The 57,614-nt window shown below is 35.0% G+C and carries 54 protein-coding genes and 1 tRNA gene (1 of these 55 running past the window's edge); 38 read left to right on the top strand and 17 right to left on the bottom strand.

Annotated features, from left to right (window positions below):
* Nucleotides 1–107 precede the first annotated feature (107 nt).
* The 5 genes from HM983_RS07395 (at nucleotide 108) to HM983_RS07375 (ending at nucleotide 3,608) form a co-directional block, all read left to right on the top strand.
* The gene (locus HM983_RS07395) at nucleotides 108–764 is read left to right on the top strand and encodes a hypothetical protein (RefSeq protein ID WP_179344741.1); all 657 of its coding nucleotides are present in this window, start codon (nucleotides 108–110) and stop codon (nucleotides 762–764) included.
* A gap of 133 nt (nucleotides 765–897) precedes the next feature.
* Nucleotides 898–1,668 carry a DUF6090 family protein gene (locus HM983_RS07390; protein ID WP_179344740.1) on the top strand — a complete coding sequence of 257 codons (771 nt, stop codon included), beginning with the start codon at nucleotides 898–900 and terminating at the stop codon, nucleotides 1,666–1,668.
* A gap of 149 nt (nucleotides 1,669–1,817) precedes the next feature.
* Nucleotides 1,818–2,549, top strand: coding sequence for a hypothetical protein (locus tag HM983_RS07385; RefSeq protein WP_179344739.1), 732 nt, complete (start codon nucleotides 1,818–1,820; stop codon nucleotides 2,547–2,549).
* Nucleotides 2,550–2,730: 181 nt separating this feature from the next.
* Nucleotides 2,731–3,135 (top strand): hypothetical protein, encoded by a 405-nt coding sequence (locus tag HM983_RS07380; RefSeq protein ID WP_179344738.1) that lies wholly within the window; start codon nucleotides 2,731–2,733, stop codon nucleotides 3,133–3,135.
* A gap of 122 nt (nucleotides 3,136–3,257) precedes the next feature.
* Nucleotides 3,258–3,608, top strand: coding sequence for a hypothetical protein (locus tag HM983_RS07375; RefSeq protein WP_179344737.1), 351 nt, complete (start codon nucleotides 3,258–3,260; stop codon nucleotides 3,606–3,608).
* On the opposite strand, the gene HM983_RS07370 is transcribed toward HM983_RS07375, so the two are convergent.
* Complete coding sequence (locus tag HM983_RS07370; protein ID WP_179344736.1) at nucleotides 3,605–4,090, bottom strand: CBS domain-containing protein; 486 nt, start codon at nucleotides 4,088–4,090, stop codon at nucleotides 3,605–3,607. The two genes, HM983_RS07375 and HM983_RS07370, sit on opposite strands and share 4 nt — an antisense overlap.
* Before the next feature lie 113 nt (nucleotides 4,091–4,203).
* On the opposite strand from HM983_RS07370, the gene HM983_RS07365 reads away from it, so the two are divergent.
* Both HM983_RS07365 and HM983_RS07360 read left to right on the top strand, forming a co-directional pair.
* Nucleotides 4,204–5,013: an NAD(P)H-binding protein gene (locus tag HM983_RS07365; RefSeq protein WP_179344735.1), complete on the top strand. Its 810-nt coding sequence runs from the start codon at nucleotides 4,204–4,206 to the stop codon at nucleotides 5,011–5,013.
* Nucleotides 5,014–5,079: 66 nt separating this feature from the next.
* The gene (locus HM983_RS07360) at nucleotides 5,080–5,808 is read left to right on the top strand and encodes a hypothetical protein (RefSeq protein ID WP_179344734.1); all 729 of its coding nucleotides are present in this window, start codon (nucleotides 5,080–5,082) and stop codon (nucleotides 5,806–5,808) included.
* A 70-nt stretch (nucleotides 5,809–5,878) separates the two neighbouring features.
* On the opposite strand, the gene HM983_RS07355 is transcribed toward HM983_RS07360, so the two are convergent.
* On the bottom strand, nucleotides 5,879–6,403 hold the full coding sequence (locus tag HM983_RS07355) for a hypothetical protein (RefSeq protein ID WP_179344733.1): 525 nt from the start codon (nucleotides 6,401–6,403) through the stop codon (nucleotides 5,879–5,881).
* Between the two features lie 171 nt (nucleotides 6,404–6,574).
* Here HM983_RS07355 and HM983_RS07350 point away from each other — a divergent pair, with 171 nt between their 5' ends.
* Nucleotides 6,575–7,519 (top strand): NAD-dependent epimerase/dehydratase family protein, encoded by a 945-nt coding sequence (locus HM983_RS07350; RefSeq protein WP_179344732.1) that lies wholly within the window; start codon nucleotides 6,575–6,577, stop codon nucleotides 7,517–7,519.
* A 110-nt stretch (nucleotides 7,520–7,629) separates the two neighbouring features.
* Here the strand turns inward: HM983_RS07350 and HM983_RS07345 are convergent.
* Together HM983_RS07345 and rseP are read right to left on the bottom strand one after the other, a co-directional pair.
* Nucleotides 7,630–7,703 (bottom strand) — tRNA-Asn (locus tag HM983_RS07345).
* Nucleotides 7,704–7,799: 96 nt separating this feature from the next.
* Complete coding sequence (gene rseP, locus HM983_RS07340) at nucleotides 7,800–9,140, bottom strand: RIP metalloprotease RseP (RefSeq protein WP_179344731.1); 1,341 nt, start codon at nucleotides 9,138–9,140, stop codon at nucleotides 7,800–7,802.
* 197 nt (nucleotides 9,141–9,337) lie between these two features.
* On the opposite strand from rseP, the gene HM983_RS07335 reads away from it, so the two are divergent.
* From HM983_RS07335 to HM983_RS15800, 4 genes are all read left to right on the top strand, one after another.
* Nucleotides 9,338–10,012 carry an SCO family protein gene (locus tag HM983_RS07335; RefSeq protein WP_179344780.1) on the top strand — a complete coding sequence of 225 codons (675 nt, stop codon included), beginning with the start codon at nucleotides 9,338–9,340 and terminating at the stop codon, nucleotides 10,010–10,012.
* Between the two features lie 91 nt (nucleotides 10,013–10,103).
* On the top strand, nucleotides 10,104–10,331 hold the full coding sequence (locus HM983_RS07330) for a FeoA family protein (RefSeq protein WP_179344779.1): 228 nt from the start codon (nucleotides 10,104–10,106) through the stop codon (nucleotides 10,329–10,331).
* Nucleotides 10,328–12,427 (top strand): ferrous iron transport protein B, encoded by a 2,100-nt coding sequence (feoB, locus tag HM983_RS07325; RefSeq protein ID WP_179344730.1) that lies wholly within the window; start codon nucleotides 10,328–10,330, stop codon nucleotides 12,425–12,427. The genes HM983_RS07330 and feoB overlap by 4 nt, the downstream gene beginning before the upstream one ends.
* 2 nt (nucleotides 12,428–12,429) lie before the next feature.
* Nucleotides 12,430–12,567, top strand: a complete 138-nt coding sequence (locus tag HM983_RS15800; RefSeq protein ID WP_218841829.1) for a FeoB-associated Cys-rich membrane protein — start codon at nucleotides 12,430–12,432, stop codon at nucleotides 12,565–12,567.
* Between the two features lie 22 nt (nucleotides 12,568–12,589).
* Here the strand turns inward: HM983_RS15800 and HM983_RS07320 are convergent, their stop codons facing one another.
* The gene (locus tag HM983_RS07320) at nucleotides 12,590–13,024 is read right to left on the bottom strand and encodes a hypothetical protein (protein WP_179344729.1); all 435 of its coding nucleotides are present in this window, start codon (nucleotides 13,022–13,024) and stop codon (nucleotides 12,590–12,592) included.
* 119 nt (nucleotides 13,025–13,143) lie between these two features.
* Between HM983_RS07320 and HM983_RS07315 the strand changes: the two genes are divergently transcribed.
* The 6 genes from HM983_RS07315 (at nucleotide 13,144) to HM983_RS07290 (ending at nucleotide 18,710) form a co-directional block, all read left to right on the top strand.
* Entirely contained in the window at nucleotides 13,144–13,803 is a 660-nt protein-coding gene (locus HM983_RS07315; protein ID WP_179344728.1) for a metal-dependent transcriptional regulator, read from the top strand.
* Nucleotides 13,790–14,659 carry a transporter gene (locus HM983_RS07310; protein ID WP_179344727.1) on the top strand — a complete coding sequence of 290 codons (870 nt, stop codon included), beginning with the start codon at nucleotides 13,790–13,792 and terminating at the stop codon, nucleotides 14,657–14,659. The genes HM983_RS07315 and HM983_RS07310 overlap by 14 nt, the downstream gene beginning before the upstream one ends.
* The gene (locus HM983_RS07305; RefSeq protein ID WP_179344726.1) at nucleotides 14,613–15,524 is read left to right on the top strand and encodes a metal ABC transporter solute-binding protein, Zn/Mn family; all 912 of its coding nucleotides are present in this window, start codon (nucleotides 14,613–14,615) and stop codon (nucleotides 15,522–15,524) included. The genes HM983_RS07310 and HM983_RS07305 overlap by 47 nt, the downstream gene beginning before the upstream one ends.
* 76 nt (nucleotides 15,525–15,600) lie before the next feature.
* The gene (locus tag HM983_RS07300) at nucleotides 15,601–16,338 is read left to right on the top strand and encodes a metal ABC transporter ATP-binding protein (RefSeq protein WP_179344725.1); all 738 of its coding nucleotides are present in this window, start codon (nucleotides 15,601–15,603) and stop codon (nucleotides 16,336–16,338) included.
* Between the two features lie 64 nt (nucleotides 16,339–16,402).
* A complete protein-coding gene (locus HM983_RS07295) occupies nucleotides 16,403–17,557 on the top strand; it encodes a metal ABC transporter permease (RefSeq protein WP_218841828.1) in 1,155 nt (384 codons plus the stop codon).
* A complete protein-coding gene (locus tag HM983_RS07290; RefSeq protein ID WP_179344724.1) occupies nucleotides 17,550–18,710 on the top strand; it encodes a metal ABC transporter permease in 1,161 nt (386 codons plus the stop codon). Before HM983_RS07295 ends, HM983_RS07290 begins: the two co-directional genes overlap by 8 nt.
* A 69-nt stretch (nucleotides 18,711–18,779) precedes the next feature.
* On the opposite strand, the gene HM983_RS07285 is transcribed toward HM983_RS07290, so the two are convergent.
* On the bottom strand, nucleotides 18,780–19,565 hold the full coding sequence (locus HM983_RS07285; RefSeq protein ID WP_179344723.1) for a TerB family tellurite resistance protein: 786 nt from the start codon (nucleotides 19,563–19,565) through the stop codon (nucleotides 18,780–18,782).
* Nucleotides 19,566–19,746: 181 nt separating this feature from the next.
* Here HM983_RS07285 and HM983_RS07280 point away from each other — a divergent pair, with 181 nt between their 5' ends.
* The 4 genes from HM983_RS07280 (at nucleotide 19,747) to HM983_RS07265 (ending at nucleotide 22,669) form a co-directional block, all read left to right on the top strand.
* Nucleotides 19,747–20,157, top strand: coding sequence for a BrxA/BrxB family bacilliredoxin (locus HM983_RS07280; protein WP_179344722.1), 411 nt, complete (start codon nucleotides 19,747–19,749; stop codon nucleotides 20,155–20,157).
* A 104-nt stretch (nucleotides 20,158–20,261) separates the two neighbouring features.
* Nucleotides 20,262–20,999, top strand: coding sequence for a lysophospholipid acyltransferase family protein (locus tag HM983_RS07275; RefSeq protein WP_179344721.1), 738 nt, complete (start codon nucleotides 20,262–20,264; stop codon nucleotides 20,997–20,999).
* 18 nt (nucleotides 21,000–21,017) lie between these two features.
* Nucleotides 21,018–21,998 carry an acyl-ACP desaturase gene (locus HM983_RS07270; RefSeq protein WP_179344720.1) on the top strand — a complete coding sequence of 327 codons (981 nt, stop codon included), beginning with the start codon at nucleotides 21,018–21,020 and terminating at the stop codon, nucleotides 21,996–21,998.
* Nucleotides 21,999–22,009: 11 nt separating this feature from the next.
* Complete coding sequence (locus HM983_RS07265) at nucleotides 22,010–22,669, top strand: HD domain-containing protein (protein WP_179344719.1); 660 nt, start codon at nucleotides 22,010–22,012, stop codon at nucleotides 22,667–22,669.
* A gap of 79 nt (nucleotides 22,670–22,748) precedes the next feature.
* Here the strand turns inward: HM983_RS07265 and HM983_RS07260 are convergent, their stop codons facing one another.
* Entirely contained in the window at nucleotides 22,749–23,621 is an 873-nt protein-coding gene (locus HM983_RS07260) for an AraC family transcriptional regulator (protein ID WP_179344718.1), read from the bottom strand.
* Nucleotides 23,622–23,867: 246 nt separating this feature from the next.
* On the opposite strand from HM983_RS07260, the gene HM983_RS07255 reads away from it, so the two are divergent.
* A complete protein-coding gene (locus HM983_RS07255) occupies nucleotides 23,868–24,425 on the top strand; it encodes a T9SS type A sorting domain-containing protein (protein WP_179344717.1) in 558 nt (185 codons plus the stop codon).
* Nucleotides 24,426–24,494: 69 nt separating this feature from the next.
* On the opposite strand, the gene HM983_RS07250 is transcribed toward HM983_RS07255, so the two are convergent.
* From HM983_RS07250 to hemH, 7 genes are all read right to left on the bottom strand, one after another.
* The gene (locus tag HM983_RS07250; RefSeq protein ID WP_179344716.1) at nucleotides 24,495–25,568 is read right to left on the bottom strand and encodes a PA0069 family radical SAM protein; all 1,074 of its coding nucleotides are present in this window, start codon (nucleotides 25,566–25,568) and stop codon (nucleotides 24,495–24,497) included.
* 79 nt (nucleotides 25,569–25,647) lie between these two features.
* Entirely contained in the window at nucleotides 25,648–26,430 is a 783-nt protein-coding gene (locus tag HM983_RS07245; protein ID WP_179344715.1) for an enoyl-CoA hydratase/isomerase family protein, read from the bottom strand.
* 86 nt (nucleotides 26,431–26,516) lie between these two features.
* A complete protein-coding gene (locus tag HM983_RS07240) occupies nucleotides 26,517–27,971 on the bottom strand; it encodes a sensor histidine kinase (protein WP_179344714.1) in 1,455 nt (484 codons plus the stop codon).
* 159 nt (nucleotides 27,972–28,130) lie between these two features.
* Nucleotides 28,131–28,682, bottom strand: a complete 552-nt coding sequence (locus HM983_RS07235; protein WP_179344713.1) for a CopD family protein — start codon at nucleotides 28,680–28,682, stop codon at nucleotides 28,131–28,133.
* Nucleotides 28,683–28,783: 101 nt separating this feature from the next.
* A complete protein-coding gene (locus HM983_RS07230) occupies nucleotides 28,784–31,891 on the bottom strand; it encodes a VPS10 domain-containing protein (protein WP_179344712.1) in 3,108 nt (1,035 codons plus the stop codon).
* A gap of 47 nt (nucleotides 31,892–31,938) precedes the next feature.
* Complete coding sequence (locus HM983_RS07225; protein WP_179344711.1) at nucleotides 31,939–33,294, bottom strand: MATE family efflux transporter; 1,356 nt, start codon at nucleotides 33,292–33,294, stop codon at nucleotides 31,939–31,941.
* A complete protein-coding gene (gene hemH / locus HM983_RS07220; protein WP_179344710.1) occupies nucleotides 33,294–34,334 on the bottom strand; it encodes a ferrochelatase in 1,041 nt (346 codons plus the stop codon). Before hemH ends, HM983_RS07225 begins: the two co-directional genes overlap by 1 nt.
* A 145-nt stretch (nucleotides 34,335–34,479) precedes the next feature.
* Between hemH and HM983_RS07215 the strand changes: the two genes are divergently transcribed.
* The gene (locus HM983_RS07215; protein ID WP_179344709.1) at nucleotides 34,480–37,986 is read left to right on the top strand and encodes a TraB/GumN family protein; all 3,507 of its coding nucleotides are present in this window, start codon (nucleotides 34,480–34,482) and stop codon (nucleotides 37,984–37,986) included.
* On the opposite strand, the gene HM983_RS07210 is transcribed toward HM983_RS07215, so the two are convergent.
* On the bottom strand, nucleotides 37,983–38,882 hold the full coding sequence (locus HM983_RS07210; protein ID WP_179344708.1) for a helix-turn-helix transcriptional regulator: 900 nt from the start codon (nucleotides 38,880–38,882) through the stop codon (nucleotides 37,983–37,985). The genes HM983_RS07215 and HM983_RS07210 overlap by 4 nt on opposite strands.
* Before the next feature lie 200 nt (nucleotides 38,883–39,082).
* Between HM983_RS07210 and hemA the strand changes: the two genes are divergently transcribed.
* The 8 genes from hemA to hemB all read left to right on the top strand — a co-directional run bounded on the left by hemA (nucleotide 39,083) and on the right by hemB (nucleotide 46,691).
* Nucleotides 39,083–40,333 (top strand): glutamyl-tRNA reductase, encoded by a 1,251-nt coding sequence (hemA, locus tag HM983_RS07205; protein ID WP_179344707.1) that lies wholly within the window; start codon nucleotides 39,083–39,085, stop codon nucleotides 40,331–40,333.
* Nucleotides 40,326–41,906 (top strand): hydroxymethylbilane synthase, encoded by a 1,581-nt coding sequence (hemC, locus tag HM983_RS07200; RefSeq protein WP_179344706.1) that lies wholly within the window; start codon nucleotides 40,326–40,328, stop codon nucleotides 41,904–41,906. Before hemA ends, hemC begins: the two co-directional genes overlap by 8 nt.
* Nucleotides 41,907–41,979: 73 nt before the next feature.
* Nucleotides 41,980–42,336: a four helix bundle protein gene (locus HM983_RS07195; protein WP_179344705.1), complete on the top strand. Its 357-nt coding sequence runs from the start codon at nucleotides 41,980–41,982 to the stop codon at nucleotides 42,334–42,336.
* 43 nt (nucleotides 42,337–42,379) lie between these two features.
* Nucleotides 42,380–43,411: a uroporphyrinogen decarboxylase gene (gene hemE, locus HM983_RS07190; protein ID WP_179344704.1), complete on the top strand. Its 1,032-nt coding sequence runs from the start codon at nucleotides 42,380–42,382 to the stop codon at nucleotides 43,409–43,411.
* A 36-nt stretch (nucleotides 43,412–43,447) separates the two neighbouring features.
* Nucleotides 43,448–44,218 carry an EI24 domain-containing protein gene (locus HM983_RS07185; protein ID WP_179344703.1) on the top strand — a complete coding sequence of 257 codons (771 nt, stop codon included), beginning with the start codon at nucleotides 43,448–43,450 and terminating at the stop codon, nucleotides 44,216–44,218.
* Entirely contained in the window at nucleotides 44,215–44,754 is a 540-nt protein-coding gene (locus HM983_RS07180) for a GNAT family N-acetyltransferase (protein ID WP_179344702.1), read from the top strand. The genes HM983_RS07185 and HM983_RS07180 overlap by 4 nt, the downstream gene beginning before the upstream one ends.
* Nucleotides 44,744–45,646: an oxygen-dependent coproporphyrinogen oxidase gene (gene hemF, locus HM983_RS07175; protein WP_179344701.1), complete on the top strand. Its 903-nt coding sequence runs from the start codon at nucleotides 44,744–44,746 to the stop codon at nucleotides 45,644–45,646. The genes HM983_RS07180 and hemF overlap by 11 nt, the downstream gene beginning before the upstream one ends.
* Before the next feature lie 52 nt (nucleotides 45,647–45,698).
* Nucleotides 45,699–46,691, top strand: coding sequence for a porphobilinogen synthase (gene hemB, locus HM983_RS07170; RefSeq protein ID WP_179344700.1), 993 nt, complete (start codon nucleotides 45,699–45,701; stop codon nucleotides 46,689–46,691).
* Nucleotides 46,692–46,698: 7 nt separating this feature from the next.
* On the opposite strand, the gene HM983_RS07165 is transcribed toward hemB, so the two are convergent.
* Nucleotides 46,699–47,511 (bottom strand): CPBP family intramembrane glutamic endopeptidase, encoded by an 813-nt coding sequence (locus tag HM983_RS07165; protein ID WP_179344699.1) that lies wholly within the window; start codon nucleotides 47,509–47,511, stop codon nucleotides 46,699–46,701.
* Between the two features lie 206 nt (nucleotides 47,512–47,717).
* Between HM983_RS07165 and HM983_RS07160 the strand changes: the two genes are divergently transcribed.
* The 6 genes from HM983_RS07160 (at nucleotide 47,718) to HM983_RS07135 (ending at nucleotide 53,015) form a co-directional block, all read left to right on the top strand.
* Nucleotides 47,718–48,596 carry a hypothetical protein gene (locus HM983_RS07160; RefSeq protein WP_179344698.1) on the top strand — a complete coding sequence of 293 codons (879 nt, stop codon included), beginning with the start codon at nucleotides 47,718–47,720 and terminating at the stop codon, nucleotides 48,594–48,596.
* A gap of 193 nt (nucleotides 48,597–48,789) precedes the next feature.
* Nucleotides 48,790–49,920 (top strand): CNNM domain-containing protein, encoded by a 1,131-nt coding sequence (locus tag HM983_RS07155; protein ID WP_179344697.1) that lies wholly within the window; start codon nucleotides 48,790–48,792, stop codon nucleotides 49,918–49,920.
* The gene (locus HM983_RS07150) at nucleotides 49,920–50,393 is read left to right on the top strand and encodes a methylated-DNA--[protein]-cysteine S-methyltransferase (protein WP_179344696.1); all 474 of its coding nucleotides are present in this window, start codon (nucleotides 49,920–49,922) and stop codon (nucleotides 50,391–50,393) included. Before HM983_RS07155 ends, HM983_RS07150 begins: the two co-directional genes overlap by 1 nt.
* Nucleotides 50,394–50,406: 13 nt before the next feature.
* Complete coding sequence (locus HM983_RS07145) at nucleotides 50,407–51,051, top strand: DUF6498-containing protein (protein ID WP_179344695.1); 645 nt, start codon at nucleotides 50,407–50,409, stop codon at nucleotides 51,049–51,051.
* Between the two features lie 45 nt (nucleotides 51,052–51,096).
* Nucleotides 51,097–52,251 (top strand): serine hydrolase domain-containing protein, encoded by a 1,155-nt coding sequence (locus HM983_RS07140; protein WP_179344694.1) that lies wholly within the window; start codon nucleotides 51,097–51,099, stop codon nucleotides 52,249–52,251.
* A gap of 50 nt (nucleotides 52,252–52,301) precedes the next feature.
* Nucleotides 52,302–53,015: a 3'-5' exonuclease gene (locus tag HM983_RS07135; RefSeq protein WP_179344693.1), complete on the top strand. Its 714-nt coding sequence runs from the start codon at nucleotides 52,302–52,304 to the stop codon at nucleotides 53,013–53,015.
* A gap of 57 nt (nucleotides 53,016–53,072) precedes the next feature.
* Here HM983_RS07135 and HM983_RS07130 read toward each other — a convergent pair whose 3' ends face one another.
* A protein-coding gene (locus HM983_RS07130) for an immunoglobulin-like domain-containing protein (protein ID WP_179344692.1) crosses the window boundary here: on the bottom strand, nucleotides 53,073–57,614 show its 3' portion. Its footprint extends 165 nt past the window's final position; the window shows 4,542 of its 4,707 coding nt (coding positions 166–4,707); its start codon lies beyond the right edge, outside the window — the gene reads right to left on this strand; the stop codon is at nucleotides 53,073–53,075.

Here is a 57,614-nt window from a genome sequence, read left to right as displayed (position 1 = left end):
TATAAAACACCAAATATGGTATATAAATTAACAGCGTAAATCAATTTTAACCTGTAGCCATATTTCAGGACTAGACATTTAAGAAAAATCAGAACTGACATTAAAAAATGAATAAAATTGACAAAATTGGAATATCATTATTAATACTTGGATTTTTAATTCCATTTTTCATTTATTTTGGCTTCATTATCGGACTTCCAATATATATAATTGGAATTATTACGCTTCTACTTGGGAATTTAAATATCAAACAAAAATTACTTTGGATTTTAATCCCAGCAGTTTTATTTTATCCAGTAATGAAAGGATATTCTTCAATTTCTTTTTATTACGCTGACATTCAAAAAGTAGATTTAATACTACCATATGACTTTAAAGGAACTGCAATAATTGTAGATAATGTTGATTTCGGACAAACATTTGAGAAAAAAAATAGGCGAAAACAAATAATATTTGATGAAAACGGAATTGCTTTTTACCCAACTGAATTGGAATTACAAAGCTCTCGATTTAGAGTTTTTCTTAAACAAAAAAACGGACAATTAAAAAGAGTCTTATTAAGCTCTGAAACTTCTGAAAGGACGACACTTTTGGCTTATGGAGAAAGTAGTTTCGAAAAAACTATTGAATCAGAAATCAAATATATTCCATACGACTTTGTAAGAATTGGAGAGAATTTTACAGAACAAAGTAATTCGGAAAAAAGAAGTGAATTAATTAAAAAAGGAAAAATAAAAACTGTGTACAACAACGTTTATAATTAATGGCTAGTAATAGCTTACTTACGAAAATTCTCGCGGATTTTCTTTTCAGTTTTTATTTGCTAAATTAGGTACTTAAACACGCAACTAACCTTTTACACACACGCTAGCCTTCATGATGACCAACCATTAACCAATGATAAAATTCTTTAGAAAAATTAGACAAAATCTACTTTCTGAAAATAAATTCAGTAAGTACTTGATTTACGCAATTGGAGAGATAATTCTTGTTGTAATTGGAATCTTAATTGCACTACAAATCAATAATTCTAATGAATTGAATAAACAAAGAGCTAAAGAAGTGCAGTTCTTGAAAAATTTAAAAAGTGATTTAATTTTTGAAGAAAGCGAACTTGAACGGTACACCGGAATTAGAGAAAGTATAGTAAACTCTGCTCAAATCGCCCTGGAACACTTTAATGGTAAGCCAGTAGAAAATATTCAAATGTTTAATTTTCACACTTTTAATGTGGGCATATGGCAAGAATTTCAGAGAAACAACAATACTTTCTTAGAGTTATTGAACTCTGGTAATTTGACTATAATATCAAATGATTCAATAAAAAATGGCTTACTGAATTTAGATTTAATTCATAAAGAAATAATATCAAATCGAGAACATTTACGAAATGATTTAGAGCAATATTTTTATAATCCTTGGTTTACTACTGTTGATCTGGACCCTTTAGCCCAGAGCTTTGTTTTTTATACAAATAATGGAAAATTTGACAACAAAATAGAGCTTTCGAACCAAGAATTAGAAAAGCTTTTAAATGATAGGGTGTTTAAAAATGGATTTGTCTTATCAGTATTTACGAATTCTTTGATTATTGATGACTATAAAAGAATGAAAGATTTGAACAAAAAAGTAGTTGAATTAATAAATAGAGAAATAACAAAAGGCTAACAATGGCTATAAGTAATTGCTTGTTCTCGCCTACATACGCCAGTCCTCGCGGACTTACTATCCGTGAATTATTTGCTAACTTTAGTGCTAAACACACAACGAAATCATACACTAGACCATTGCAAGTAATTATCAGAAACCGCTAACCAATGATAAAATTCTTTAGAAAAATTAGGCAAAAAATGCTGACTGAAAACAAGTTCAGTAAGTATCTGATTTATGCTGTCGGAGAGATCATCCTTGTTGTTATCGGTATTTTGATTGCTTTGCAGGTCAACAATTTAAATGAAGTTCGAAAATCAGATTTGGAATTGAACAAAATAAACCAAAACTTGATTCAGGAATTTGAATCTAATCAAAAAGCTCTAAATTCAGCATTACGTGGATTGAAATGGACAAAACGTGGAGGATTAAATATACTGTCAATGATGGGAAAATCAGAAAGTGAACTGAACCGTACAAATCTTGATAGCTTGATAGAAACCTCACTTTTTTGGCCAACTTGGAAACCTACTAATTTTGTCTTAAACGAACTCAAAAGCACAGGTAAATTGTCATTAATTAAAAATAGTAAGATAAAGGAACTACTTTTTGAATATGAACGACAATCTGAATATGTAAATGAATGGAATAGACGTATGGAAAAAAGTTCGCAGGATATTGTTGATTACATCAAAAATTATGGTTCCTTGAGGAATGTAAACCATAATCGGATTTCAATTAAAAAGTCTGATTTGGATTTTAACAATATTAGTTTCTTTAATGATTTAAAATTTGAAAATCAAGTTGATGAGAAAGTACTTTATTCGCAATTTTTGGAAAATGTCTATGCAGAAACTGATAAATTAATCAGTGAAATTTTAGAAGAAACCAGAAAATAACGAAAGCACAACAAAGTATAACCGCAATTACAGCGGATTCGACTAAACCGGAATCCACTCGGAATTGCTAAAGCCAGTGCCATACCGAAAATTAACGCATATTAACCCGTAACTGAAAGTTGTACGAGACCTTGTTTTAATGCCCAAATTGCGCTCAAAACCAAATTTTGAAAACAAAAAAATGAATAAAAAGATTGACTCTACATTATATTTTTTTCAATTTTTAATCGCCCGAATTATTGTAATCGGAGGAATTGGATTTTTGATTTATAGTTTAATCACAAAAGAAATCGGAGCTATTATTTTTTGCACATTATTTTTGATTATGGGAGTTTTTATTTTAAAAAAGCAAGTTCCTAAACCGACTGACCTTTCATTTGACCAAGATTCCCTGTATCTCGACAATCTATCTCACCCAATAAAAATTGCGGATATTGAATCTTTAGAAAATGGAGTAATAAAATATAACTCAAATGGAGAGACGAATAAATTCAGTTTACCGAATTTTTACTATATCGACAAAAATTATACAAAACTTAAAAAGACCATAGAAAACAAAAGCACTAAAACACAACAATGTGTATAATTCATTGCTAGTTATAGCCTGCTTAAGAAAGTCCTCGCGGATTTTCTATTCTGTTTGTATTTGCTAAATTAGTTAATTAAATAAACCTTATACAAACCGGTTAAGCAATAAGTATAAAATTTATGAAAAAACAATGTCCAGAATGCGGTGAAAGAATTATTGGGAGAGTTGACAAAAAATTCTGTAGTGATGGTTGCAGAAATGCATACAATAATCGGGTAAATAAGGATTCCAAAAATCTAATCAGAAACACCAATAATCGACTTAGAAAAAACTATAGAATACTAGAAAGTTTAAATCCAAATAAAAAAACCAAAACCTCTAGAGCCAAATTGGTCGAAAAAGGATTTGATTTTAATTATTTCACTAGTATATACACCACAAAGGCTGGCACGATCTACTATTTTGTCTATGATCAAGGTTATCTGCCTCTTGATGGAGATTATTATGCACTTGTAAAACGAGATGATTAAGGATTACCTTTTGTTGTACTGTTCCAATTCTCACCCTTAAGTTGCAATGCTGCTTTAAGAATATCCTTTTGGCTTATTTGCCCAACTAATTTGCCATTTTCTACAATTGGGAAACGTCTCAATTTAGAACTCAAAAATTTATTGGCAGCATCAAAAACGTCCATATTACCATCAATAGTTTCAACGTCCCGAGCCATACGCTTTTCTACATTATCATGTTCTAAAGGCATATTGTAATAGCGGCTTTCACTCAGCTGTTTTAAACAATCACCTTCAGAGATTATTCCAATAAGTTCATGTCTCTCATTTACTACAGGTCCACCAGAAATTTTATATTTAATCAAGCATTCAACCACTTCTTGCACGGATTGATCTGCTTTAAAGGTTATGAGATTTGTTGTCATATAATCCTTTACTTTTAACTGAACCGGAGCAGTTGTATTTTGCTGCTTCCTAGGTCCTTGAAAACTTTTTATTCCCATGACATAGAGTTTTGAGTGAATATTAAAGTTACTTAAAATTAACCACATCACAAAACAGTTTTAATTACTGTGAGTAAAATCAGTATTTTTATATTCATAACAAAAAAAATATTTTGAATAAAAATATAAGCATTATTGGATGTGGATGGCTAGGGTTGCCATTGTGCAAACATCTAATGGAGTTAGATTATATCATTAAAGGCTCAACAACCTCAAAACACAAGATTAATGAACTAGACAAACAGGGTTTAGATGTTCAATACATCAAGCTGAATGCCCATCAAATTGAAGGTGATATAGGTACTTTTTTAAAAGATTGTGATACATTGATTATAAATGTTCCACCAGGTCTGAGGTCAAATCCTGAAAAAAATCATGTTGCAGAAATTTCACATCTAATCAAAGCGATTGAGATTTCTGATATTAAAAAAGTGCTTTATGTTGGGTCCATCTCTGTTTTTAAGGATAAAGATGATATGCCGGTTATAAATTCTAATATTATCCCGAACAATACTGCCAACACAGCGAAGCAATTAATTGCAATTGAAAAAAAACTGCTACAAAACAAAAATTTTAAAACTACAATATTACGTTTTGGAGGTCTATTTGGTGACAACCGCCATCCTGCAAAACATCTTTCTGGTAAAAAGGACATCTCCAATCCTGAAGCTCCCATTAATTTAATACACCAACAAGATTGTATAGCAATTATTGCCTCAATTATAAATTCAAACCTTTGGAATGTAACACTAAACGCTTGCTACCCAGATCATCCTGTCAAAATGTACTATTATAAGAACTATTGTATACAGCATAATTTACCAATTCCAACCTTTGATCATAGTGAAAAAAGTGAAGGAAAAATTATCGACAGTTCAGAATTGGTACGGCTTTTGAAATATTCATTCAAACAGGCTCCATAGAAATTAATATAGTTTTAAGACCTAGTTTATTTAATTTTTATAGTTTAGCCCTCTAAATTTATGATAATGAAAAAGATTACACTCGTTCCAATGACTATTGGACTTATGTTAATTTCCGTTGGTGTCTTTGCACAGAACAATGCAGATTTAAAAAAGCATTACCAAGCTTATTACCAACAAATGAAAAACCAAGGTGACGTTCAAGGCGTAATAAATGCCATGACGCATCTCAACGTGCTTGAACCTTCTTTAGCAAGAAAAGATACATTGGCTTATGTATATCTTTCTGAAGGCATGTATTTACAGGCATTAAATACTATTGGTGTTGAAAAAAATGCAAACGACTCGGACATGAATGTTGAAGTTAAGGCATTGGCATTGAAAAATTTAAATCAACCAAAATTAGCTTTAGAACATTTTGAAATTTTATTTAAGCGCAACCCAAATCCATATCTTGCTTACGAAATGGCGGATATGAAAATTCAGATTGAAGATTTAGCTGGTGCCAAAGCTAATATAGAATATGGCCAAGCAAATGTAAAAGACGATATGAAGCGTGCCTTTTACGAAAGGCAACAGCCTTACGAAACTTCACTTAAGGCAGCATTTTTATATTTGGAAGGGCTAATGGTATTTAGACAAGACAATAAGGCCAACATAGATGCAGCTCTTAAATTAATAAACGATGCACTTGCCATTGATCCAAATTTTAATCTGGCAAAAATAAGTAGAGAAGCTTTAGAAGCACAAAAGGCTCAAAAGGCAGCGGCGGCAAACACACCTGCTAAAAATTAATAATATAATCATATACTAAAAAGAGCAGCCTCTTAAGGCTGCTCTTTTTATTTGAATAATGTTTAAACTATTATTCGGGTTGAATTTGATTGTAAAAATCAAATTCTATCTTTTTATTAATTTGCAAATTGAGATTTGCAAAAGCCACAAGTACTTCCTTTATACTCTTTAATTGCAAGTTTAAATCTATGTTATCTAAAGTGAGATTGTCATAAAGCTTCAGCATTTTAGTTTCCAGGATTACAATGCGCGATTCAATGGGATTTGTTTCTAAATTTGAAGGCACTTCTTCTTTTAATTCCAATAGAAACTCATCTATAAGCTTTCTGTCTCCCTTAAAAAAAGACAAATCTGCCTTCTTTAAATATCCAATCTGTATTGCAAGTTCTTGGTACTTTTCCCAATTTCTAACTATTTCCTCAGCTTCAGGACTAAGAACATAATCCGCATAGTTAAAGTTTTCAATGGCTCTGGGTGTAATAGATTGTTCTTGTGTTTTATTTTCTGGTGACTCAATAGAAGCGACATTTGTATCATTCCCACAACTCAAAAAAACAAAAAACAGTAATTGAAAAATAGATTGTCCAAGCTTCATTCTTAAAATTTAATTAATGGGTAAATATACTCAATCTCTCAATTCTTATTAACAGTAAGTATGAAACGTGAAAATTTTATAACAATTATAACATCCTACGTTTTTCTGAAAATTTTAATATATAGTTGGTTGTAATTCTTCTTACTTTTGAAAGCGAATAAATTAAATTATATGTCTTCAAAAATATTAATTATTGGTGCTTGTGGACAAATTGGCTCCGAACTCACTTATAAACTTAGGGAAATTCACGGCAAAAAAAACGTCATTGCCAGTGATATAAACACACGAAAATTAGACTTAGTCAATTCTGGACCATTTGAAATTATTGATGCCAAAAATTTTAATGCTATTAAGGATTGTTGCAAAAACCACAATGTTGATACAGTTTATCTCATGGCAGCTTTGTTAAGTGCTACGGGCGAAAAATACCCAATGGAGGCATGGGATTTAAATATGAACTCACTATTTCATGTGCTTAATCTTGCTAAAGAAGGAACTATAAAAAAGATATTTTGGCCAAGTAGTATTGCTGTTTTTGGTCCTACAACGCCAAAACAACAAACACCTCAACACACCATTTGCGAGCCAACAACGGTTTATGGTATTACCAAACAAGTTGGTGAGCGTTGGTGCGAATATTATTATAACAAATATGACGTAGATGTGAGAAGCATTCGCTATCCAGGCATTATAAGTCACAAAACGATGCCAGGAGGTGGCACAACGGATTATGCCGTTGAAATATATCATGAAGCCCTACAATCTGGTCATTATGATTGTTTTTTATCTGAAAGCACGAGTCTTCCAATGATGTTTATGGATGATGCCATTAAAGCAACAATAGATATTATGGAGGCGAAGCCAGATGCTTTATCCATAAGATCTGCCTACAATTTAGCGGCCATAAGTTTTACTCCTAAAGAAATTTATGAAAGTATAAAAAAGCACATTCCAGATTTTACAATTGAGTATCAACCGGATTTTAGACAAGCCATTGCAGACAGTTGGCCATCATCTATAGATGATTCTGTTGCGAGAAAAGATTGGGATTGGAAACATGATTTTGATTTAAATACAATGACTGCCGAAATGTTAAGAGAGTTGGGTAAAAAATAATATTAAAACTAAAATTTAATTGTTTTAGCACGCAATTCAGCTTCATATAGTTTAAGAAAATCTAACAATAAAAAACAAAAAACCCAGACCTTTAAGTCTGGGTTTGTTTGCTCCTCTTCTTGGGCTCGAACCAAGGACCCTCTGATTAACAGTCAGATGCTCTAACCAACTGAGCTAAAGAGGAAGATGTTTTTTCGCTTTAGCGAGCGCAAATATAAAATATTTTTTAATCCCTACAATATGAAATTATAATTTTTTTGAAGGTTTTTAACCAATTGCATTAATTGGTTAAGGCTTTAAAAATGTCATTACCGTTAGCAAATAAAACCAAAGCAATTAAAATAAAGAAGCCAACAATCTGCGCACGCTCCAAGAACTTTTCACTAGGTTTTCTACCTGAAATTATTTCGTATAGTAAAAACATCACATGGCCTCCGTCTAAAGCCGGAATTGGCAATAGGTTTAATACGGCTAACATTATCGATAAAAATGCCGTGAGTTTCCAGAAGGCTTCCCAGCTCCAAAAATCTGGAAAGATATCGTAAATAGCCTTAAATCCACCGAGACCTTTATAAGCTTCGGTTTTTGGATTAAAAATAGCTTTAAGCTGAGACCCATAATTAACCAATGTACTTTTAAATTTTGAAGCACCTGCAGCAAAGCTTTCACCAAAAGAGTACTCGCGTCTAGTCACATCATAATAGCCAAGTTCTGTAAATCTTTTAGCATCGATTAATCTGAAAATATTCAGTTTTCCGTCGTTGTTTACATTAAGCTCTCTTGTAAGGGTCTTACCATCTCTTAATATTTCAGCAGAAACAGTTTCACCTTTATAATTTTGTAATTCTTCTTCAAACAAATCAAAATATTCAAGCTCCTTACCTTCTATTCCAAGAATCACATCTCCTGTTTTAATATCAACAGTTTTATTTGCCGACGAATCCGGAACTGACTCAACTATAAAAGGATAACGGTATCTAAATAGATTTCTACTACCTTCATCAGATAATTGTCCCAAGAAATTTTCAGGCAAATCAATGACTTTCGTCTCACCATTTCTCTCAACAGTCATCTGTTCTGCCCCTATTATGTATTGACCTATTTCAGAATCTTTTTCTATGGGTTGATCATTAATCGCTACAACTTTATCACCCGTTTTAAAGCCAGAATCTAGTAAAACTTGGTTTTCAACTAAATAACCTCCTTTTAAGCTATCGATCTTTATATCTGTATCGCCGTAAATAAATGAGGCAAATACATAAATCACATAAGCCAATATAAAATTAACGGTTACACCACCGAGCATAATAATGAGTCTCTGCCAAGCTGGTTTAGAGCGAAATTCCCACGGTTGTGGTGGCTGTGCCATTTGCTCTTTGTCCATACTTTCGTCTATCATTCCAGCTATTTTTACATAACCACCAAGAGGCAACCAACCAATACCATATACGGTTTCACCAATTTTCTTTTTAAAAAGTGAAAACTTCACATCAAAAAAGAGATAAAATTTTTCAACTTTAGTCTTAAATAGTTTTGCCGGTATAAAGTGACCCAGCTCGTGTAATACTATTAATAGTGAAAGACTGAGTAAGAATTGGGATATCTTAATTATAAATTCCATGTATTCATTTTCAAATTTCGATTGACAAAAGTAACCTTTTAAAGGCATTTAGAAAATTAATGTATTTCCAATCGGTTTATTTTTAACATCGATTTATAATTATGAAGTTTCAACCTCTAGATTTTTGTTAAATCTATTCTATAAATTAAGCTTCAGGTCTATCTTTGCAGTTCTAAAATTTAGGTGTTATAATGTCTTTGCTTTCGTTTTTTAAAGGGTACAAATATTTTGGTATTGCATTCGCCGTTTTGTGCATCGTTATTATTTCTATCATTTACAATGTGCTCAATGTAAAGCAACCGCTGCCAATATGGTCACCTGCACAAATTAATGCAGAAATGGTAGATAGTACCATTCAGCATAAGAAGAAATACCACAAGATTGCCGATTTTAGTTTAACCAATCAAAACGGCAAAACCATTACGCAAGAAGATTATAAAGATAAAATCTATGTGGCCGATTTTTTCTTCACCACGTGCCAAACCATTTGCCCAATCATGACCGATCATATGTATAGGATTCAAAAAGAGATTTTGAGGGATGACGAGGTACTACTGTTGTCACATTCGGTAACACCAAAAATTGATAGTGTTGCGCAACTCAAAAAATATGCAAAAGAAAAAGGGGTTTTAGATAATAAATGGAACTTGGTCACAGGCGATAAAAAGCAAATTTACGAACTTGCCAGAAAAAGCTATTTGGCAGTAAAAACGGATGGAACTGGTGATCAATATGACATGATACATACCGAAAATTTTGTGCTCATCGACAAAAAACGCCAAATTCGTGGACACTATGATGGTACAAATCCTGAAGAAATCGATCGATTGTTAGAAGATATTGAAACGCTGAAGTCCTTTGGTGGGTCTTAAAATGTTAAAGACTTCCAAATAGTTAAAGCCATTCTTTTTACACTAAAATATTTCACTTATTTTTGCTTCTTTAAAATTAATCTAAATAAGCATAAGCTTGACATTAGCCGAACTAAAACGAGGACAACGAGGTGTTATTATTGATGTTTCTTCTGTTCACATTCCATTAAAATTATTAGAAATGGGTTGCCTGCCAGGTAATTTGGTAGAATTGGTACAGGTCGCTCCATTTGCAGATCCAATGTACCTAAACATTAACGGTTCCCATTTGGCAATTAGAAAAGAAACTGCAATTCATATCCAAATAGAAACCGAATGAGTAAGCAGATTAATGTTGCTTTAATAGGAAACCCTAATACAGGTAAAACCTCAGTTTTTAATGCCCTGACCGGTCTTAACCAAAAGGTGGGTAATTATCCAGGGATTACGGTTGAAAAAAAAGAAGGAATCTGCAAACTGCCTCGTGGCGTGAGGGCACACATTATAGATCTACCTGGTACTTATAGTCTCAACGCTTCTTCGCTTGACGAAAATGTAGTAATTGAATTACTCCTCAACAAGAACGATAAAGATTTTCCTGATGTTGCCGTTGTTGTTAGTGATGTTGAGAATTTAAAAAGAAACTTACTGCTATTTACACAGATTAAGGATTTAGAAATTCCAACAATTCTGGTTATTAATATGTCTGACCGAATGGACTATAAAGGCATTTCGTTAGATATTCCATATTTGGAAGAACAGCTTGAAACCAAAATCGCTCTTATAAGTACCCGAAAAAAAATGGGTATTGCTGGATTAAAAGACCTTATTACCAACTACAAAGAGCTATCAACAAACCCATGCTTAAATGCCTCTTCCATTGATGAAGAGTATTTTAATAATTTAAGAAAAGCATTTCCCAACCAATTACTATACAAGCTCTGGTTGGTTATAACACAAGATGTTAATTTCGGAAAAACAGACCGTAAGGCTATAAATGACGTTTCAAACTTTAAAACAAAATCTGAAAACGACTTAAAAAGACTTCAACAAAAAGAAACGATTAAACGGTATCAGTTTATTAATAACACCCTTAAAAAGGGGCAAACTATTGATCTCAACACCGCAAAGGATTTAAGAATTAAACTCGATAGAATCCTTACCCATAAGGTTTGGGGCTATTTGATTTTTGGAATTATTTTGTTAACCATATTTCAAGCCATTTACGATTGGTCCAGTGTGCCAATGGACTTTATAGATTCTGCTTTTGCATCGTTAAGCGAATGGACAAAAAGTGTACTTCCAACTGGTGCTTTTACTAATCTTATTGCAGAAGGTATTATTCCCGGACTTGGAGGCATCGTCATATTTATACCGCAAATTGCATTCTTATTTTTATTCATTTCTATTCTGGAAGAAACCGGCTATATGAGCCGTGTGGTGTTTTTAATGGACCGCATTATGCGTCGTTTTGGTCTAAGTGGAAAGAGCGTTGTTCCCTTAATTTCTGGTACAGCCTGTGCTATTCCAGCCATTATGGCTACACGTAACATTGAAAGTTGGAAGGAAAGACTCATCACTATTTTGGTGACTCCTTTCACAACCTGCTCTGCAAGACTTCCTGTTTACCTCATCATCATTGCATTAGTTATACCAGAAGGTCGTTTTTTCGGTTTGAGCTATCAGGCGTTGACATTGATGCTACTTTACCTCATCGGTTTTGGTGCAGCAATAGTTTCTGCTTGGATTCTAAATAAAATTCTGAAAATAAAAAGTCGAACGTTTTTTGTTGTAGAAATGCCAAACTATAAGTTACCATTGTTTAAAAATGTGGCATTGACAGTTTTAGAAAAAACTAAATCATTCATCTTTGGTGCGGGTAAAATTATTTTGGCAATCTCAATAATTTTATGGTTTTTGGCATCTTATGGACCTGGTGAAAAATTCAACAATGCCGAGGAAATTGTAACAGAACAATATGCAAATCAGGACCTGAGTGAAGATGATCTGCAACAAAAAATTGCATCATATAAATTAGAACATTCATTCATTGGCATAACAGGAAGAGCCATAGAACCAGCAATCAGGCCATTGGGCTATGACTGGAAAATCGGTATTGCAATCGTTAGCTCTTTTGCTGCACGTGAAGTTTTTGTAGGTACTTTGGCCACTATATACAGTGTAGGAAGCGATGAAGAAGAAACCATTAAAAACAGAATGGCAGGCGAAGTCAACCCAATTTTGGGCGGACCGTTATTTAATTTTGCATCGGGAATTTCACTGTTGCTATTTTACGCTTTTGCGATGCAGTGCATGAGTACATTAGCCATTGTAAAACGTGAAACCAACTCATGGAAATGGCCTATGTATCAATTAGTAATTATGAGTGCTTTTGCTTATATTGTAGCATTGGCCGCTTTTCAAATTTTGAAGTAATTATGAATATCATTATCCAAAACATATTAGTCTTTTTAGCATTAGGATTGGCATTCGCATTCCTAATCAAAAAATATATTTGGTCACCAAAAAAGAAATCCGCTAATGGCTGCGGAACTGATGATTGTGGTTGTCACTAAACATTCTCAAAAAAAGCTGATACTATAAACTCTTAGGCTGAACCACAATTTGTAGTCGATAATCTTCATCTTTAGTTTCAATTCTAGTATCAGGATAAGGTGTTAAGTTAGATCCGTAAATCTTATAATCTTCAACGGCATAAACCAAATTATTGGCATCTATCACTACTCCACTAGCATCAATGGTCAATTTTCTCTTCTTGAAAAATTTTCCTTTTCTATAGATTAAAACCTCAACAATAGCTTCACCAGCCCTATTACACATTACGTTTTTAGGACATCTTGAATCAACTAACATTTTATTAAATTTTACGCTAATATCCGCAAAATCAACCATTTGTTGTAATTTTATTAGTTTACTGATATGCAGTGAGTCGTTATGGATTCGGGTTTGTGAAACCAAAGTGTTAAAACAACATATGATACAGAATGATGATAAAAAGATAAATTTCTTCATATTATAAATATATACCTTAAAGACTGTAAATATTGAACCATGTGACAATTTTATAAAATATTTTAGTTACATTTGAAAAATATTTAAGTAAGCTTAAATATTAATTAAAGTAGATAGAAATGTCAATTGCCATAGAAAACTTTGTAAAAGCCATTTACAATAATAATTCGCACGACGCGCATAATACCAAACCTGGCAATATTGCCAAAAAGTTAGGCATATCCAGTGCTGCCGCGACAGATATGGCAAAAAAATTAGCTGCTAAGAATTTATTGGATTACGAAAAATACCAAGAATTACAGCTTACTGATGCAGGTAAAAAAATGGCTCTAAACGTGATTAGAAAACACCGTTTGTGGGAAGCTTTTCTATTCAAAATGTTTGATATGTCCCTACACGATATCCACAAAGAGGCTGAACTGTTAGAACACCAAACCTCAGATTTGTTGGCTGAAAAAATAAGCGCCTTTTTAGGTCACCCAAAATTCGATCCTCACGGTGACCCTATCCCAAATGAACATGGAGAAATCACCACAACGGACACCTCTATACCTCTTTCTGAAGCTGAAGCTGGAAAAAATTATATCATTTCTCGCTTGACAAGTGACGATAAAGAATTTTTTGAGTTTTGTGCCAATCAAAAATTAAAATACGGTAACGAAATAACAGTTTCTAAGCAGTTTCAAAAAAACAAAATGACCGAACTATCTGTACAGAACAATACAATATTATTAAACGAAGATTTTTCAAACTTAATTTATGTCAATGCAATCAACTAAAAATTTACCTATTCTAATTCTGGCATTCCTGACTTTCACGTTATGCTCATTTTCACAAGAAAACGAAATCTCAGACCCATTGGTCACGGACAGACCAGATGCAACGGAAGCCTCATCTACAGTTGGCAAAAACGTTTTACAGTTTGAAACAGGTGGATTATACGAATCGTTTGAAGCAAACAATATTAAATCCGAAAACTACACCTATAACACTATGCTTATTAGGTACGGAATCTTAGATAATCTTGAATTACGATTAGGCTGGGATTTTGTAGAAGGTGTCACAAAAGTAAATGGGAATAAATTGGACAATGTCACAAGCGGATTATCACCTCTTCTTTTAGGAGTAAAAATAGACATTGCCGAAGAAAACGGAGCTATGCCAGAAATCGCTGTGATTGGTCATGTATTTCCAATATTTAGCGCTTCAGAAGATTATAGACCAGAAACAACAGGTGTAGATTTCAGATTTTCCTTTGCACATACCTTGAGTGAAAATTCAAGTATCGGATATAACATTGGTGCAGAATGGGGAAATGATTCGCCCGAAACTGCTGCAATTTACACGCTCGCTTACGGCTACAGTTTTACGGATAGATGGGGAATGTATGCCGAAGTTTATGGAGATTTACCGGAAGACAGTTCTGCCAACCACTTTTGGGATGCAGGATTTACCTATTTGGTTTGTGATGATTTACAATTAGACACATATTTCGGTACGAGTTTTACAGAAGGACAAGATATTTTGATTGGTGCAGGATTGAGTTATAGAGTGAAATCGAATCAAACAATAATTGAAACTATTAATAATGAAAAAACAAATACTCACACTTTTAATCGCAACCCTGTTATTTAGCTGTAAAAATGAAAAAGAGTCAAACGGAAAACTAAATGTAGTTACAACAACAACCATGATTACCGATTTGGTTGAAAATATTGGAGGAGATCACATAAATGTCGAAGGATTAATGGGAAGTGGAGTCGATCCGCACCTATATAAAGCCAGCGAAGGCGACGTGACAAAACTCGTCAATGCAGACATTATTTTTTACAACGGATTGCACCTTGAAGGAAAATTGGTTGAAGTCTTCGAAAAAATGGGAAGCCAAACCAAAACACCAATTGCTTTGGGCGAAGTATTGGACAAAAACACCTTGATAGGCTCAGATTATTTCGCATCCAATTACGATCCACATGTGTGGTTCAATATTGAATATTTCAAACAATTTGCTGAAAAAGTCACTGCAGTTCTATCTGAAAAAAATCCTGAGAACGCTTCAAAATTTGAAACAAACAAGAATGACTATTTAAAAAAACTGGACAATCTTCAACAAAATATAACATCTATAATAGAGACCTTACCAAAGGACAAACGCATATTGGTAACTGCCCATGACGCATTTAACTATTTTGGGAAATCATACGGGTTTGAAGTCGTTGGTCTTCAAGGTTTATCGACGGCCACAGAAGCAGGAGTACAGGACGTACAAAGAATAGCAGCATTTATTATTGAAAATAATATTAAAGCCATTTTTGTTGAAAGTTCAGTACCAAGACGTACTATTGAAGCGTTGCAAGCCGCAGTGAAGTCCAAAGGACACGATGTGGAAATTGGTGGCACTCTTTATTCTGATGCACTCGGAAATACCGGAACAGTTGAAGGCACCTATATCGGCATGTTCGAGTATAATGTGAAAACGATTGTTGATGCTTTAAAATGACACTAACTGTCATCCTGAACTTGATTCAGGATCTCATCAAAATAGACTCCAAATTGAGCGCGAAAAGACAAAAAATATGGAAAACACAATAGCCGTTAAAGTAGACGACCTAACCGTAGCATACAACTACAAACCGGTACTTTGGGACATCGATCTAGAAATCCCAGAAGGAGTTCTCATGGCCATTGTGGGCCCAAACGGAGCAGGGAAATCCACACTTATAAAAGCCATTTTGGGCATTTTAAAACCCATTGCGGGAAGCGTTTCTATATACGGAAAACCTTATGAAAAGCAAAGACAATTAGTCGCTTACGTTCCCCAAAAAGGAAGTGTAGATTGGGATTTTCCAACAACTGCATTAGATGTTGTGATGATGGGAACCTACGGCAGTTTAGGTTGGATAAAGAGACCAGGACAAAAAGAAAAAAAAGCAGCATTAGAAGCTTTGGAAAAAGTCGGGATGTTGGCTTTTAAAGGACGGCAAATTAGTCAGCTTTCCGGAGGTCAGCAACAGCGTATATTTTTGGCAAGAGCCTTGGTGCAAAATGCATCCATTTATTTTATGGATGAGCCGTTTCAGGGTGTGGATGCTTCAACTGAAATTGCAATCATCAATATTTTAAAGGCATTACGAAAAGCAGGGAAAACGGTTATTGTTGTTCATCACGATTTACAGACCGTTCCAGAATATTTTGATTGGGTAACATTTTTAAATGTCAAGAAAATCGCCACAGGTCCAGTTAAGGATATTTTTAATGATGATAATTTAACAAAGACTTACGGGATTAATTATAAGGTAAGCATACAAGAGTAATTGACATTCCTGCAAAGGCAGGAATCTGATGAATTGAAACTAAAATAAAATTTGAAAAAGTAGGATGAGATTCCTGCTTTCGCAGGAATTTGTGGATATAAAAGAATACATAGAACTCGTCTTTACAGACTACACGCTAAGAACCATCACACTTGGTACTGCAATCCTTGGTGCAGTAACTGGAATGCTTGGGAGTTTTGCGGTACTAAGAAAACAAAGTCTTTTGGGTGACGCTATTTCCCATGCAGCATTGCCAGGCATTGCCATCGCCTTTTTAATCACTGGAGCAAAAGACACCAACACTTTATTACTTGGAGCATTAGTCAGTGGATTGATCGGCACCTTTTGGATCCGAGGTATTGTGACTAAAACACATCTCAAATCTGATACGGCTTTGGGATTAATTCTCTCTTTATTTTTTGGATTTGGAATGTTGTTGCTCACATTTATACAAAAACAGCCTAATGCCAATCAAGCAGGATTGGATAAATATCTTTTTGGGCAAGCAGCAACATTAGTTGAAAGTGATGTTTGGACTATGGCAATCGTTACCGGAATTTGTTTATTGGTAATGCTCACCTTTTGGAAGGAATTCAAGATTTTATTGTTCGATGCAGATTATACCAAAACTCTTGGTTTCAATACCAAGACCATTGATATCCTAATTACCAGTTTTATAGTTTTAGCTATTGTTTTAGGGCTTCAAACGGTAGGTGTGGTTTTAATGAGCGCTATGCTTTTGGCACCAGCTGCTGCAGCCAGACAATGGACTAATAGTCTTTCGGTCATGGTACTTTTGGCTGCTATTTTTGGAGCGTTTTCTGGAGTATTTGGTACCGCTATTAGTGCGAGCCAGAATAATTTGTCCACTGGACCTGTAATCGTTTTGGTTGCAAGTGTTTTTGTTGCGTTCTCGTTTATATTTTCACCTAGTCGTGGATTGCTTTTTAAACAAATTCGATTTATTAAAAATAGACGTGATTTAGAATTACACAAGACCTTGGCGTTTATGTACAATATTGCCGAAACACACGAAGATATTTCACATCCTCATGCTATCAAACTGTTGAATAATTTTCAAGGTTATACACGTTCTACACTTCAGAAATTAGTTGATAAGGACTATGTGAAAATCGATGGAAATATGTGGAGCTTAACTGAAAGAGGATTTGAAACTGCTTCAAATTTATACACAAAACAATCCACCGAAGATGAGTAGCGCACAGATAGAAATACAGTTGATTGCAAGTTTGGTAGCAGTTGCATGTGCTATTCCTGGAACATTTTTGGTACTCCGAAAAATGGCGATGATTAGTGATGCGATTAGCCATTCCATTTTACCAGGCATTGTGATTGGTTTCTTTATTACGCACGATTTAAATTCACCGTTATTAATTCTTTTAGCCGCATTTACAGGAATTATTACGGTTGTTCTAGTAGAATACATTCAGAAAACAGGCTTGGTAAAAGAAGATACAGCGATAGGTTTAGTGTTCCCAGCTTTGTTCAGTATTGGTGTAATAATGATTGCCAAAAACGCCAATGATGTGCATTTGGATGTGGATGCTGTTTTGTTGGGAGAATTAGCTTTTGCTCCATTTGATAGGCTAATAATTGGTGGAACAGATGTTGGGCCAAAATCGCTTTGGATTATTGGCATGATACTTCTAATAACAATATCACTATTAATCGCTTTTTTCAAGGAATTAAAAGTCAGCACGTTTGATAAAGGTTTAGCGGCTTCGCTTGGGTTTTCACCAGCTATAATTCACTACGGTTTAATGTCCGTTTCATCTGTCACTACAGTTGGTGCGTTTGATGCTGTAGGTGCAATTTTGGTTGTTGCATTAATGATTGCACCTGCTGCAACTGCCTATTTATTAACAACCGATTTAAAGAAAATGCTCGCATTGTCTATTGGTTTCGGGATTTTCAGTGCCGTTTTTGGATATTGGGTAGCACATTGGCTGGATGCTTCAATTGCTGGCTCAATTACAACCGTTCTTGGTTTAGTATTCCTATTGGTTTATCTATTTGCGCCCAGTAAAGGTGTTATTGCTGTAATGTATCGCGAAAAACAACAACGAAAGGAAGTTTCATTATTAACCTTTTTACTTCATCTTAAAAACCATGATGAAATTTCTGAACGTCACGTAAAGCATCTCAACGAACACATCAATTGGCAAAAGGTTCGTTCAAGAAGTGTTTTGGATTTGGCTCTAAAAAATAATATGATCGATATTGAAAATCAAATTGTATCGCTTACTAAAAAAGGAGATGAATTCACTTCAAAGGCGATCGATTACATCATTACAAACAGAGATGCTCAGATTGAGGATATGAAAGATGATTTCTTTTTGTTTAGAGGGTAAATCGATTAATGAATTACCGTTTTTGCTTTTCAGAAACTTTAAGCTGAGACTGCTACTGAAAACTGCAACCTACTTAAACCCACGCTCCTTTTGGATATGCTCATAAGCTTGTTGTACCTGCCTAAATTTTTCCTCTGCACCTTCCTGATGTTCTTTACCTAAATGCCCAACACGGTCAGGATGGTACTTCTTTGCCATGGTTCGGTAGGCTCTTTTCACCTCATCATCGGAAGCAGATTTATCAATTTCAAGAATTTTATAAGCATTGTTTGTACTATTATAAAACATCGCTTTTATACTTTCATAATCTTTATTGCTGATGCCAATGTAACCCGCTATGGTGTAAATTTGTCTTACTTCATCTTCAGTAACATGGCCATCTGCTTTAGCAATTCCGAATAAAAAATGAAGTAATTGTAAGCGCGATGGATGGTCCATCATTTGTTTAATTTGCTTACAGACCTGACGTGTAGAAATGTCCTGCTTGTTAATTTGCTTAAATAATTTAAAAGCATGATTGGCACGCTCTTTACCGTACATGTTACTGAACTGCTGTCGCACAAAATCAAGCTCTCGCTGATCTTGTTTCCCATCGGCTTTAATTACTATAGAAGCTAAGATTAAAAGGCTCACTTCAAAGTCACCAGACTGAGTCCGTGGCCTCTCTTGTGTTCTTGTTCTAGTGCGTTGATAAGGATCATACTGTCGTCTTCCCGTTTGGCGTTCACCCAACAATGGCGTTCCATTACCAGCAATATTATCGACAAAGCTACCTGTGGCCAATCCAATTATAGCACCTATAGGCCCACCAAAAGACCAGCCAATAGCACCACCTATCCATTTTGCAAAACTCATATAGTATTTTAAAATTTATTGAGGCATAAATATACCACTATGTTAGTAGAAACTTTCATCGATTTGTTACGATTGAAAACACAAATAGTACAATTAAAAGTGCTAACCGTAGACTGTCATATGCCTACTATTTTTCATTATCTTTGCAATTCAAAATTAAGACGAATTAAAATCAAGAAATATGTATCCAGCAGAATTAGTAAAACCAATGCGTGCCGATTTAACCAGCGTAGGTTTTGAAGAATTACATACAGAAGAAGCCGTTGATAACGCACTAGCCAAAGAAGGCACAACCTTAGTGGTTGTAAATTCGGTTTGTGGTTGTGCGGCAGCCAATGCAAGACCTGGCGCAAGAATGAGTTTAGACAACGATAAAAAACCCGAAAATTTAGTAACAGTTTTTGCCGGTGTAGATAGAGAGGCCACGGATAAGGCGCGCGCGCACATGGTTCCATTTCCTCCGAGTTCTCCAAGCATCGCTTTATTTAAAGATGGTGAATTGGTACACATGTTAGAGCGACACCACATTGAAGGTCGTCCTGCAGAACTTATTGCAGAAAACCTTATGGATGCTTACAATCAGCATTGTTAATTTTATGTCATTGCGATGACACCAAAATTTTTAAGTAATGATTTAAACCACGAATTAATTCGTGGTTTTTTTGTGCATCGTTACCATTAATTTATTTTTACGGCATGAGAAAATTATTGGCCTATCCGCTTACCGTTTTATACTTGATTTTGTTCGGGTTAACATTGGTTGTTTTTCATCCCATACAATGGTTTTGCTTTAATGTTTTGGGTTATCAAGCTCATAAAAAGAGTGTTGATGCACTACAATTTTTTCTAATGCGCTGTCTAAACGTTTTGGGCACCCGCTTTACATTTAATAACCCACATCAAATAACAAAAGAAAGGCCATTAATCATTGTATCTAACCATCAAAGTATGTATGATATCTCACCTATTATGTGGCATCTTCGCAAGCATCATGTGAAATTTGTAGCTAAAAAAGAATTAGGTCATGGTATACCAAGCGTCTCTTATAATTTACGTCATGGAGGATCAGTTTTAATCGACAGAAAAAATCCGCGCCAAGCTTTACCAGCTATGATGAAATTTGGTGAGTACATCGAAAACACTAAACGTGCAGCCGTTATTTTTCCAGAAGGCACACGAAGTAAGGACGGTACACCAAAACCATTTAGAGCCAGAGGTCTAGAAATTCTAATTAAAAAGGCACCTTCTGCCTTGATTGTGCCAATAACTGTTAATAATTCGTGGAAAATGTTAAGGTATGGTAAATTTCCAATGGGAATAGGAAATCATATCAAATTTACTGTGCACAAACCTTTAGAAATTGCTAACTTTACTAATAAAGCCGAATTGATGCAACAGGTTGAGCAAACCATCATCAATGGCATTATAAAGTAACCATAAAACACCACAAAAATGTCGTTGAAAAATGTAAGATTGGAAGTGATGCAACATCTCGAAAAAGATGTTGATTCCCTAATAGAAAAATACTTAATCCCAGTAGACAGTATCTGGCAACCCACTGATTTTTTACCTAATTCGGAAAGTGAGAAATTTTATGATGAAGTTAGAGAGATCCGTGAACTATCTAAAGAACTACCTTATGATTTTTGGGTAGTCCTAGTCGGAGATATGATAACAGAAGAGGCATTACCAACTTATGAATCTTGGCTAATGGATGTTGAAGGTGTGGGACAAGTAGAACGAAACGCATGGTCTAAATGGGTAAGACACTGGACGGCCGAAGAAAATCGACATGGAGATGTTCTCAACAAATACCTCTACCTTTCTGGGCGCGTTAATATGCGTGAAATTGAAAAAACAACACAACATCTCATAGCAGACGGTTTTGATATTGGTACAGATAGAGATCCTTACAAAAACTTTGTCTATACTAGCTTTCAGGAATTAGCTACTTACATTTCGCACAATCGCGTCGCTAAAATTGCCAAAGAAAAAGGTAATAAGCAATTAGCTAAAATGTGCCGTATTATTTCTGGTGACGAGATGCGACACCACCATGCTTATGCCGAATTTGTAGAACGAATTTTTACAGTAGACCCAAGCCAAATGATGATGGCATTTCACTACATGATGAAACAAAAAATTGCAATGCCAGCCCATTTTTTACGCGAATCTGGCGGAAAAATAAGCACTGCTTTTGAAGAATTTTCAAATACCGCTCAGCGTATTGGTGTGTATACTTCTGCAGATTACGTGGATATTCTTCAAAAATTAATTGAGCGTTGGGATATTGCCAACATTAAAGATTTATCTGACGAAGCCGAAAAAGCACGAGACTATCTCATGAAATTACCAGCACGCATGATGCGTTTAGCGGAACGTATGAAAATACCGGAAAATTCATATCAATTTAAATGGGTTGAGCCTGCTTAAAATCTTGTGATATGCGTATCAAAAGTCCTATTATAAATTCGACCATATCTTTTGTGAAACAAGAACTTAAAGATGCGGAAGGTGGTCACGACTGGTTTCACACAGAGCGTGTATACAAAAATGCTTTGCTAATTTCAAAATCTGAACCTGTAGATATTTTGGTTGTGTCTTTGGCAGCACTACTACATGATATTGCGGATTCTAAATTTTTTAAGGGAGATGAAACCATTGGCCCAAAAAAAGCCAGAGAATTTCTTTTAAAAAACAATGTAGATAGTGGCATCATAGAACATGTGATTCAGATTATTGAAAATATGTCCTTTAAGAATTCTTTTGATTCGGACGCTACTTTTACTTCAAAGGAAATGAAAGTGGTACAGGACGCAGACCGTTTGGATGCCATTGGTGCCATTGGTATTGCGCGCTGTTTTAATTATGGCGGTTTTAAGAACAGACCACTTTACAATCCAGAGATTGAGCCAAATCTAACAATGACGAAAGCGGAGTACAAAGTTTCAGATGCACCAACTATAAATCATTTTTACGAAAAACTACTACTCCTAAAAGATCAAATGAATACCAAAACCGGAAAGCAAATAGCTTCGGATAGGCACAAGTTTATGGAAAGCTTTTTGAAACAATTTTATGCTGAGTGGGAAGGTAAAATTTAATTAATTTTCTTTGGCTACTTTAAGAGAAATCATTTTATACTCAATCGTCTCCATGACTGTGCCTTTTAAGATTTATTGATTATTGCAGTATTAGTTTGAGTTCTCCTCTGTATTTCGAAGCACTTTTTCCGGTAAACTCCTTAAATAATTTATTGAAGTGAGAAAAATTATTAAAACCACATTCAAAACATATATCCGTAATACTCATTTGGCTCTCAGATAAAAGTTTGGTTGCATGTACTACCCTATATTCATTTACCAATTTTGTAAATGTTTTGCCAGTGACTCTTTTAAAATATCGACAGAATGCAGGCACTGTCATGCTTACCTTATCTGCAATTTCATCTAAACTAATATGCTCTTTAAAATTTTGATTAACATGCTTAAAGACTATATCTATTTTTGCACTATCCTGTGGTTCTGCTTCAAAAGCAAATCCATCTGCGTTTAACAATGTATAGTCGTCTGACTTTGCTAGGCCATGAAAAACTTCCAGCAACACCAATATTTTTTTAAAACCTTCTTTTTCTGGTACTTTCTCAATCTTCTTACCCATTTTCTGCTTGGTTTTAACACCAAAAACAATTCCTTTTTTAGCTCTTTCAAAAAGTTGCTTTATAGGTTCCATTTCTGGAATATCAAAAAAATGATCACCTAAGAAATCGGGTTTAAACTGAATAAGCGTTTCACTGCCACTAACTGTTAGCCTGTCTATAAAACCGTTATGTGGTAAATTAGATCCAATTAGTAACAATTGACTATTGTTAAAATATGAGAGATGGTTGCCTATATGACGTTTACCAGCACCCTTATTTACATAGACCAATTCCATTTCCGGATGAAAATGCCAAAATGGCTTTTTATCGCCCATATAAGCTTCATGCTTACGAACCTTGAGCGAACTACCAAATTCTGGACTTATTTTTTCTAGTATGGGTTGTCTAACTTTCATTATGACGCAAAATTAAGTCTTATCACGTTAAAAAACTATATACAATTACCATAATTCTATGTTATTTTAACCGAAATGGTTTTCGTAAATTGATATGAGGTTAATTTTACACACATATTAGCCAAAATGCTTGTTTTTTAAGCTTGGTAAGCACTCTAAATTTGTACTGTAATTAATTACGAAAGCTGAAAGGTTTCAGCTCAAAACAAATTAGAAATAACTTTTTAAATTTTAAAACCCCAAGTAATGAAAACAATAACAAAAAACATTTTAGTAATAGCCTTAGTGCTAGGAACATTATCGAGCTATGCCAACGTCAATGTAAATCATCCTTCAAAAAACAAAATTACCAACAAAGGTGATATGGTTTATATTTATGATTCGGAAGGTGTATTAGTATTTTCGGACAAAATGGAACGTAATGGTGACCTTCGTTCTATGTTTGATTTTTCAAATCTAAAAAATGGTGTTTACACTATCGAAATCAACAAGGATTTTGAAATCTCAATGCACACTTTTAAAATTGAAAATCACAATATTCGCTTTATTGAAGAAGCTAAAAAAACCATTCACAAACCTGTAATTAGAACTGAAAAATCTAGAGTTCTTATTTCTAAATTGGCTTTGGACAATAACGAAATGAAGGTTGAACTTTATTTCGGAAATCAATTGATTTATTCTGAAACATTAAGTGATAAATCAATTATTAATCGTGTGTACAAATTAGATAAAACAGAAATTGGTGATTACACGGCAGTGATTAAATCTAATGGTAGAATTTATGTCGAGAATTTTAAAATATAAACTAGATTGTTGTTTATAATTCCTTTATTTATTAGAAAGAGAGTGAGCTTTAGGGCTCACTTTTTTTATTTAGAACAATTTCATTTGTCCAACTTTGTGTTGTTCGTGCAGCTCTGTATTTAATTTAGGCATAGATTTGCCTTTAAAATACTTTAATCTAGCCAATGTCACAGTATCATTAATTTGTTTGGCAATTTGCCCTTCGCCACGCATTCTAACACCGTATCTACTTTCGTTGAGTGTTCCTCCATGGCAATTTTCAATTTGATGCAGAACTTTATCGGCTCTGTCTGGTAGTGTTTTCTTAATCCAATCGGTGAAAATTTCACCAATGGCTCCGTTTAATCTCACGATGGTATGTGATATATTTAATGCTCCAGCTTCTGAAACTGCCTTTGCCAAAGGTAAAATCTCATGACTGTTTATAGATGGAATTATGGGTGCCAACATCACGTTCACAGGAATTCCGTTTTGACTTAATTCCTTTACCACCTGTAATCTTCGTTTAATCGTTGCTGTTCTTGGTTCTAAAATGCGTCTGGTGTCTTCTGAAAGTGATGTTATTGAAACATTAACAGCAATTAAATCATCCTCTGCCAATTGTTTTAAAATATCCAAATCGCGAAGAATCAATGCATTTTTAGTGATGATTGCCGTTGGGTGCTTGTACTTTAAAAAAACTTCGAGACACTGTCTGGTTAACTCAAATTTCTTTTCGGAAGGTTGGTAACAATCGGTATTACCCGACATAACTATAGTCTGGGCTTTCCAGCTTTTCTTTTTGAGGTGTTGTTCCAAAAGTTTTGGTGCATCTTTTTTGACTAAAATTCGCCGTTCAAAATCGAGTCCAGCACTGTAACCCCAAAACTCGTGGCTGTTACGTGCGTAACAATAAATGCAACCGTGTTCGCAACCTTGGTACATATTCATTGAATATGCCATACCCACATCTGGACTTGTGACTTTGTTAACGATAGTTTTAGGAAATACATTGAGGTATTGTGTTTTGTTTAGATCCACTTCCTCACCTTCTTTTTGGCAGAATTCCAAGAAGTCGTTACGTATTTCGTGGGATAATTCAAAAAAGCGATTATGTACATTTTTTTGTGCGCCACGACCCTTTATTTGCGATTTGGAATCCATTCCGCTAAATTAAAACAGAACGGATTTGGGTGTTGCTATTGGTTGTAGTTTTAAGAATTAAAATTCTGTAAAACAAAAATCATTTCCCAGTAAACTCAGCCTTACGCTTCTCTAAAAAAGCCGTTGTACCTTCGGTAAAATCTTCGGTCCCAAAACAGTTACCAAAAGCTTCAATTTCTACGTCATATCCATTGATGCCATCTTTGTAATTGGCATTAATGGCTCTAATTGCTTCAGCAATAGCAACTGAGGAATTACGCATAATTTTGTTTGCGATTTTTTCACAAAACTCAATAAGTTCATCTTGTTCAGTGACGTGATTTACCAACCCGTAATGTAACGCTTGTGCCGCATCTATCATACCCGCTGTCATTATCATTTCCATAGCTCTGCCCTTACCAACCAATTGTGGCAAACGTTGTGTACCTCCATATCCTGGAATAACTCCAAGAGATGTTTCTGGTAATCCCATTTTGGCATTATTGCTCGCAACCCTAAAGTGGCAAGCCATCGCCAATTCCAATCCGCCTCCCAGTGCAAATCCATTGACTGCTGCGATAACTGGTGTGCTTAGATTTTCGACAAAATTGAACAACAGGTTTTGACCTTGTGCCGCAAGTTTTCCACCTTCTTCGACACTAAAATCTGCAAATTCGCTAATATCTGCACCAGCTACAAATGCCTTTTCGCCACTACCTGTGAGGATGATGACTTTAGTATCTTTACTATTATTTGCATCATTAAAAGCATTGTGCAATTCTTCAATAGTTGCTTTGTTGAGAGCGTTTAATTTTTTTGGTCGATCAATTTTAATAGTTGTTATGCCGTTGAAGGTTGATGATGTAATGTTTTCGTAATTCATAAAACGTGTTTTTATCCCGAAATTATTTCAGTATTGAATGATTTATATTTTTCGTGAAATCCAGAAACGAATTCCGGATAATAATGTTATTCCTTAGGAAACGTAACCACGAACGTGGTACCTTTTTCAATTCCTGATGTAAAGTTAATACTTCCATTATAAGTTTCCACAATATTTTTTACCATGGCCAGACCTAATCCCATTCCACTCGATTTTGTGGTGAATTTAGGCTCAAAAACTTTTTCTTTATTTTTCTCTGAAATTCCCACTCCATTATCTTCTACCGTAATTTTCACATCATTACCTCGAGTAAACACACGGACTTTAATCATTGGGTTTTCGGCTTCTTCTGGTATGGCTTGGATACCATTTTTAACCAAATTAGTTACAACTCTTATCAATTGTGTTCTGTCAAATTTGGCAATGATCTCTTCTTCTTCGGCTTCGAAAGAAATATAATGTTCGTTAAAAATATCCAATGCTAATTTTACGATGTGGACCACATTAAGCACTTCACTTTTCTGTGCTGGCATTTTTGCGAAATTGGAAAACGCAGAAGCAATAGAACTCATGGTATCTATTTGCTGAATTAAGGTATTACTATATTCCTCGACCTTCTGATGAATATTTTCATCTTCCGGGTCAAACTTTCGTTGAAAACTTTGCACGCTCAATCGCATTGGTGTTAGCGGATTTTTAATTTCGTGCGCTACTTGTTTTGCCATTTCTCGCCACGCTTGCTCACGTTCACTAGTAGCTAACTTTACAGCTGAGGCTTCTAGCTCCTCAATCATGCTATTATAAGAATTGACGAGTGTTTCTATTTCTTCGCTAGATGAGTTTATTTCAATCTTTTTATTTCGTTTTTCTAACCTAATTTCATTCATCTTTTCACTAATGGTTTTAAGTGACCTAGTAATGTATTTTGAAATGAAATAGGCGAAGAAAATAGCGACCAAAATCATTACTAAATAGGCATAACCCAAACGCAACAGAAACTCTTTCAACTCACGATTTAGAAAATCGTCGTTTTCTAGATAGGGAAGATTTAAAATGGCTAGATTTTTAAATTTTTCGTCTGTGATGTATGAATATGAAGACTGGAATATCTCACCATTCTTTTCATTTTTAACCACATGTCTATGTTCTGCAGTGCTCGAAAGTTCATTTAGTATTTCAGCATCTAAGCAATCGTCTAAAGTATCTCTTTGTATGGTTCGCTTTGAACTTTTGAGCAGTTGCCCTTCTAAATCATAGAGATTTACCTGCAAACTATGAATCGCATCGATATCAAAGATTTCATCCTTAAAAATTAATGGAATATTTTCTGTTGTGACCTCGTAAGTTGTTTCTCTGATGACAAAATCAATGCTCTGCCTGATGGCTTTTTCTTTTCTTTCTAGGCGTTCCCTATGGTAATCCTGTGCCTCTTCATGGTATTGGTAAATAGTCACTGCCGCAATCAAAACAGAAGCCACCAACACAAGAAGTATCATGGCAACGAATATTCTGGCTCTTAAGGACAGTCGTTTTAATTTCATATAAATACCCGGAAATGGGAATCTTTTATTCTGAATTATAAGTTTTTAAATATAGCAATAATCAAACCAAAGATACTTTGTACGAATTCCAAATTATAAAATTTAAAATTCTAATGGTTAATGATTTAAAGTTTAGTGTGCGACTACTGGAATTATTATTTAAGCATTTGGATTGTTAGACCTTATTTTTTTATAAAGTTTGAAACCAAGCATGAGTAGAATCCCCAAAACTATGATGCCAATGACACCAAATATCCAATTGATTGTGCTCTTCAAAATCACTAAAAACACCACTGCAAAAAGAATAAAAGTTGCTCCTTCATTCCAAATACGCATAAAGTTTGATGTTACTTTTACCTCATCTCTTTGAAGCTGTTTATAATAAAGATGTGTTTTGAAATGATAGATAAAAAGCAACAACACAAAGGTGAGCTTAACATGCATCCAACCTTCTTCTAGCCAACTTGGAATAAGAATTATTAACCAAATCGCAAAAATAGTGGCTAATATGGCAGATGGCCAAGTAATGATGTACCACAAGCGTTTTGTCATTAACTTTAATTGTTTTCCTAAAATTTCCTTGTCTGGTGACGGTTTGTGAAAGGCTTCAATTTGATATACGAATAGTCGCGGAATATAGAATAGTCCTGCAAACCAAGTTATCACAAAGATTAAGTGAAGAGATTTTATGTAGTTGTAGTATTCTATCATGTTTAAGGTATCAATGGGTCTCGACTACGCTAGACATGACAGAGACATAACAATTTAAACAACGAAACTGTCACATCGAGCGTATTAGAGATGCCTATATCTTATTTTTCCTCAACAAACAAATAATTCAAATTTTTATTATTGAAAGCTTCATTAAATGCTTTTACCTCATCATTGAGCAACGTATTAAATGTTGTTAATTGCTTTTCGATTTTAGCAGTTAATTCGTTTTTAACGGCAATATCTTGCTCAGTTGGTGGGAAGTCTCCCATACTTACCAATGAGTTTAAATGACCTAATTTGTTCGTTAACTTAATTGGAAAGTTCAATGGATCTTGGCCACTACGGTTTTTTGTTTGGTAGAGCTCCTTTTCAATATCAGATAATTGCTCCTCCAATTTTTTAGCTTTTTCAACCAATTCTTTTACATTGTCATCGTCTTTATATTGTTTTTGGAAATCGCTCAATTGTGCATTTATATTCCTTATTTTTTTTATTGATTTGTGAGCATCATCCATTGTTTTATTAACATCCTTTATAAAATCGAATTGCTTCTGCATATCTGCCAAGGTGCTCTCTGCTCTTGGGTCTGCTAAAACTGTAAAAGGTTTAGAAATCTCTACTGTATTTGACGGTACAGAATCTTCGACTTTAAGTGACACTTTATATTCGCCTGGGATTGCTCTCGGACCCTCTAAACTTGCCCACCACAAAATCATACCAGGCAATCGCTCTGCTCCATCGTAGGTCATGTCCCAAACGAATTGATTGGCACCCTTTTCAACCTTCAACATATTCTTTTTGTCTTTGTTAGAATACGTTTTAATTGTATCACCTTTAGTATCTAAATACGTTAGGGAAACTTTATCTTTTTCATTAAAATCCTTCAAATTGAAATAGGTCATCACACCATTGGGATGATTAGCACCTGTAGTTTTGCTGCCGCTTCTTCCTCCTCCACGCATTCTGTATGTGTCTTTTGGTTTAAATAACATAGTTTTGTTTAAATCGGCATTGTACAACTGATGAATAACAGATAGATCGTCAATCATCCATAGGCTTCGGCCTTGGGTTGCGACAATTAAATTATTGTCTTTTATCGTTAGATCAGTAATTGGAACAATTGGTAAATTCATCTGAAATGGTTTCCATTCTTTTCCATCATTAAAAGAAATATACATGCCTGTTTCCGTTCCTGCATACAACAAACCTTTTTTCTTAGGATCTTCCCTGAGTACTCTTGTAAAATGCTCTTCGTTGATACCATCCGTGATTTTTTTCCACGTTTTACCGTAATCCGTCGTTTTATACAAGTAAGGCGCAAAATCACCTGTTTTATATTTTGTGCCTGCGACATAGCATGTCCCTTCATCGAATGCACTTGGCTCAATACTATTAATCATCATCCATTCTGGCATGCCTTTTGGCGTGACGTTGTCCCATGTTTTTCCGCCATCTTTAGTAACGTGTACCAATCCGTCATCACTACCAACCCATAACAATCCTTCCTTTAAAGGTGATTCATTAGCTGCAAAAATAGTACAGTAATATTCAACTGAAGTATTGTCTTGAGTAATTGGCCCACCTGATGATTTCAACTTTTCAGGATCGTTTCGAGTTAAATCTGGACTGATAATGTCCCAAGATTGTCCTTCATTTTCAGTGACGTGAACGTGTTGCGAAAACGTATAAAGTTTATCTGGGTCATGTTTTGAAAACATAATTGGGAAATTCCATTGAAAGCGGTATTTCATACCTTCTGCTCCGTGTCCCATCGGATTATCTGGCCACACATTGATAGCTCTAACTGTTCCGGTTTCATGATTAACACGTGTTAGATAGCCGTCGTAACTTCCACCATAGACAATGTCGTTATTTTCTGGGTCAACCGCAATATGCGCAGATTCTCCACCAGCTGTACTTTCCCAGTCGTCTTCAGAAATAGAATAACCATCAGTTCTATGCGGAATTCTAATAGTTGAATTATCCTGTTGTGCTACGTAAATACGATAAGGAAATGCATTGTCTGTAGTTACACGATAGAATTGTGAGGTTGGTTGATTGTAATATGTGGACCAGGTTTCGCCTCCATCGTAAGTGACCTGTGCACCACCATCGTCTCCGATAATCATTCGTTGTGGATCTTCAGGTGCAATCCAAAGATCATGATGATCTCCATGAGGCGCATTGTAGGTGTCGAAGTTTCTTCCGCCATCGGTACTTTTGTGATAACGTACATTCAAAACATAAACGGTATTGACATCTTCGGTATCTGCATATACTCGAGTATAATACCATGCTCGTTGGCGTAAGTCTCGCTCATCATTAACCTGATTCCATGTTTCGCCCCCATCATCACTGCGATACAAACCACCTTGGTCTTTATTTTCAACAATTGCCCAAACACGTTGATTGTTTACTGGCGAAACTGTAACTCCAATAATTCCTAGTATTCCTTCAGGAAAACCTTTCTTAGTTGATATTTCAGCCCAGGTTTCACCGCTGTCTGTACTTTTCCAAAGTGCAGAACCTTCTCCTCCAGAACTTAGACTATAAGGTGTACGTTGTACACGCCACGTCGAAGCATATAAAATTCTTGGATTTGTTGGGTCCATAATTAAATCCACAACTCCTGCATGTTCATTGGCAAAAAGTGTTTTTTTCCAGGTCTTTCCGCCATCTGTGCTTTTATAAACGCCTCTTTCTTCAGTTGGTTTATAAATATTTCCCATAACACCAGCATAAACAATGTCATGATTATTAGGATGAACTGCGATTCGTGGCACGTGTCTTGAATTTTTTAGTCCTGATTCGGTCCAAGTTTTTCCTGCGTCAACACTTTTCCAAATACCGTAACCAGACGAAACGTTTCCTCTCACGGTTTTTTCTCCACCTCCAACATAAATTACATTTGGATCGCTTTTAGAAACTGTTATTGCACCAATACTTCCACCAAAAAAGCCATCCGAAATATTTTCCCATTCACGGCCTCCATTAGCAGTTTTCCAAATGCCGCCTCCTGTAGAACCGAAATAATATAGATTTGGTTGATTAGGGACACCAGTGACCGCAGCACTTCTTCCACCTCTAAAAGGCCCAAGTAAGCGGTACTCTAAAGCTCCATAATCGGATTCTTGAAAATTTTGAGATTCTAAATTTAAGCTGAAAAATGAAAGCAGAAGGACTGCTATAACAGTTGAAAATCGCATAATAAAATGAATTGTTAGTTTTGAATTCTAAAATTACGGATTTATAATTATTCCGTAGCAGTTGGTTTCAAATTTAACTTCACTTCGCGGTGTAAAAAGTAGCCAGTCACAATCGTCGCTAAAATATCGGCAATAGGAAAAGACATCCAAACACCCAATTCTCCGTAAAATCTTGGTAAAATAAAAATTAAAGGAATAAAGAAAAGACCTTGCCTTAATAAGGTGAGCAACAGTGCCGGAATGGCTTTGCCAATAGCCTGAAAATAAGCAGCTCCAATTAATTGAATGGCAATAATAGGTGTTGCTGCGAATACCCAACGCATAGCTGGTGGCGTTTCCCTTAATACATCTGTATCTTGCGTGAACATAGTGGTAATAGCGTCTGGAAATATCATTAAAAAGATGAAGACCACGGCAGACAATAAGGCTGCGTACTTAATTGCAGTATTTATTGATTCGCGTACTCGGCTAAATTTATTTGCACCATAATTGAATCCTGCAATGGGCAAAAATCCTTGCGTAATTCCGTAAACCGGAAATAGTGCAAACATCAACATTCTGCCTACAATTGCGTATGCCGTGACTGAGGTTTCCCCTCCTAAATCGAATAAAATATTGTTCATTAATAAATAGGTAACGCTTACAATGGCTTGTCTCGAAAGTGTTACAAATCCAAGTGACCCAATCTCTTTTACTATTGGTAAATCCAAACCAAAATGTTTAATATTTATTTTTAATTCCGAATTTTTCGACAAGAAAAACCACAGAATAAAAAGAAAACATAACACATACGAACCTGTTGTTGCCCAAGCTGCACCTGCCATTCCCCAATCAAACACATTGATAAAAAGATAGTCTAAAAATAAATTCCCTACCGAAGGAAACATCATTGCATACATAGCGAATTTTGGTTTGCCCTCTGCTCTTATGACCGTGTTCCCCATCATACAAAGTGCCAATACAGGTACTCCGTACAATACAATTTTATAATAGATTTTTGCAGGTTCAAAAATGCCACCTTTACCACCAAATGCTGGAATAATATCGTTGATGTACAGCAACCCAAAAACCACAAAAAGAATAGTGATTAAAATGGTTAATGTGATTTGATTCCCGAAAGTTTTTAGAGCCTTAATTTGATTATCTGCTCCAAGTGCGCGAGAAATTATGGAAGATCCACCGATTCCGATAGACATACCTAAAGCAGCAATGAAAAACGACACTGGAAGCACTACATTTATGGCAGCAATGGCTGTTGGCCCAATCCAGTTACCGACAAAAATAGTATCAATTAGAATATTTAGCGACATCACTAAAATCCCGATAGAAGCGGGCACAGCTTGTTGAATCAACAACTTGCCGATAGGTTTGTTGCCCAATTCCTGTGAAGATGCTTTTGCCATTAAACGGTTTCAGGTTTTTTAGAATTTGCCCATTCTTCAACCATATTTGTCAATACTTGAACAAAATCATCACGCTCGTTTAGACACGGAATTACCGTAAATTCCTTTCCGCCGACTTCGTGAAAAATTTCTTCACCTTCCATGGCAATCTCCTCCAGAGTTTCGAGACAATCGCTAACAAATGCCGGAGTTACAATAGCCATTTTTTTAGTGCCCTCTTGACCCATTTTTTCAATCGTACGGTCTGTGTAAGGTTTTAACCAAGGATCAAAACCCAATCTAGATTGGAATGTCGTGGAATAAGTACCATTCTTCAAACCTAATTTTTTAGCCACATTCACGGTAGTAATTTCGCATTGGTGACGGTAGCAGAATTCGTGTTGCGGACTACCCATTTTAAAGCAGCATTTACCATTCATTTTGCAGTTTCCATTTGTGATGTCACTTTTTCGGATGTGACGTTCAGGAACGCCGTGGTAGCTAAAAAGAATATGCTCGTAATCGACGCCCTTTAAAGAATCGGCAATGCTTTGCGAAAGTGCATTAATGTAATCCTTTCGATGATAGAATGCAGGTGTACGAGTAATGGTTACTTGAGGAAAATGCTCAGCCACCAACTCATCTATCAAAACATCGATGGTTTCTGTTGTCGCCATAGCAAATTGAGGATACAATGGAATCGTCTTTATTTCCGTACAACCTTGATCTACCAGATCCTGTAATCCATTTTTTATGGTCATACTACCATAACGCATTGCCAAAGCCACTGGATATTCAACTTGTTTTTGAACTTTTTCTTGAAGTCTTTCTGATAAAACAATCAAAGGCGAACCTTCTTCCCACCAAATTTTTTGGTATGCTTTTGCAGACGCTTTTGGTCTGGTATTTAAAATAATTCCTTTAACCAGCAAAGTTCGTGCCCATAGCGGGACATCTATAACGCGCTCGTCCATTAAGAATTCACCCAAATATTTTTTGACATCCTTTGGATTTGGGCTGTCCGGCGAACCTAAATTGACTAATAAAATTCCTTTTTTCATGCTACAATTTTTCACTTGCAAAAATACAACTCTAATTGCAATTCTTTCAATTTACGATGTTTCGATTTAATCGGTAACATAGCGTTAAAAATTTTGTTAGTTTATTGAATTAAATATCTTTACAAGCCTTGTTTAAATCTTATGCATGAAAAATTTTTGCTACTTACTTGTACTTTTTCTTTCACTAAACACTTTTTCACAGAATAAATATCAAAGCTTACTTTGGGAAATTTCTGGTGACGGCATAGAGAAACCATCTTACCTGTACGGAACAATGCACGTAAGCAAAAAAGTGGCATTTAGATTGGACGATGTCTTTTATAAAGCTCTGAACAGTAGTGAAGTAATTGCGCTCGAATCTGATCCAACGACTTGGCCAGGTTTTAACTACGATATGTTGTTGAATGAGATGGCCTATTTCAACAATTATCAACACGATTTCTATACCAATCTATTCAGACTTGATCATCCTCAAGAAATGACTATTAGAGGTTCAATTAGAATGGACAATAATGCCGTAAACGCTTATCTCTATAGAAAAAATAGTGCTTCAGATAATTTTGAAGAGGAGACCTATTTGGATATGTTCATTTTTCAAGCCGGAAAGAAAAACAAAAAGGAAATTATAGCCTTAGAAGATTTAGAAGAATCACGTTATTTAACGACTAAGGCCGCATACAATCCAGAAAAAAAAGATTTAGATCCGTGGTTGCAAAAAATGTTTGCTAAAGAAAACCCATATCTCATACAAGAGAACTTATATCGAGAAAGAAATTTAGATTTATTGGATTCAATCGGAGCGGGAGTTAACACAGAGTTCTATAGGGAAAATATGCTCTACATCCGCAATGAAAATATGGTGAATGCCCTCATAAAATTAGTTAAAGAAAAATCTGTGTTTGCAGGAGTTGGAGCGGCACATCTGCCTGGTGAGTATGGTATGATTAACATGTTGCGCAAGAAAGGGTTTAAAGTTAAAGCTTTAACCTCCGAGCAGACCGATTATAGTAAATCAGAAAAAGCGAAATTAGATAGTTTATTTGTAGTACCAAAACTTGAAATTAACAGTACGCCAGACGGTTTTCTCTCACTTAACACTTATGATAAACTAAGGGAATTTACCTATGGAGGGCAGAATTATTATCTCGATCCAGACATGACCAATGGTGCTTATCTAACCATAAATAGGATTAGTAAGTTTAGCTATTTGCCCAATGAAAAAGAACATATTACATTAAACGATATTGACGATTTATTGTACGAGGATATTCCAGGAGACATTGTTAAAAAGGAACAATTTTCTAAACCGTACCCAGGCATAAGTGTAATTAACAAAACTAAAAAAGGTGAATTTCAGAAATACCATATTTACGATACACCTTTAGAAATTATCATCGTAAAATTTGCGGGACGAAGTGATTTTGCTTTAAAAAATGAATCAGCCATATTTAGTTCCATAACCTTAAAAACACCTTCCGATAATTTAAAGTTATTTAAAGCACCAAATGATAAATTCACTGTGAACTTTCCAGAATATTATATCACCAATAATATGGAGAATAGTGGAAAAAAAATACTTCAAGGTTTTAAAAATAACGTCTACTATTTTGTTATCGAAGCCGCACTAAACGATATATCCTATATTGAAGAAGATGATTTTGAGGCCAAATATTTCCATAAAGCTTTTTATAAAAATTACAAGTTAACGCAAGTAGAGGGTTCTTTTAAAAACACTAAATACAAAAGCTATGAATCTTATGCGAATTTAGATTCTACCACTGACCAAAAACTGCATCTTAAAACTGTTGTGAAAGATGGGAGCTATTATCTATTAGGTTATGTTGGAAACAACAAAGATGAAAAAACAGATTTCTTTAAATCTTTAAAGTTCAACGCTCTTGACTATTCGGGTTTTGAAATGGTTAATGACACCTCGTTACATTTTACGGTAAAAACAAATGCAGCACTACCACTGCCTAACAGATATGGATATAACGACAATAAGAAACTGAAGGCCTACGAGGAGAACTCAGAAGAAACAACCTATTCTACTAAAGCAAACGAGCAGATTTTCGTCACCCGAAAAAAGTTTCACGACTTACAAATGTTTCAAAATGTAGATAGTCTTTGGAATGGTGTTGAGAAAAAAATTAATTTCAAAAACCAATATACACAACGTAAAAATTTTAAAATTTCCGATCGTGAAAGCTCTAATAAAGATGGCATAAATTATCACAGCTTTAGTTATACGGATTCGTCAAGTTCTAAAAAAGTTTTAGTAAAATGTATTTTAAAGAAAGGCGTACTTTTTGAACTTAAAACATTGGTAGATTCAATCAGCGGACCTTCTAAATTTGTTTCAGAATTTTATAATTCTTTCACACCTAAAGACACGCTTTTGGGCAAAGATGTATTAAAAGATAAAACACATCTGTTTTTTGAAGCATTAAGGGCTAATGACAGTATTATTTTAGAATCCTATAAACTCATAAAATTCAACAAAACTCATGTGAAGGATTTAAAATCGGTGCTTACTAATTTTGAATTTCCGAAAGACCGACAAAACATAAAATCTCACCTTGCAGGAGAATTGATTCAATTAGACCTAAGTAACAATCTCAGTTTTATAGAACAATTGTATTTAAACAGCTATTCGGATCCAGAGACACAAACTTCTATTCTAGAAGGGCTGTTAGAAGCTAACACAAAACCAGTTTACAAACTATCTTTAGCTTTAATGGAACGAGATATTCCGTTAGGCAATGTTACTGGTGTATTTTATAATTATGGCTCTAAAGATTCATTAAAACTAAAAGCGTCTTTGTTTCCTAAAATATTGGAATACAGCTCAATTAAAGAGTACAAACAACCACTTTACAATTTACTATCAAAAGTAAGAGACAGTGGATTTCTTAAAACCAAAAACTATTCAAAATACAAAAGCCAAATAATTAACGATGGCAAAATTGAAGTTAAACGAAGTCTAAGCAACAGTAATCGTAGGTATAATTCTTATGCCCAAAATCTCACCACTTATGTGAATTTAATTTTTCCATATAGAAAGGAACGCTCGGCAAAAGATTTCTTTGAAAAACTGTTGAATGTCAATGATAAATTTGCCTTAGTTAAATATTACATTCTGTTATCAAAAAACAAGGAAAGCATTCCTCTAAAGCTTAAGGAAAAGGTATTGGATGATGAAAAAAATCAATATTTACTTGCAGAAAACCTACAAAGAACAAAATTGACCAATAGATTAAAATCATTGGGCATTAGCCAACAACAGTTTGCTAAATCCAAAATATTATCGACTGCAAATTTTGAAAAAGAAAAAGACTCTATCACCTTCTTAACAACCAAAGATTTTTTGACCGATAATGGTAAAAATGCCGTGATGTATTTTTTTAAGATTAGTAAAGAAGATTATTATGGTAAATCTGAAGTATTACATTACATATCTTTTCTCAAGCCGAACAATAAAAAGTCTTTAGTCGTAAAATATTATTACAAATCTGATGCTTCTGGTATGGCCATAGACAAAACCAAAACATTAGAAACACAGATTACAGAAATATTGGACTTAGCGACTTATAAAGATCGTGAACGTGTTACGATTAGCAGTAACGGAAGTGGTGGGTATTATGATTATTAACTGGAAGCTGTAATATACTTCTTAGGCGTTGTACCAAACTTCTTTTTAAAAGCAGCAATAAAATGGCTCGCTGTACTGTAACCTACTTTTAGTGCCACTTCGTTAACGTTGTAATCATCCGATTCTAAAAGTTTACGAGCAACTTCCATTTTATAATCAAACAGAAAGCCGTAAACCGTATCGCCATAGATTTGTTTGAAGCCTTCTTTTAGTTTTTTAAGACTTAGTCCAATAGTTTCAGACAATTCTTGTAGGGTTGGTGGCTCTGCCATATTAGCGATAATAATATCTTTTGCTTTTTTGAGCTTGGCAACGTTTTCCTCATCCACTAAAAATGGGCATTGCTCAATATCAGCTTCTTCATTTCTATTAAAGTATAAGCTCAATAGCTCATAAACTTTACCTTTAAAATAAAGTGGTTTTATGAAAGCGTGCAAATTAAAACTTATAAGCTGATTTAAAACCACAGCCATAGATGGTGAAATTTTTCCATCTGTGTAGTATTTTTTATCCTTGTTATCGTCCGTTAAAAACGTGATATAATTAGCATCTCTGGAAAATAATCCGTGAAACTTTTTAATGGAAATCACAAAAGACACCAACCAAGAATTAGGTTGTAATTCTAGGTGAATAGGCAAGTCACGCTGTGGATTATATAGTAGTAATGAGGTTTCTTCTTTAATGTTTAACGTGTAGCTCCCTTGATTGAAAATAAACGCGCCTGATCCCCTTGTACAAAAATGAAATTGTATAAAACTGCTATCAATCTCACGCTCTATCACCTCAACAACGTCAGTTTCATTCTGGCTGGTGAGCACAAAAAATCCGTCTTCTAAAAACGTTTCGTCAAAAGTACCTTGAGCGATACTTTTCATAGCTTTATTTTCTAAATTCATTTTATTGTTATTTAGATTCATTCTAAACTAAGACTATTTAAAGCCTTGATTTTACTACAAAAGTAGCATAATTGCTTGTTATAATCGAAAATGATTCTTAAAAAACCACAAACGATACTTTAAGTTCTTCTAGCGTTATTTTTTGTCTGTTAAGCCAATTATTTTTGTGCAGCTTAATTTAGAAAGCGTTTATTGCCCTGATGCAACAACACAAAAGCACATATTTTTATGCCATTGGTCTCAGTTATCAAAAAGCTGATGCAGAAGTTCGTGGTCATTTCAGTTTAAGTGACTCGGCCAAACAAGCCTTGTTAGCCCAAGCAAAAGCTAATGGAATTGAGAGCCTTGTAGTTATTTCAACTTGCAATAGAACTGAGCTTTATGGTTTTGCCGAGCATCCTTATCAACTTATTCACTTATTATGCGAAAACACCAAAGGCACGGTTGAAGAGTTTCAAGATGTGGCCTATGTGCATAAGAATAAAGATGCCATCAACCATATGTTCTGTGTTGGCTCTGGATTGGATTCACAAATTTTAGGCGATTTTGAAATTATTAGTCAGCTTAAATTCAGTGCACGTGCTTCAAAAAAAGCAGGCTTACTTAACTCTTATATGGAGAGATTGGTCAATTCTGTGATTCAAGCGAGCAAGCGAATCAAGAATGAAACGGAATTATCGTCTGGTGCAACATCGGTATCGTTTGCTTCGGTTCAGTATATTATGAAAAATGTTGAAGCTATTTCAGATAAAAATATTCTACTATTTGGTACTGGTAAAATTGGAAGAAATACCTGTGAGAATTTGGTGAAACACACCAAAAATCCACACATCACTTTAATCAACCGAACAAAAGATAAGGCCGAAGCGGTTGCTGGAAAATTCAACCTCATTGTAAAAGATTACGAAAACCTTGAAGACGAAATTAATGCGTCTAATATTGTAATTGTTGCAACTGGCGCACAAAACCCAACAGTGTATAAATCTTTGATTTCAACCAAAAAGCCTTTATTGGTTTTAGATTTATCCATACCAAAAAACGTGAATGAAGACATTTGCGAACTTCCAAATATCACCTTGGTGCACTTAGACGATTTGGCAAAAATCACGGATGATACTCTTGAAAAGAGAAAAGCGTACATTCCAGATGCCGAAGCTATTATTTCTGAAATCACGAATGAATTCAACGCTTGGTTAGACACTTTAAAATTTGTACCAACCATTCAGGCGATAAAACATAAGTTAACGGATTTCAAAAATTCCGAACTCAATACACAACGCAAAAAGCTGAACGATTTCAATGAGGATCAAGCCGAGTTGATTACATCTAATATCATTCAGAAAATTACCAATCAGTTTGCACATCATCTGCGTGAAGATGGTAACACTTCAGACGAAAGCATAGAGCTTATCAAAAAAATTTTTCAGTTAGAAAACACTAGTAATGTCTAAAATTATTCGCATTGGCACACGCGACAGCCAGCTCGCTATGTGGCAAGCAAAAACTGTTCAGTCACAACTTGAACATTTAGGTCACAAAACCGTTTTGGTGCCTGTAAAGTCTACTGGTGATTTGGTTTTGGATAAGCCACTTTACGAACTTGGTATTACAGGAATTTTCACCAAAACACTCGACATTGCAATGCTCAATGGCGATATTGATATTGCGGTACATTCCTTAAAAGATGTGCCAACCGTTTTGCCGAAAGGGATTGTACAAGCAGCGGTTCTTAAGCGCGGTAACGTTAATGATACTTTAGTTTTTAAAAAGAACGAAGAGTTTTTATCGGCTAAAAATGCCGTGATTGCAACAGGCAGTTTAAGACGACGAGCTCAGTGGCTTAATCGTTATCCAACACATACCATTGTTGGTTTACGTGGTAATGTCATCTCAAGATTGGAAAAACTTGAAGACAATGACGATTGGAATGCAGCTATTTTCGCAGGTGCAGGTTTAGGTCGCTTAAATCTTACACCAGAAAATGCCATCAATTTGCATTGGATGATTCCTGCACCAGCACAAGGTGCTGTTATGGTCGCTGCTTTAGAAAACGATGAAGAAACAAGAGCGGCATGTGCCGAGATTAATCATGAAGAAACAGAAATTTCAACATCTATAGAACGAAAATTTTTAAACCTGCTTGAAGGTGGATGTACAGCACCAATCGGTGCGTTAGCATATATTAAAGACGAAGAGGTTAACTTCAAAGCTATTTTGCTAAGTCAAGATGGTTCAAGAAAAATTGAATTTTCAAAAGTTGTACCATTAGATAAAAAAGATGATTTAGCTCAATTTGCAGCAGATTATGTAATTGAAAAAGGTGGTAAAAAGCTAATCGATCAAGTCAAAAGAAGCGAAAAAGAAACAAATATATATTCGACGAAAAAATTGACTGACGAACAATTGCAATTGTTTCATAATGATGTGGTTGCCGAAAGTAGTGATGCTATAAAAATCAACCCAAATCGTTTAACGAAAAGCATTGTTAGAAATGAAATTGAGAATGTGATCATCACAAGCAAAAATGCGGTTGATGCCTTATTGACTAACTTTTCTGCACCCGAATTGCAATTCAAAAACATCTATTGTGTTGGTAGAAAAACCAAGCGCGCCATTGAAAAACGTATTGGTAAAGTAAAACATCAGGCTGCATCGGCAGAAAACTTAGCCCAACATTTGGTCGAGTTTATGGATGGTACTGAAGCGACTTATTTTTGTAGCAATTTAAGATTGGACACCATCCCAATGGTTTTAGCTGAAAACAATATTACGGTTAATGAAGTTGAAGCCTACGAAACCAAATTTGATGCTGATAAAATTGAAGGTGATTTAGACGGTATCCTATTTTTCAGTCCATCTACGGTTGAAGCATATTTAAAGAAGAATAAAGCGAAAGGTATCGCATTTTGTATTGGCGAAACTACAGCTAAAGAAGCGAGAAAACATTTTGAAGATGTGCGTGTGGCGAAGGTGCCTTTGGTGGAGCGTGTTATTGAGTTGGTGAATACTCACTATGGTCAATAGCTTTTAGCTGTTGGCTGTTGGCTGTTGGCTGTTGGCTGTTGGTAAAAGAACAAATAAAGCCTAAACTAGGAAAATGAGAAACTTTAGAACACTTGAAATTTGGAAAAACGGAATAACAATCGTTAAGCAAATTTATTTACTTTCTCAGCAATTACCTTCGGAGGAAAAATTTGGTCTTAGAAGCCAGTTAACAAGAGCTGCAGTTTCAATCCCTTCAAATATTGCGGAAGGATGTAGCAGAAATAGTGAAGTAGAATTCAAAAGGTTCCTTGAAATAGCAATGGGTTCACTTTTTGAAGTTGAAACACAATTAGTGATTTCTCAAGAATTAAATTTCATTCCTAAAGTAGATTTAAAAATCATTTTTGAGCTCTTAAAAAAGGAAGCTAAAATGATCAACAGTTTAATAAATAGAATTAAAAATAGTTAGTGCTTTTTAGCCAAGAGCTAAGAGCCAAAAGCCAAAAGCTATCATGATAAAAAACGACCTATTCCTAAGAGCATTAAAAGGCGAAACCGTTGAGCGCCCACCAGTATGGATGATGCGCCAAGCGGGACGGTATTTGCCAGAATTTATGGAAATCAAGAAAAAGTATGATTTCTTTACACGTTGCCAAACACCAGAATTAGCAAGTGAAATTACAGTTCAGCCGATTAGACGATATGGTATGGACGCTGCAATTTTATTTTGCGATATTTTGGTCATTCCACAGGCGATGAATATTGAGGTGCAGATGAAACCTAATTTTGGCCCTTATTTGCCAAATCCGATTCGGACACAAAAAGATGTGGATAATGTTATAGTTCCAGACGTAAAAGAAGAATTGAATTACGTTTATGATGCCATAAAAGCGACAAAAGAAAAACTCAATGATGAAATTCCATTAATAGGTTTTGCAGGTTCGCCATGGACAATTTTATGTTATTGCGTACAAGGTCAAGGTTCTAAAAATTTTGATAAAGCCAAAGAATTCTGCTTCACAAATCCGATTGCAGCACATACCTTACTTCAAAAAATTACAGATACAACAATTGCCTATTTAAAGGAAAAAGTAAAAGCAGGATGTAACGCTGTTCAGGTTTTTGATTCTTGGGGAGGCATGTTATCACCAAAGGATTATCAAGAATTTTCTTGGCAATACATTCAGCAAATTATTGATGCTTTAAAAGACGAAGCACCAGTCATTGCTTTTGGAAAAGGTTGTTGGTTTGCACTTAACGAAATGTCCAAATCTGGAGCTTCTGCTCTAGGTATCGACTGGACTTGTTCTGCAAGAAATGCACGTTATTTAACTGGAGGAAACATTACATTACAAGGTAATTTTGATCCAACAAGACTATTTTCACCTCCATCTGAAATCAAAAAAATGGTGACTCAAATGATTAATGAGTTTGGGAAAGATAAATACATCGTAAATTTAGGTCATGGTATTTTGCCAAATATTCCGTTGGAAAATGCAAAGGCTTTTATCGATGCGGTGAAGGAATATAAGAGCCCAAACTAAAATATTTCTACCTTTAAAAATTGTTGAGTAAGACTTATGTTAAAAAACATACTTAAAGGCATACAAGCATATTCAGGAGTGTTTGCACTCATGTCCAAACTAAAGCTTTGGAAGTATTTCGCTGTGCCTATTTTAATCAGTGTTTTAACAGCAAGTATTATTGGTTTTTCCGCCTACGGTTGGTCTGATAATATTGGTAGATTCATAGCAAAAATTTGGATTTGGGATTGGGGAAAAGAAACCTTTACTTCTATTTCAACAGTTATCGGAGCTATTGTAATTATTGCCATTGGTCTTATCTTGTATAAGCATATTATCATGGCTTTGTCTGCACCCTTTATGAGTCCGGTTTCAGAAAAAATTGAAGCGCATTTAACAGGAAATAAAAATCATCAGCACCGAAATACGTCGTTCAATGAACAGCTTTGGAGAGGTATCCGAATTAATGTGAGAAATTTAGTAAAAGAGTTGCTCATTACGATTCCGATTTTAATTCTAAAGTTTATTCCTGTAGTGAACATTTTTTCAACAATTTTATTGTTTTTAGTTCAAGCTTATTATGCTGGATTTGGTAATATGGATTATACACTAGAGCGTCATTTTAAATATAGGGAAAGCATCAATTTTGTTAGTAAAAATAAAGGTATTGCCATTGGTAATGGTATTGTATTTATGCTGTTTTTATTGATTCCCGTTATTGGAATTTTTTTGGTTTTACCAATTAGTGTTACGGCAGCTTCTAAGGAAACTGTGGAATTATTAAGAAAAGATAATCTTTTGAAGCATAACGAAATCACCGTGACATGATCGCTGAGTTCAATGGTTTTGAAATCAGTCCGGTTCATAACGGTGATGCTTGGAAAATATGTGATTTCTGTGTGGCGAATTCAGATCGATTGAAACGTTATTTTCCAAAGACATTAGAACAAAATTTAAACCCGACGTTATCTCAATTATTTGTTGAAACCAAAGTGAAACAGTTTGAAAATAATGATGAATATTTGTTCACACTAAAACAATCTGAAACAAGAGAACTTGCTGGATTGATTTATTTAAAAGAACTTGATTGGGATAAAAAACAGGGTGAATTTGCTTATGCCGTAAGTTATACTTTTAAAGGTAAATGCTTAATCTCAAAAGCCATTAAAACATTATCAACTTATGCGTTTGAAGAATTAGGTTTGGAAACACTTCAAATTATTTCTCATAAAGATAATTTATCGAGTGTAAAAGTGGCTTCAAATAATGGTTTTAAGTGGCAGAAAACCCTTTTGAACGAATATACGCCACCAAACGAAGTTGCTTTGGATATGGAACTTTATGAATTATATAATGAAAGATAAATTCTTCAATTACATACACGAATTACAAGACACCATTACTTCTAAACTGGAAGCCATTGATGGCAAAGCAAAGTTCAAAGAAGACAAATGGAAAAGACCAGAAGGTGGTGGTGGAAGAACACGTGTTATAGAAAATGGCAACGTATTCGAAAAAGGAGGAGTTAACATTTCTGGTGTCCACGGAAAACTCCCAGACAGTATGCAGAAATATTTTGGAGTTGAAGATGCCGATTTTTTTGCCTGCGGATTGAGTTTGGTTTTACATCCAAAAAACCCGAAGGTGCCAACCGTTCACGCCAATTGGCGTTATTTTGAAATGTATGATCAAGATGGAAATATTGTTGACCAATGGTTTGGAGGCGGCCAGGATTTAACGCCTTATTACTTATTTGACGAAGATGCCAAACATTTTCACCAAACCTGTAAAATAGCTTGTGACAAACACAACCCAGAATTCTATCCAAAATACAAAGCACGTTGCGATGAATATTTCTATAATGCACATAGAAATGAAGGTCGTGGAATAGGTGGTTTGTTTTTTGATTATTGCAAAGCTACAGATGATATGACGATGCAAAACTGGTACGATTTTGTTACCGAAGTTGGTGATAGTTTTCTTGAAGGCTATGTTCCAATTGTTGAAAAAAGAAAAGATTTACCATACACTCAAAAGCAACGTGATTGGCAAGAAATACGCCGTGGTCGCTACGTGGAATTTAACTTAGTCCACGATAAAGGCACTTTATTCGGATTGAAAACGAACGGTAGAATTGAGAGTATTCTTATGAGTTTACCACCGCATGTGCAATGGGTTTACGACCACCATCCTGAAAAAGAAAGTGAAGAAGAAAAATTGATTGAAGTATTACAGAATCCAAAACAATGGGTGTAGAGTTTGAGTAAGCAACTTTTAACTTTGTACTTTTATCTTATAACTTTAAATTATGTTTCCAATTAGAAGAAATAGAAGACTAAGAACCAACGAAGCTATCCGAAGTCTCGTAAGAGAAACTTATATTTCTCCAAACGACTTTCTGGTTCCTCTTTTTATAGTTGAAGGCAAAGGCATAAAGGAAGAGATTGCATCGATGCCTAATTACTACCGATATAGCTTAGATTTACTAAAAGATGAAGTAAAAATCTTATGGAACCTAGGTTTAAAATCAGTTTTGCTATTTGTTAAAGTTGACGATAACTTAAAAGACAATAAAGGCACTGAAGCTTTAAACCAAAACGGATTGATGCAACTCGCCATAAAAACCGTAAAAGACGTTTGCCCTGATATGTTGGTAATGACAGATGTGGCTTTAGATCCTTTTTCGTCTTATGGACATGACGGCATTATAGAAAACGGAAAAGTAATTAACGATGCTACTGTTGAAGTCTTAGCCGAAATGAGTATTTCCCATGCTGAGGCTGGAGCTGATTTTGTAGCACCAAGCGACATGATGGATGGACGGATTTTAGGGATTCGTGAAGCATTAGACCAATCTAATCTTATCGATGTTGGCATTATGAGTTATTCTGCAAAATATGCTTCTGCATTTTACGGTCCTTTTAGAGATGCTTTGGATTCCGCACCTGTAGATATTGTAGATGTGCCAAAAGACAAAAAAACCTACCAAATGGACTTTGCCAATAGAGATGAAGCTATTAAGGAAACCGAAATGGACATCAACGAAGGAGCCGATATTGTTATGGTAAAACCCGGTTTGTGTTATTTGGATATTGTTCGCGATATTAAAAATACTTTTGATGTTCCATTAGCTGTTTATCAAGTGTCTGGTGAATACGCTATGTTAAAGGCAGCCGCAGAAAAAGGGTGGTTAGACCATGATGCTGTGATGATGGAGCAAGTCACTTCTATTAAGCGTGCTGGAGCGGATATAATTGCTTCTTACTTTGCTAAAGATGTCGTTAAATTTATTAATGGTTAATATTAATTTACTCACTTATTTTAGAAACAACTTGTTCAACCTTTACTTTTCTCAACAGAATTAATCCATAAATAAAACAAGGTAAAACGACTAAGGTAATTACGATGCTGTTAGTTAATTCAGCCTCTATTGTCAATTCTTCTGAGACTTCATTTGCCGTTTTAAAAATATCAAGATTGCCAAAAATATCAATTATAGCGTGTATTAAAATTAATGGCCAAAGTTTATTGGTGCGCAATAAAATAGCGCCAAACATTGTCCCAATAAAAGTTGCGAATAAAACTTGCGTTATTTCGCCATATAAACCTTTATCAAATTTTAATAGATGCAACAAACCAAAAATCAGTGCAGCTCCAATAACAGAATAATATATGCCTTTTTTGCTGAATCCGTAATGTTTTAAGAACAAAGATTGTATAAAACCACGCAGCATAAACTCTTCTGAAAAACCAACGGACAAGGCCCAAAGAAAGAACAGAATATAATCTAAACCTGATATGGTATTATAAGGAATGTCTTCTAAGCTCGTATAATTTATCAGAGCAATATACAGTGGGAAAATGAGCAATAACCAATTTTTTAATTTAAAACGTTTACCCAATCCCGCCAAGTCAATCAGCTTATATTTTTTAATGAAATAGAAAGAAATTAACGTGTAAAACGTATTAAAAATAATGGTTACTAAATGTTTTCTTTTTGCAAATTCAAAGCCTTGATCTTTTAAATAATCAATTAGCTCTGGTTTAAAATAATTGAAGCCAAAAAGGCCGAGTAAAAAAATAATGGTTATAACAATTGGGTTGGTAAGCTTGTTTTTCATGTTTAGTAATAGTTAAGCAGTAAATGCTTTAATGAATAGTTGGTTTTTATAACGACGTTTCACTTTTGCCTTTGTAACATTTTAAGAACAAAAGAATTTAGCCATACAATTATAATAGACATTCATTTTTATTAAAAGGTTGCCTGTGGACAATTTTCTCTTTATTAAAGCTTAACATTACAATAAGAATTTCCTTAAATTTATAAATGAGCCAAAATTCTGAAAAATACTATTTCATTTTCGAAGAGTGGAGCATGGATCCAAATCAATGGTCTATACTCATTGACAGTATTGCTGTGCTTTTGGCAGTTTTTGGCGTCTTAATAGGTTTCTATCTATATAGAAAACAGCGCAATGATAATGCAAAAGATGCGTTTGGTTTTTTTCAAGCCTCATTGCCCGAACTCATTGAGTCTTTGGAAGAGGCCATTACTGACCTAAAGGAATTTAAATATTCTCTCAACTTGGATAACTTTGTTAATCCCGTTCTCTCTGCGTCACTTAACGATAAATTTCTTAAAAAAATAAATTTAGTGCATCTAAATAGGTTCTATGTGGACTCAAAAGAAGATAAGCTTTCAAGCTTTAAGCAACTACTCATAGACTCTAACTTCTTTGGAGATTATCATTCGTATATCTCAAAGGAAATCAATTATTTTAGAACAAATTATCATCAACTAAATAGCACTTTTTCAAAATGGCGTCTCCTTCGATCCAACACATGTTTTTCAACAAACAAAGCAGAGAATGAAAATGATGCGTACAAAAAATTTTACTCAAATTGGTTAGATAGCTTAAATAAAGAGCTGTCTGAATATAAATCCACTATTCAAGACAAGCCACAAAATATCAATCAAAGAAATGATTTGATCGTAAATAAAATCCAAAATTTGTCTAAAGAAATAGTGCCTTTTGTAACCGAAAATCAAAGTGCCAATAATGTGAGTTTACTTGCACATAATGTGATTTCTGCCTATAAAGAAATGGTTGTGATGAAAGCTGAAATCAGGGAGGTATTAGAGAAAGATATAACGCGATTTGAAAAAGTGGTTTCAAATATGAAAAAGTTGTTAGAAACAAAATGAAAAAGCAAGAACTAATTTTTTAAAAAACTTTAAGAACCTGAAAAAATTCATTTTTGGCAAAAGTTTAAGAAAAACCCTAATTGTCGTATTTAATTTTTCAATTATTATACAAATTGGCAATTCAGTTTCAATTTGCTTGTTTTAAATCATTATTCATTTCGTAACTTCGTAACACTAAAACCAAACACATTTAATGGGCTTACTCATATTCTACGCAGTCATTTCTATTTTCTTTTCGTTTTTATGTTCCATATTAGAAGCTGTGCTGCTTAGCATAACTCCGACGTTTATTAATCTTAAAAAGAAAGAAGGCAAATCTTACGCCAAAAATTTAGAGGCTTTAAAAAAGGACGTCGATAGACCATTAATCGCGATATTAACACTTAACACCGTTGCTCATACAGTCGGTGCAATTTTAGTAGGTGTTCAGGCAAAAGTAGCTTATGCGGAACTTTATGGAAGTGAGCAAAGTACTTTTCTTGGTATTGATTTTACTGTAGATGTTATGGTGGGATTGGTGTCAACTGTAATGACTATTCTAATTCTTGTTGCTTCGGAAATCATCCCAAAAACAATTGGCGCTACTTATTGGAAAAGCTTAGCGAATTTTACATCTAAGGCCTTAAATATTTTAATTTTTCCTTTGAAATATACAGGTATTCTTTGGTTGCTTCAGCTCACTACCAAACTTATTGGTGGCAAGGGCCATGGCAGTATTTTAACACGCGAAAGTTTTTCAGCTATGGCAGAAATTGCTCATGAAGAAGGTGTTTTTGAAGAAAGCGAAAGCAAAGTCATAAAGAACCTTTTAAATTTCAAGGAGGTCCTCGCAAAAGATATCATGACTCCAAGAACGGTGATGAAAGCCGAAGACGAAAACATGTCGGTTCGTGATTTTTTTGAAGTAAATTCAAATATCCGTTTTTCACGAATTCCTGTTTACACAACAAATGCAGACAATATTACTGGCTTAGTTTTAAAGGACGAGGTGTTTAAGGAAATGGGACTTGGCAATGGAGACAAATTATTGTCAGACATTAAACGAAGCATCATCATAGTTAACCGAACGATTCCAATCCCAAAATTATTTGAACAACTGGTAGAAAGTCGAAATCACATGGCTTTGGTTGTGGATGAATATGGTTCTGTAAGCGGATTGGTAACTATGGAAGATGTAATTGAAACTTTGCTCGGAATGGAAATTATGGATGAAAGCGATAATGTCTCTGACCTTCAACTGTTGGCAAGACGCAGTTGGGAGTTGCGCGCAAAGCGTCTGGGCTTGATTGATGACGGAGATGAAGAAGATAGCCCTGTAGAATAATGCCAATCTGTACTATCGATACTCCGCTTGGTAACGCTCAAATTATTGGGGACGAAAATGGCATTTCGTCGGTTTCTATATTAAATACAAAACAACAACTATCTGAATCAATTCCGAAATCGCTTCAAAATTGTGTTTTTCAACTCAATGCATATTTTCAGAATGAGTTAAAATCTTTCGACTTAAAATTAAATCCTAAAGGCACTGATTTTCAAAATAAAGTTTGGAAACAATTAAAAACGATTCCTTTTGGGAAAACTGTTTCATATTTAGAGTTATCCCAACAGCTTGGAGATGTTAAGGCAATTAGAGCAGTGGCGAGTGCAAATGGTAAAAATCCTCTTTGGATTATAGTACCTTGCCATAGAGTTATTGGCAGTGATGGAAGCTTAACTGGATACGCTGGCGGACTGCACAGAAAACAGTGGTTGATCAATCACGAAAGTGGCTCCAAACAACAAATACTTTTTTAATTTAAATTTGATTATGAAAGTTAAGAGATATATTCTCGCTGAAACCATGTCTCTGATTGCATTGAGTATCCTTACCCTGGTTGCAATAAACTCTAAACAGATTACTATATTTTATGTGTTATATCTATTTTGGATGGATGAAATGTTTAAAACCATTTTTGATTTTATAAAATTTCTTTACAAACGAAAACGTATTGCCTATCCTTCACTTTACAATCGACTAATCAGAAGTCGATTCTTTATGCTTTGTGTTTATTTAGTCTTTATCGTTGTTTTCTTTGGTTTTATTTTAGATTGGAAAACCGAAGACGCCATACTTAGTGATTTTGAGATTCTTATGTTTCAGAATCCTATTTTTAACCTTACTGTGCTATCTTTTTTAATCCGTGAAATTTATCTGTTTTATTCTGATGACATTACAATACAATTACCTCCTCACCATATACTTTCTAAAGGAATAATAACCTTGCACCTCTCTATTGTTTTAGGCGTTTTTATCTGGGCTCTATTTAACGGAAAGCTGGGAAGTTTCCGTTTGGATCTGGGTATTTATAGTACCTTAATTGCAGTTATTCCTTTTTTAATAATCAAATTAATTTTTGAAGTTATGGAGATGAGACTGAGACTAAACCAATCTAAAGCTCTAAAGGCGTATTAGACAAGCGCTAAAATTTATCTATATTTAATTCAACAAAAACACTAAATGAAATTTTTAAAAAAACTACTCACGTTCTTGGTAATTTTCTTCGCTTTGGTAATAGCTGTACTGTATATCACAGATACTGATTACCTACTGAAAGCCGTACGCACCATTTATCTAAAAGGACATTCTACTGCTTATTTGGAAGATTACAAACAATTTGATAATCGGGTGATTGAGGCTAGTAACAACCCACAGCCTTGGCCAAACCATGCCGAATATAATTCAGCTGAAGAAACCCAAACATTAAAAGAACTAAATAATGCTTCTGGCACAATAGCCTACGTCATCATTAAAAACGATAGTATTTGGTTCGAAAATTATTACAATGGGTTTGATGAAGATTCTAAATCCAACAGTTTTTCAATGGCCAAAAGTTATGTGTCTGGATTGATGCAGATGGCGATTCAACAAGGTTATATTAAAAGTTTAGATCAACCAGTTTGTGATTTTCTACCAGCATTTTGTGAAGGTAAAGCCTCAAAAATGACTGTTGGTGATTTATCTAGTATGAGTTCTGGCACCAATTGGGACGAAGCCTACTACTCACCTTTATCAATTACTACAAGAGCTTATTTTGATGACGATTTATCTAAAGTAATAAATGGGCTAAAAATGGCAACAGAACCTGGTCAAAGCTTTAAATATGCTAGTGGAGATACACAAATGTTGGCAATGGTGATTGAAAAAGCAACAGGAAAAAAAATGTATGATTATTTAGAGGAAAGTTTTTGGAAACCATTGGGAGCAGAAAATGAAGCCTTTTGGCAAGTAGATAGCGAAGATCATGATTTAGTAAAAGCTTATTGTTGTATAGCAAGTAACGCCAAGGATTTTGCACGTTACGGTAAGCTATTTAAAGACCACGGCAAGTGGAACGGCAAGCAAGTTTTAGATTCTTCTTTTGTAGCTAAATCTGTAAAACCTCGTTTTAGCTCCACAGATCTTTATGGCTATGGCTGGTGGTTAGCTAATCACAGAAATAAAGACATTTTTTATATGCGAGGACATTTAGGACAATTGGTGATTGTGATTCCTGATGACGACTTAATTGTGGTTAGACTTGGGCACACTATTACAAAAACCGAAGGAGATGGACATTCGCCAGATTTTTATACTTTTATTGATGAGGCTTATGAGATGATGGGTAAAAAGTAAACGATTAGAAGGATTTTTAAAAGCATTTAATTGTATAAGAACTGTAAAGCATGATTAACAAAATCAACCTCGAAAACATCCTATTTCTTGATATTGAAACAGTACCAGAAACGGAAAAGTTTTCAGATTTAGATAAAACCAAACAAGACCTTTGGGATGCAAAATCCAAATACCAACGAAAAGAAGACTTCAACGCTAAAGAGTTTTATGACAGAGCTGGTATCTGGGCCGAGTTTGGGAAAATTATTTGTATTTCAGTTGGGTATTTTAAGATGGAGGGCGATATAAGAACATTAAGAGTGACTTCTTTTCATGGAGATGAAATCAAGATTTTAAAGGATTTTAAAAACCTCATAATATCGCATTTTAGTCAAAATAAGCATCTGCTTTGTGCGCATAATGGTAAAGAATTTGATTTTCCTTATATAGCTAGGCGCATGATTATTCATAATATAGAATTGCCATATAAATTAAATCTTTTCGGTAAAAAGCCATGGGAAGTCCCACATCTTGATACTTTGGAACTGTGGAAATTTGGTGATTATAAAACCTATACCTCTCTAAAATTATTAACCAACGTTCTCGGCATTCCTTCCCCAAAAGATGATATTGATGGTAGCGAAGTGTATCGGGTGTTTTATGAAGATAATGATATTGATCGCATTATTACTTATTGCGAAAAGGATACTATTGCCGTGGCGCAGATTTTTCTAAGATTGCGTGGTGATGAGTTGCTTCATGAAAACGAAATCAAACATATTTAAAAAAAAAGAAGCTCGAATAATCGAACTTCTTTTCATTTTGGTTGGTTAAGTTTACTATTACTTATCTTTAATAAAACGCTTTACAATAGATTGATTCTCTGATGTGAACCTTATCTGGTAAACGCCAACTTCAAGATTGCTCACCTCGATTGTGTTGTTTTCCAGTCTTCCTTTTGAAACTATTTGACCTATGGTATTGTAGACTTCATAATTTAAATCCGTCATTTGGGTTTTTACATTGAGTAAAGCACCTTTAACAGGATTTGGATACAATCTGATATCTTGGATATCTACACTTACAATTGGATTTTCATCTATAGAAGCTTCTTTAGACGCGCTTCCTGTGGTAAGATTAATATTGTCTATTGCTATATCTGCTTGCCAAGTACCCCCTGTTAATCTATTGAATCTCAACTGAACGCCACCACCAATATACGAGGCTAAACTCACAGTTTGCGATTGCCAAGAGTTACCAAGATTGCCAGAGCTATTCCAAATGCTTGTCCACGTAGCACCATTATCGTTACTTGCTTCCAAATTTAAAGTTCCCATATTACTAGAACCGTATTGATGATAATTGAAGCTGAAATTTGCCGTTGAAACACTACTCAAATCAAAGCAAGGCGAATTGATGATCGCTCTCTTATTTGGATAACCCGTATTATTGCCAGATGCTTCAACATAAATATAGAAGCTGCCCTGAATAGCACTTGATGGTCCTGTTCCATTTGATGGTGTTCCATTAGCATCAACTGTCCAGTTTAAATCATCGGCATTGGATTGTGTCCAATCTCCCAATGTATTTTCAAAACCCTGAGCATATGGGAAAGATGAAATTCCGCCAGAACATCCTGTTACTTGTGGCTCTCCTTCCGTTAAGCTTAAATCGTCAATAGCAATATCTGCTTGCCAAGTGTTACCTGTAAGTCTATTGAAACGTAATTGAATACTTCCTCCAACATAAGCATCCAAACTCACATTTGCCGTTAGCCACGAGTTACCTTTATTTCCTGTACTATTCCAAATAGAAGACCACGACGCACCATTATCTTCACTAACTTCTAAGTCAATACTACCCATATTGGTAGCACCGAATTGGTGGTATTTAAAACTAAACGTGGCTTCACTCAATCCAGATAAATTAAAACATGGCGAGTTTAAAATTGCTCTTTTGTTCGGATATCCAACATTATTTCCTGAGGCTTCAACATAAACATAAAAGGACCCTTGCGATGCCGTTGAAGGACCTGTACCACTGGAAGGTGTACCATTAGCATCAACCGTCCAATTGATATCATCCGAGTTGGATTGTGTCCAAGCACCTAAAGTGTTTTCAAAACCTTCAGCATATGGAAATGTTGAAATTCCACCAGAACATCCTGAAGAAGGATCTGTTACATTTATTGTTCTCACCACTTGACTCGCTGAATTTCCAGCTGAATCACTTACATTATAATTTCTAAAATACGTACCAGCTACTGAGGTGTTTACATTTCCAGTAATTACAATACTTGCAGAAATATTGCCATCATTATTATCTGTAGCTGTAGCGCCTTGTTCGCTATACGTATCGCCCGTATTCAAATTAATAGTAGAACTTCCTATCAATGTAATTACTGGTGGTGTTGTATCTGCCACTACATTAACTGTTCTTATCACTTCATTAGCAGCGTTTCCTGCAGCGTCGCTAACATTATAGGTTACAATATAAGTTCCTGCGTTCGATGTATTAACTGAATCACCTCCTATAACAATGCTCGATGATATATTACCGTCATAATTATCGTTTGCAGTAGCTCCTTGTTCGTTATAACTGTCACCAACATTTAAATTTATGGTTGAAGCCCCAATTAAAGTTATAATCGGTATTGTAGAATCTGGATTCACAGTAACCGTTCTCACTACTTCTGTTGCTGCATTTCCGGCAGCATCACTTACATTATAAGTCACGACATAGGTGTTAGCGGTATTCGTGTCTACCGTGTCACCACCTACTACGATACTCGCCGTTAAATTTCCATCGATATTATCTGTTGCGGTTGCACCTAATTCTGTATAAGTTTCACCTAATTCTAAATCAATATTTGAAGAACCATTCAGTGTTATTACTGGTACTTCGGTATCAGGACCACTACCTTCAATGATTACGGTGTAATCTTCAACTTCACCATACTGAAAAGTCTCACATGGTGTTGGTGCTGCATTATATTTCATCGCAACACGCATTCTGGTTGAATTCTCTACTGCTCCGGATGGTATGGTAAAACTTCCACTTACTGAAGTAGCTTGGGTGTTTCCTTGTGTAAACACTTGTTCACCTGCATCAGTAAAATCACCGTCTCTATTATAGTCAATCCATACAGCGTAAGATTCGTTGTAGACGGTACCATTCCATGTTGGTGTCACTGTTATAGTGTATTGTGACTCTTTGGTCAACGTGGTTGAAATTGATGTAAAATCTGAATAAAATTGGGCTCCAGAACTATTATCAATAGTATTTAATTGAACTCTGCTAATAAATTCATCATTTACATTTGTACTCGCAGAATCACAGTAATTTAACTGCACATCTGTCGTTGTAAAATTTACGGAATTACTATAATTTGAATTAGCACCTCCTGAGCATTTGCTGCGTACTTGTGCTTCGTATTGAGTTAGGGAAGATAATCCTGAAATGTTTGTAGAAATTCCTGTAACTCCAGTTGTTGTCCAAGTTGAAGTACCTACTTCTCTATACCTTAAATCGTAAGTTGCACCTGCGACAGCATCCCAACTTAAGGTTGCTGAATTTGTGGCTACATTAGAAGCTGATAAACCTGCAGGTACATTTGCATTACAAACAACTTGACCTCCGATAGTAAAGTTGGTATTAGAAATATCAAAGAAAATATTATTTGATCCTCTTACCATTATTCTATTTTGATTGCCTTGATTGTTTGGCACAACAATATCGTGCGCGCCATCGTTAGGAACTCCTGATGCTAACGAAATAGGATAGGTATTTCCACCATCTGTTGATAAGAAAATATCAACGTTAGATGCGTTGATTCCGTTGCCAGTAGTACCAGCAACATTCCATGTTACAGTTTGAGTTGAACCTGCATTCCAGGACACATTGGTATTAGGTGAATTAAGAACAAAAGGACCAGCTGAAGCAGTAACAGCCACTATCATATCATCACTATTATTTGTGCCACCACCAGCTTGATTATCTCTAACCGTTAATCTGAAATTCAAATTTCTTGAAACGTTGGGTACAGCTTCCCACTGCCAAGAAGTTGCGCCTGACTTAATCGTTTGTAATCTTGGGAAATAACGCTTTGTATCTGATGTTGGGTTATATGATCTAAACGCAACTCCAGAGGTAGCATTAACACTTGGATTAGTTGTTGAAGCATTATTTTCATCATACTGCTCCCAGCAATAGGTTAAAGCATCACCAGTATCAGCATCCGTTGCTGACCCGTCTAAAACAAAAGCAGTTCCTCGTGGAATTGTATAATTGGATCCTGCATTAACCGTAGGAACATTATTACCAGTATTGGTATTAGTCTGGCATGATCTAGATTTTATATAATTGGTAATTTGTTCAATTGAAACTGCATGAAAATAAGGGTCACTGTTTGGCTGGACATCCGTAGCGCCTGTAATACCAGCATAACCCATAATTGTAGAACCACTACCAGGTTCCATCTGTGCATTAGAGCCTTCATTGCCTCCAAAAGTCCAGGTATGATTTCCACCAAACTGGTGACCTAATTCATGTGCTACGTAATCAACGTCAAACGGATCTCCTTCTGGTGTAGTACGTGAAGTAAAGGCACTTCCTTTTTGTCCGTTAACACAAATACAACCTATACATCCAGCATTTCCATTATTAGAAGCTCTTGCGAATAAGTGACCAACATCGTAGTTGGATTCTCCAATAACGCTTGTTAGTGTAGATTGTACTTGGCTGTTAAATCCTCCATTACTGTAAGGATCGCTGTTAGCGTTTGTATAAATAACATCATCATTATTTGCAATAAGCACCATGGTAACATTAAAGTCACTCTCATAAATTCCATTGACACGCGTCATTGTAGTATTAATTGCAGATAAAGCTTGTGCCTTAGTTCCTCCGTGATATTGAGTATATTCTCCCGTAGTTGAAACTGCCAATCTATACGTTCTTAAAATACCATCATCAGCATTTCTTAAAGTTGAGCTATTATCGAGCGAATTGTTAATTTGTTCTGTTACTTGACATTCAAAATCATCGTTGTAATTAATTCTGTTCTTTCTATTAAATACAATATGTGAAACAGCGCCTTTGCTTGAAGGCTCTATAAAAGTACTTCCACCATCGTGGGCGAGTATCATCGCACTAAAACCATCTGGAGATAAACTAAATCTTAAAACAGATGAAGGATTGTCGATACCTTGACCAGCATAAGAACGAATATCTGGATATCTTGATTGTAGATCTGGGTGCATTGTTGAAGCCTCTTTAATTGAGAAGCGCTCTAATTTTCCTTCAAAATTTGGAACAGTAATTACAACAATAGATCGTCCACCAAAATTATTTCTCTGTGGAGCATTTTGAAGTTGCTGCTTTAG

Source organism: Winogradskyella ursingii (genome assembly GCF_013403975.1).
In the GTDB taxonomy this organism is placed as follows: domain Bacteria; phylum Bacteroidota; class Bacteroidia; order Flavobacteriales; family Flavobacteriaceae; genus Winogradskyella; species Winogradskyella ursingii.
This window is presented reverse-complemented; position numbering and strand designations above follow the sequence as displayed.

Coding starts and splice junctions, on each gene's coding strand:
- HM983_RS07185 (WP_179344703.1), top strand. CDS start 43,448: ATGTTAAAAAACATACTTAAAGGCATACAAGCATATTCAGGAGTGTTT.
- HM983_RS07380 (WP_179344738.1), top strand. CDS start 2,731: ATGAATAAAAAGATTGACTCTACATTATATTTTTTTCAATTTTTAATC.
- HM983_RS07230 (WP_179344712.1), bottom strand. CDS start 31,891: ATGCGATTTTCAACTGTTATAGCAGTCCTTCTGCTTTCATTTTTCAGC.
- HM983_RS07140 (WP_179344694.1), top strand. CDS start 51,097: ATGAAATTTTTAAAAAAACTACTCACGTTCTTGGTAATTTTCTTCGCT.
- rseP (WP_179344731.1), bottom strand. CDS start 9,140: ATGGAATTTATAATTAAGATATCCCAATTCTTACTCAGTCTTTCACTA.
- HM983_RS07225 (WP_179344711.1), bottom strand. CDS start 33,294: ATGGCAAAAGCATCTTCACAGGAATTGGGCAACAAACCTATCGGCAAG.
- HM983_RS07390 (WP_179344740.1), top strand. CDS start 898: ATGATAAAATTCTTTAGAAAAATTAGACAAAATCTACTTTCTGAAAAT.
- HM983_RS07375 (WP_179344737.1), top strand. CDS start 3,258: ATGAAAAAACAATGTCCAGAATGCGGTGAAAGAATTATTGGGAGAGTT.
- HM983_RS07360 (WP_179344734.1), top strand. CDS start 5,080: ATGAAAAAGATTACACTCGTTCCAATGACTATTGGACTTATGTTAATT.
- hemC (WP_179344706.1), top strand. CDS start 40,326: ATGTCTAAAATTATTCGCATTGGCACACGCGACAGCCAGCTCGCTATG.
- HM983_RS07350 (WP_179344732.1), top strand. CDS start 6,575: ATGTCTTCAAAAATATTAATTATTGGTGCTTGTGGACAAATTGGCTCC.
- HM983_RS07315 (WP_179344728.1), top strand. CDS start 13,144: ATGTCAATTGCCATAGAAAACTTTGTAAAAGCCATTTACAATAATAAT.
- HM983_RS07300 (WP_179344725.1), top strand. CDS start 15,601: ATGGAAAACACAATAGCCGTTAAAGTAGACGACCTAACCGTAGCATAC.
- feoB (WP_179344730.1), top strand. CDS start 10,328: ATGAGTAAGCAGATTAATGTTGCTTTAATAGGAAACCCTAATACAGGT.
- HM983_RS07355 (WP_179344733.1), bottom strand. CDS start 6,403: ATGAAGCTTGGACAATCTATTTTTCAATTACTGTTTTTTGTTTTTTTG.
- HM983_RS07135 (WP_179344693.1), top strand. CDS start 52,302: ATGATTAACAAAATCAACCTCGAAAACATCCTATTTCTTGATATTGAA.
- HM983_RS07245 (WP_179344715.1), bottom strand. CDS start 26,430: ATGAATTACGAAAACATTACATCATCAACCTTCAACGGCATAACAACT.
- HM983_RS07270 (WP_179344720.1), top strand. CDS start 21,018: ATGTCGTTGAAAAATGTAAGATTGGAAGTGATGCAACATCTCGAAAAA.
- HM983_RS15800 (WP_218841829.1), top strand. CDS start 12,430: ATGAATATCATTATCCAAAACATATTAGTCTTTTTAGCATTAGGATTG.
- HM983_RS07385 (WP_179344739.1), top strand. CDS start 1,818: ATGATAAAATTCTTTAGAAAAATTAGGCAAAAAATGCTGACTGAAAAC.
- HM983_RS07250 (WP_179344716.1), bottom strand. CDS start 25,568: ATGGATTCCAAATCGCAAATAAAGGGTCGTGGCGCACAAAAAAATGTA.
- HM983_RS07255 (WP_179344717.1), top strand. CDS start 23,868: ATGAAAACAATAACAAAAAACATTTTAGTAATAGCCTTAGTGCTAGGA.
- HM983_RS07195 (WP_179344705.1), top strand. CDS start 41,980: ATGAGAAACTTTAGAACACTTGAAATTTGGAAAAACGGAATAACAATC.
- HM983_RS07155 (WP_179344697.1), top strand. CDS start 48,790: ATGGGCTTACTCATATTCTACGCAGTCATTTCTATTTTCTTTTCGTTT.
- hemB (WP_179344700.1), top strand. CDS start 45,699: ATGTTTCCAATTAGAAGAAATAGAAGACTAAGAACCAACGAAGCTATC.
- HM983_RS07285 (WP_179344723.1), bottom strand. CDS start 19,565: ATGAGTTTTGCAAAATGGATAGGTGGTGCTATTGGCTGGTCTTTTGGT.
- hemA (WP_179344707.1), top strand. CDS start 39,083: ATGCAACAACACAAAAGCACATATTTTTATGCCATTGGTCTCAGTTAT.
- HM983_RS07215 (WP_179344709.1), top strand. CDS start 34,480: ATGAAAAATTTTTGCTACTTACTTGTACTTTTTCTTTCACTAAACACT.
- HM983_RS07180 (WP_179344702.1), top strand. CDS start 44,215: ATGATCGCTGAGTTCAATGGTTTTGAAATCAGTCCGGTTCATAACGGT.
- HM983_RS07165 (WP_179344699.1), bottom strand. CDS start 47,511: ATGAAAAACAAGCTTACCAACCCAATTGTTATAACCATTATTTTTTTA.
- HM983_RS07275 (WP_179344721.1), top strand. CDS start 20,262: ATGAGAAAATTATTGGCCTATCCGCTTACCGTTTTATACTTGATTTTG.
- HM983_RS07280 (WP_179344722.1), top strand. CDS start 19,747: ATGTATCCAGCAGAATTAGTAAAACCAATGCGTGCCGATTTAACCAGC.
- HM983_RS07240 (WP_179344714.1), bottom strand. CDS start 27,971: ATGAAATTAAAACGACTGTCCTTAAGAGCCAGAATATTCGTTGCCATG.
- hemH (WP_179344710.1), bottom strand. CDS start 34,334: ATGAAAAAAGGAATTTTATTAGTCAATTTAGGTTCGCCGGACAGCCCA.
- HM983_RS07265 (WP_179344719.1), top strand. CDS start 22,010: ATGCGTATCAAAAGTCCTATTATAAATTCGACCATATCTTTTGTGAAA.
- HM983_RS07305 (WP_179344726.1), top strand. CDS start 14,613: ATGAAAAAACAAATACTCACACTTTTAATCGCAACCCTGTTATTTAGC.
- HM983_RS07260 (WP_179344718.1), bottom strand. CDS start 23,621: ATGAAAGTTAGACAACCCATACTAGAAAAAATAAGTCCAGAATTTGGT.
- HM983_RS07295 (WP_218841828.1), top strand. CDS start 16,403: ATGAGATTCCTGCTTTCGCAGGAATTTGTGGATATAAAAGAATACATA.
- HM983_RS07290 (WP_179344724.1), top strand. CDS start 17,550: ATGAGTAGCGCACAGATAGAAATACAGTTGATTGCAAGTTTGGTAGCA.
- HM983_RS07235 (WP_179344713.1), bottom strand. CDS start 28,682: ATGATAGAATACTACAACTACATAAAATCTCTTCACTTAATCTTTGTG.
- HM983_RS07160 (WP_179344698.1), top strand. CDS start 47,718: ATGAGCCAAAATTCTGAAAAATACTATTTCATTTTCGAAGAGTGGAGC.
- HM983_RS07395 (WP_179344741.1), top strand. CDS start 108: ATGAATAAAATTGACAAAATTGGAATATCATTATTAATACTTGGATTT.
- HM983_RS07310 (WP_179344727.1), top strand. CDS start 13,790: ATGCAATCAACTAAAAATTTACCTATTCTAATTCTGGCATTCCTGACT.
- HM983_RS07320 (WP_179344729.1), bottom strand. CDS start 13,024: ATGAAGAAATTTATCTTTTTATCATCATTCTGTATCATATGTTGTTTT.
- hemE (WP_179344704.1), top strand. CDS start 42,380: ATGATAAAAAACGACCTATTCCTAAGAGCATTAAAAGGCGAAACCGTT.
- hemF (WP_179344701.1), top strand. CDS start 44,744: ATGAAAGATAAATTCTTCAATTACATACACGAATTACAAGACACCATT.
- HM983_RS07150 (WP_179344696.1), top strand. CDS start 49,920: ATGCCAATCTGTACTATCGATACTCCGCTTGGTAACGCTCAAATTATT.
- HM983_RS07145 (WP_179344695.1), top strand. CDS start 50,407: ATGAAAGTTAAGAGATATATTCTCGCTGAAACCATGTCTCTGATTGCA.
- HM983_RS07210 (WP_179344708.1), bottom strand. CDS start 38,882: ATGAATTTAGAAAATAAAGCTATGAAAAGTATCGCTCAAGGTACTTTT.
- HM983_RS07370 (WP_179344736.1), bottom strand. CDS start 4,090: ATGGGAATAAAAAGTTTTCAAGGACCTAGGAAGCAGCAAAATACAACT.